The 52584-nt window shown below is 68.8% G+C and carries 46 protein-coding genes; 3 read left to right on the top strand and 43 right to left on the bottom strand.

Annotation, left to right across the window (positions count from 1 at the left end; all coding sequences use genetic code 11):
- Together JNB62_RS18155 and JNB62_RS18160 are read left to right on the top strand one after the other, a co-directional pair.
- Nucleotides 1–958 (top strand): sensor histidine kinase (locus JNB62_RS18155; protein WP_220302309.1); only part of this gene is annotated, 958 nt, incomplete at its 5' end.
- Nucleotides 955–2127, top strand: coding sequence for a hypothetical protein (locus tag JNB62_RS18160; RefSeq protein ID WP_220302310.1), 1173 nt, complete (start codon nucleotides 955–957; stop codon nucleotides 2125–2127). The genes JNB62_RS18155 and JNB62_RS18160, both read left to right, overlap by 4 nt.
- Here JNB62_RS18160 and JNB62_RS18165 read toward each other — a convergent pair.
- Together JNB62_RS18165 and truA are read right to left on the bottom strand one after the other, a co-directional pair.
- Nucleotides 2105–2698 carry a hypothetical protein gene (locus JNB62_RS18165; RefSeq protein WP_220302311.1) on the bottom strand — a complete coding sequence of 198 codons (594 nt, stop codon included), beginning with the start codon at nucleotides 2696–2698 and terminating at the stop codon, nucleotides 2105–2107. The genes JNB62_RS18160 and JNB62_RS18165 overlap by 23 nt on opposite strands.
- A 68-nt stretch (nucleotides 2699–2766) precedes the next feature.
- Nucleotides 2767–3627: a tRNA pseudouridine(38-40) synthase TruA gene (gene truA / locus JNB62_RS18170; RefSeq protein ID WP_220302312.1), complete on the bottom strand. Its 861-nt coding sequence runs from the start codon at nucleotides 3625–3627 to the stop codon at nucleotides 2767–2769.
- A gap of 124 nt (nucleotides 3628–3751) precedes the next feature.
- Here truA and JNB62_RS18175 point away from each other — a divergent pair, with 124 nt between their 5' ends.
- Entirely contained in the window at nucleotides 3752–5671 is a 1920-nt protein-coding gene (locus tag JNB62_RS18175; protein ID WP_220302313.1) for an acyltransferase family protein, read from the top strand.
- A 291-nt stretch (nucleotides 5672–5962) separates the two neighbouring features.
- Here JNB62_RS18175 and rplQ read toward each other — a convergent pair whose 3' ends face one another.
- The 41 genes from rplQ to JNB62_RS18380 all read right to left on the bottom strand — a co-directional run.
- Nucleotides 5963–6532 carry a 50S ribosomal protein L17 gene (gene rplQ, locus JNB62_RS18180; RefSeq protein ID WP_220302314.1) on the bottom strand — a complete coding sequence of 190 codons (570 nt, stop codon included), beginning with the start codon at nucleotides 6530–6532 and terminating at the stop codon, nucleotides 5963–5965.
- Nucleotides 6533–6569: 37 nt separating this feature from the next.
- The gene (locus tag JNB62_RS18185; protein ID WP_018171471.1) at nucleotides 6570–7559 is read right to left on the bottom strand and encodes a DNA-directed RNA polymerase subunit alpha; all 990 of its coding nucleotides are present in this window, start codon (nucleotides 7557–7559) and stop codon (nucleotides 6570–6572) included.
- Nucleotides 7560–7701: 142 nt separating this feature from the next.
- Nucleotides 7702–8100 carry a 30S ribosomal protein S11 gene (gene rpsK, locus JNB62_RS18190; protein ID WP_018171470.1) on the bottom strand — a complete coding sequence of 133 codons (399 nt, stop codon included), beginning with the start codon at nucleotides 8098–8100 and terminating at the stop codon, nucleotides 7702–7704.
- 33 nt (nucleotides 8101–8133) lie between these two features.
- The gene (rpsM, locus tag JNB62_RS18195) at nucleotides 8134–8508 is read right to left on the bottom strand and encodes a 30S ribosomal protein S13 (RefSeq protein WP_018171469.1); all 375 of its coding nucleotides are present in this window, start codon (nucleotides 8506–8508) and stop codon (nucleotides 8134–8136) included.
- A 153-nt stretch (nucleotides 8509–8661) separates the two neighbouring features.
- A complete protein-coding gene (gene rpmJ, locus JNB62_RS18200) occupies nucleotides 8662–8778 on the bottom strand; it encodes a 50S ribosomal protein L36 (protein ID WP_005050492.1) in 117 nt (38 codons plus the stop codon).
- A gap of 63 nt (nucleotides 8779–8841) precedes the next feature.
- Complete coding sequence (infA, locus tag JNB62_RS18205) at nucleotides 8842–9063, bottom strand: translation initiation factor IF-1 (RefSeq protein WP_018171468.1); 222 nt, start codon at nucleotides 9061–9063, stop codon at nucleotides 8842–8844.
- Nucleotides 9064–9298: 235 nt separating this feature from the next.
- Nucleotides 9299–10003, bottom strand: coding sequence for a DsbA family protein (locus tag JNB62_RS18210; RefSeq protein ID WP_220302315.1), 705 nt, complete (start codon nucleotides 10001–10003; stop codon nucleotides 9299–9301).
- A gap of 14 nt (nucleotides 10004–10017) precedes the next feature.
- Nucleotides 10018–10860, bottom strand: a complete 843-nt coding sequence (gene map, locus JNB62_RS18215) for a type I methionyl aminopeptidase (protein ID WP_220302316.1) — start codon at nucleotides 10858–10860, stop codon at nucleotides 10018–10020.
- A 3-nt stretch (nucleotides 10861–10863) separates the two neighbouring features.
- The gene (locus JNB62_RS18220; RefSeq protein WP_220302317.1) at nucleotides 10864–11457 is read right to left on the bottom strand and encodes an adenylate kinase; all 594 of its coding nucleotides are present in this window, start codon (nucleotides 11455–11457) and stop codon (nucleotides 10864–10866) included.
- Complete coding sequence (gene secY / locus JNB62_RS18225; protein WP_220302318.1) at nucleotides 11454–12776, bottom strand: preprotein translocase subunit SecY; 1323 nt, start codon at nucleotides 12774–12776, stop codon at nucleotides 11454–11456. The genes JNB62_RS18220 and secY overlap by 4 nt, the downstream gene beginning before the upstream one ends.
- A gap of 99 nt (nucleotides 12777–12875) precedes the next feature.
- Nucleotides 12876–13451 carry a 50S ribosomal protein L15 gene (rplO, locus tag JNB62_RS18230; RefSeq protein WP_220302319.1) on the bottom strand — a complete coding sequence of 192 codons (576 nt, stop codon included), beginning with the start codon at nucleotides 13449–13451 and terminating at the stop codon, nucleotides 12876–12878.
- The gene (rpmD, locus tag JNB62_RS18235; RefSeq protein WP_018171461.1) at nucleotides 13451–13636 is read right to left on the bottom strand and encodes a 50S ribosomal protein L30; all 186 of its coding nucleotides are present in this window, start codon (nucleotides 13634–13636) and stop codon (nucleotides 13451–13453) included. Before rpmD ends, rplO begins: the two co-directional genes overlap by 1 nt.
- Nucleotides 13636–14301 carry a 30S ribosomal protein S5 gene (gene rpsE / locus JNB62_RS18240; RefSeq protein WP_374451229.1) on the bottom strand — a complete coding sequence of 222 codons (666 nt, stop codon included), beginning with the start codon at nucleotides 14299–14301 and terminating at the stop codon, nucleotides 13636–13638. Before rpsE ends, rpmD begins: the two co-directional genes overlap by 1 nt.
- Before the next feature lie 20 nt (nucleotides 14302–14321).
- On the bottom strand, nucleotides 14322–14681 hold the full coding sequence (gene rplR / locus JNB62_RS18245) for a 50S ribosomal protein L18 (protein WP_220302321.1): 360 nt from the start codon (nucleotides 14679–14681) through the stop codon (nucleotides 14322–14324).
- A 2-nt stretch (nucleotides 14682–14683) separates the two neighbouring features.
- Nucleotides 14684–15220, bottom strand: a complete 537-nt coding sequence (rplF, locus tag JNB62_RS18250) for a 50S ribosomal protein L6 (protein WP_220302322.1) — start codon at nucleotides 15218–15220, stop codon at nucleotides 14684–14686.
- 6 nt (nucleotides 15221–15226) lie between these two features.
- Nucleotides 15227–15625 (bottom strand): 30S ribosomal protein S8, encoded by a 399-nt coding sequence (gene rpsH, locus JNB62_RS18255; protein ID WP_018171457.1) that lies wholly within the window; start codon nucleotides 15623–15625, stop codon nucleotides 15227–15229.
- 129 nt (nucleotides 15626–15754) lie between these two features.
- Entirely contained in the window at nucleotides 15755–16345 is a 591-nt protein-coding gene (gene rplE / locus JNB62_RS18260) for a 50S ribosomal protein L5 (protein ID WP_220302323.1), read from the bottom strand.
- Between the two features lie 2 nt (nucleotides 16346–16347).
- A complete protein-coding gene (gene rplX, locus JNB62_RS18265; RefSeq protein ID WP_141892564.1) occupies nucleotides 16348–16707 on the bottom strand; it encodes a 50S ribosomal protein L24 in 360 nt (119 codons plus the stop codon).
- 4 nt (nucleotides 16708–16711) lie between these two features.
- Nucleotides 16712–17080, bottom strand: a complete 369-nt coding sequence (gene rplN, locus JNB62_RS18270) for a 50S ribosomal protein L14 (protein ID WP_018171454.1) — start codon at nucleotides 17078–17080, stop codon at nucleotides 16712–16714.
- The gene (rpsQ, locus tag JNB62_RS18275; protein WP_191172193.1) at nucleotides 17077–17391 is read right to left on the bottom strand and encodes a 30S ribosomal protein S17; all 315 of its coding nucleotides are present in this window, start codon (nucleotides 17389–17391) and stop codon (nucleotides 17077–17079) included. The genes rplN and rpsQ overlap by 4 nt, the downstream gene beginning before the upstream one ends.
- Nucleotides 17391–17705 (bottom strand): 50S ribosomal protein L29, encoded by a 315-nt coding sequence (rpmC, locus tag JNB62_RS18280; RefSeq protein WP_045301493.1) that lies wholly within the window; start codon nucleotides 17703–17705, stop codon nucleotides 17391–17393. The genes rpsQ and rpmC overlap by 1 nt, the downstream gene beginning before the upstream one ends.
- Nucleotides 17705–18124, bottom strand: a complete 420-nt coding sequence (gene rplP / locus JNB62_RS18285; protein ID WP_029145865.1) for a 50S ribosomal protein L16 — start codon at nucleotides 18122–18124, stop codon at nucleotides 17705–17707. Before rplP ends, rpmC begins: the two co-directional genes overlap by 1 nt.
- The gene (gene rpsC, locus JNB62_RS18290; protein ID WP_018171450.1) at nucleotides 18124–18903 is read right to left on the bottom strand and encodes a 30S ribosomal protein S3; all 780 of its coding nucleotides are present in this window, start codon (nucleotides 18901–18903) and stop codon (nucleotides 18124–18126) included. Before rpsC ends, rplP begins: the two co-directional genes overlap by 1 nt.
- Nucleotides 18903–19301 (bottom strand): 50S ribosomal protein L22, encoded by a 399-nt coding sequence (rplV, locus tag JNB62_RS18295; RefSeq protein ID WP_220302324.1) that lies wholly within the window; start codon nucleotides 19299–19301, stop codon nucleotides 18903–18905. Before rplV ends, rpsC begins: the two co-directional genes overlap by 1 nt.
- 22 nt (nucleotides 19302–19323) lie before the next feature.
- On the bottom strand, nucleotides 19324–19605 hold the full coding sequence (rpsS, locus tag JNB62_RS18300; RefSeq protein WP_018171448.1) for a 30S ribosomal protein S19: 282 nt from the start codon (nucleotides 19603–19605) through the stop codon (nucleotides 19324–19326).
- 12 nt (nucleotides 19606–19617) lie between these two features.
- The gene (rplB, locus tag JNB62_RS18305; protein WP_220302325.1) at nucleotides 19618–20457 is read right to left on the bottom strand and encodes a 50S ribosomal protein L2; all 840 of its coding nucleotides are present in this window, start codon (nucleotides 20455–20457) and stop codon (nucleotides 19618–19620) included.
- A gap of 26 nt (nucleotides 20458–20483) precedes the next feature.
- Entirely contained in the window at nucleotides 20484–20783 is a 300-nt protein-coding gene (rplW, locus tag JNB62_RS18310; protein WP_192635689.1) for a 50S ribosomal protein L23, read from the bottom strand.
- Nucleotides 20780–21442: a 50S ribosomal protein L4 gene (gene rplD / locus JNB62_RS18315; RefSeq protein WP_220302326.1), complete on the bottom strand. Its 663-nt coding sequence runs from the start codon at nucleotides 21440–21442 to the stop codon at nucleotides 20780–20782. Before rplD ends, rplW begins: the two co-directional genes overlap by 4 nt.
- Nucleotides 21443–21446: 4 nt before the next feature.
- On the bottom strand, nucleotides 21447–22106 hold the full coding sequence (gene rplC / locus JNB62_RS18320) for a 50S ribosomal protein L3 (RefSeq protein WP_109210488.1): 660 nt from the start codon (nucleotides 22104–22106) through the stop codon (nucleotides 21447–21449).
- A gap of 8 nt (nucleotides 22107–22114) precedes the next feature.
- The gene (gene rpsJ, locus JNB62_RS18325) at nucleotides 22115–22423 is read right to left on the bottom strand and encodes a 30S ribosomal protein S10 (RefSeq protein WP_106816553.1); all 309 of its coding nucleotides are present in this window, start codon (nucleotides 22421–22423) and stop codon (nucleotides 22115–22117) included.
- 480 nt (nucleotides 22424–22903) lie between these two features.
- Nucleotides 22904–23191 carry a WXG100 family type VII secretion target gene (locus tag JNB62_RS18330; protein WP_220301130.1) on the bottom strand — a complete coding sequence of 96 codons (288 nt, stop codon included), beginning with the start codon at nucleotides 23189–23191 and terminating at the stop codon, nucleotides 22904–22906.
- A 158-nt stretch (nucleotides 23192–23349) separates the two neighbouring features.
- On the bottom strand, nucleotides 23350–24759 hold the full coding sequence (locus JNB62_RS18335; protein WP_220302327.1) for a hypothetical protein: 1410 nt from the start codon (nucleotides 24757–24759) through the stop codon (nucleotides 23350–23352).
- A 431-nt stretch (nucleotides 24760–25190) separates the two neighbouring features.
- Nucleotides 25191–31157, bottom strand: a complete 5967-nt coding sequence (locus JNB62_RS18340; protein ID WP_220302328.1) for a SpaA isopeptide-forming pilin-related protein — start codon at nucleotides 31155–31157, stop codon at nucleotides 25191–25193.
- A gap of 339 nt (nucleotides 31158–31496) precedes the next feature.
- Nucleotides 31497–41333 (bottom strand): VWA domain-containing protein, encoded by a 9837-nt coding sequence (locus JNB62_RS18345; protein WP_220302329.1) that lies wholly within the window; start codon nucleotides 41331–41333, stop codon nucleotides 31497–31499.
- Nucleotides 41334–41665: 332 nt separating this feature from the next.
- Complete coding sequence (locus JNB62_RS18350; RefSeq protein ID WP_220302330.1) at nucleotides 41666–41881, bottom strand: Rv0909 family putative TA system antitoxin; 216 nt, start codon at nucleotides 41879–41881, stop codon at nucleotides 41666–41668.
- Between the two features lie 137 nt (nucleotides 41882–42018).
- The gene (gene tuf / locus JNB62_RS18355) at nucleotides 42019–43212 is read right to left on the bottom strand and encodes an elongation factor Tu (protein ID WP_141892556.1); all 1194 of its coding nucleotides are present in this window, start codon (nucleotides 43210–43212) and stop codon (nucleotides 42019–42021) included.
- Nucleotides 43213–43370: 158 nt separating this feature from the next.
- A complete protein-coding gene (fusA, locus tag JNB62_RS18360; RefSeq protein WP_220302331.1) occupies nucleotides 43371–45485 on the bottom strand; it encodes an elongation factor G in 2115 nt (704 codons plus the stop codon).
- 113 nt (nucleotides 45486–45598) lie between these two features.
- Entirely contained in the window at nucleotides 45599–46069 is a 471-nt protein-coding gene (gene rpsG, locus JNB62_RS18365; RefSeq protein WP_220302332.1) for a 30S ribosomal protein S7, read from the bottom strand.
- A gap of 5 nt (nucleotides 46070–46074) precedes the next feature.
- Nucleotides 46075–46443 carry a 30S ribosomal protein S12 gene (gene rpsL, locus JNB62_RS18370; protein ID WP_018171438.1) on the bottom strand — a complete coding sequence of 123 codons (369 nt, stop codon included), beginning with the start codon at nucleotides 46441–46443 and terminating at the stop codon, nucleotides 46075–46077.
- Between the two features lie 309 nt (nucleotides 46444–46752).
- Entirely contained in the window at nucleotides 46753–51228 is a 4476-nt protein-coding gene (locus JNB62_RS18375) for an FtsK/SpoIIIE domain-containing protein (protein ID WP_220302333.1), read from the bottom strand.
- Nucleotides 51225–52584: RDD family protein (locus JNB62_RS18380; protein ID WP_220302334.1), on the bottom strand; the 1360-nt coding region annotated here is incomplete at its 5' end. The genes JNB62_RS18375 and JNB62_RS18380, both read right to left, overlap by 4 nt.

Consider the following 52584-nt stretch of genomic DNA (forward strand, 5'->3'; position numbering starts at 1 on the left):
CACCCTCCCCGCCCGCTCTGTGGAGTACACCGGCTTGCGCGGAATGCCCATCCCGTCCTCCGAGCGTCCGTTCGCGCGTGCCACCCGTGGCGAGACCTTCACCGACGCCTCGGTATGGCTGTTCACGGCGGAGGCCGAATGGCGCGCGCTGTCGGTGACCGCGAAACGCCTGACCGCGAGCGGCGACGAGGATGCCGGCATCCTTCTTCTCGTGCACGACGTGACCGCCCTCACCTACGCGCAACGCGAGCGGGAGCGTTTCACCGCCATGGCCTCGCACGAGCTCAAGCACCCGCTCACCGTCATGATCGGCAACGCCGAACTCGCCCTCGAACTCGACGATCTCGCTCCGCGTACCCGCGAGCGGTTCGAGTCGATCATCGCCGCGAGCGACCGCATGCTGACCATGACCGAGAGCCTCGTCACCACGTCGCGCCGCGGGTTCGGCGGCCGCGACGAGCTGGACGACATCGATCTGCGGCAGATCGTGCTCGATTCCGTCGCGTCGTTCCGCGCGACGGCGGCCTCGGCAGGCATCGCGATCAATGTCCGCGCCGACGAGCCGCTGCCCGTCGCCGCAGACGGTTTCCGGATGCGCCAGGTCGTCGACAACGTCGTGAGCAACGCGATCAAGTACACCGAGAGCGACGGCGAAGTGCGGATCCGCGCGGCAGTGGACGGCGGTGAGGCCGTGCTCACCGTCGCAGACACAGGCATCGGCATCGACGCCGACGACCTGCCGCGCGTGCTGACGCCCTACTTCCGCGCCGCCGGAGCGAAGGACAAGGCCGGCGGCACGGGTCTGGGGCTGGGCATCAGCAACGACATCGTGAGGGCGCACGGCGGCGAGCTCTCGATCGAGAGCGAAGCGGGAGTGGGGACGACGGTGACCGTGACGCTCCCCCTCGCCGAGCCGCCCGAGACCGTCGCTCCGCTCGCCGAGGGGGATCCGTCATGACCGCTGCCCTGTCCGGGGTCGACCTCGGCATCGCCCAGGCGGTGATCACGACGCTCGCGACGATGCTCACGATCGGCATCGCGTTCCTCGTGAAGCCGGGTCGGCCGACCCTGTACTGGAGCTTCGCCTTCGCGCTCGCGATGGTGGCGACGTACGGCGTCGTCGCCGGCGACGTCACCGGTATGGAGACGCTCCGCCGCGCGTCACTCGGTGCCCTCATGGGATCGCCGGCACTGCTGTGGTCGGGATTCCGCGCGGAGTGGAGCATGCGCTCGCACGTCTGGGCAGGCCCGGTCCTCGCCGTCGGGGCGGCCCTCGCGCTGGGGCTGGCGGGCGACCTGGTGTGGTTCACGCCGGCGTACCGCACCGTGTTCTTCGTGGCATCCGTCTTCGCCGCCCTCTTCGTCATCGACTGGGCCCGCCGCGGCTCGGCGGCACGCGCGGACCGCCTGCTGCTGCCGCTCGCGATCGTGTCCATCGCGTTCTTCGTCACCGGGACCGCGACCTTCATCGCCGGCTTCGTGTTCCGACCCTCGGGCGGAGACGATTTCGCGCTCGTGCGTCTGATCTCGTCGGCAGGGATGCTGGTGTACGTGGCGTGCGCGCTGATCGCCGTGGTCGGCACCACGGCCCGCGACAGCGGGCTGGGACGCGCCACGACCGTCTCGACGGCGTGGCAGCAGTTCGAGCGGACTGCGTCCGAGCGCCTGCTGCGGGCGGAGAGGTCCTCGGAGCCCTGGTCGGTCGTCTTCCTGGAGTTCGATGACGCCGCCGACATCCGGCAGAGCGCCGGTGCACCGGCCTTCGTGCGGCTGTCGGAGAGGCTGGAGGCCACCGTCCGCGACGTGTTCCCCGCCGAGTCCGACGTGGGCTCGCCGTCGGCCGGCGCCGTCGTCGCACTGGTGCCGCGCGCCGAGGCAGCCGTCCGCGACCTGCTTCGCACGACCCTCGAGCGCATCACGGAGCTGGACGTCGATGGGGCGCTTCCCATCCGCCCGACCGCGAGCGCGGGATGGGCGCCGACGTCGGTGCTCGGCTTCGACCTCGACACCCTTGTCTACACCGGCCGTGAGGCAGCGCGCCTGGCCAGCAGCAAGGGCGGAGACCGGTGGGAGCGGGTGAGCGCGACGATCGTCGAACGGCTGATCAGCCGGTCAGAGCTACCGTGATCGTGTCGGTCGCCGTCTGCTTGGCGTATTCGCTCGAGGTCGGCGTGGTCTGCACGAGGAAGTCGTAGCTGAACTGGAGCGCCACCGAGGTCGCGTCGGCGGGCACGGGTCCGACGTTGAAGGTCTGTGAGTAGCTGTACGGGTCCAGCACGAGGTACCCGGGACTCACTGTCGAGGCATCGACCTGAGGCTTGAGCGGGTCCAGCGGTCCTGTCGCCGACGACGGCACCGCGGTCATCGATGCACGTTGCAGGTACACCTTCTGGCCGTCCGCAGGCTGCACCGTCGTCTTCAGCGCGATGCTGACCGGCTTGATCGCCTCCGGCGTCCACTGGTCCATCGACAGTGTGGACCAGTAGTCGACCGTCGCCGTGACGGGCCCGGCGGTCAGCGCCCGCTGGGTCGACCCACCCGACAGATCGTTCGACACCGGGGTCGGGACCGCTGTCGCCGTCGCGGACGGAGTGCTGCCACCGCCCATGTCCCACGGCGCCGGGCCGCACCCGGCGAGCATCGTGGCGCTGAGCGCGCCGACCGTCACGACTGCAGCCCAGCGGCTGAACCTGCCCATGCGACCCCCGTATCGGCCCCGGCGCGAAACGTCCGGTCAGTCTAACGGCCGCGCGCGGGGCCGGTAGATCAGTCGAGCGCGCGCCGCGCGCGCGTCTGCTCGGCGCGCTGAGCCAGCAGCTCGTCTGCGGGGTACCCGACCTCGGTCAGCGTGAGGCCGCGCGCGGCGAGCACCTTCACCTCGGGCACGCGCTCCTGCGCGTCGCGGATGTCGACGACGTCGTCGACGTCGAGCCGGCCTTCGCCGACCGCGACGCAGGCGCCCACCAGGGCGCGCACCATGCTGTGGCAGAACGCGTCGGCCTTGACGTTCGCGACGAGTACGCCGGCGTCATCGCGGTGCCAGTCGAACTCGAGCAGCGTGCGGATCGTCGTGGCCTCTTCGCGCGGCTTGCAGTACGCGGCGAAGTCGTGCAGCCCGATGAGGGCTCGGGCCGCGGCATCCATCGCGGTCTCGTCCAGGGCGGCGCGCACCGTGGTCGTGCGGTGACGCTCGAGGGGGTCGTAGCCCGACACAGTGTCGGCGATGCGGTACTCGTAGCGGCGCCACACCGCCGAGAAGCGCGCGTCGAAGCCCTCGGGGGCAAGGCGTGACCCCGTGACCGCGACATCGGAGTACGCGCCCAGCACGCCCGTCATGCGCGCGGCGAGCGCGTGTGCTCGATCCTCGGGAGTCTGGGCGGCAGCCGACGGACGGGCGTGGCGTGACAGCATCCGCTCGGTCTGGGACTCGTCGAGGTCGACATGGGCTACCTGGTCGCTCGCGTGGACGCCGGCATCGGTGCGACCGGCGACCACCAGTCGCGGGCTGCCGCCGACGACGCGAGCGAGGGCGGTCTCGAGGGTCTCCTGCACCGTGCGCAGACCCGGCTGGCGCGCCCAGCCGCGAAAATGCGTGCCGTCGTAGGCGATGTCGAGCCGGATGCGCACGACCCCACTCTATTCGGCGCGGCGTGCTGCCCCCGCGCCGCGGCTGCGGCGGTGCCGGGCCGCCGTGCGCCGCCGCGGGCCGACGTAGACTTGAGGTTTCCGTCCTCCCGTTGCTGCAGAACTGATGTCGTCGATCGCGCCCTCCGCCCGCCCCTCCGCCCGCTTCCCCGGACTCGACGGACTCCGGGCGGTCGCCGTGATCCTCGTCGTCGCGTACCACCTGTTCCCGCCGGCCGTGCTCCCCGGCGGCTTCGTCGGCGTCGACGTCTTCTTCGTGATCAGCGGCTTCCTCATCACGAGCCTGCTGCTGCGCGAGCAGGCCGCAACCGGCCGCGTCGCGCTCGGACGCTTCTGGCAGCGCAGGGCGCGGCGCCTGCTGCCCGCGCTCGCCGTGGTCGTGGCGGTGTGTTCGACGCTCGCGTGGCTGATCGGCGGAGACGTGCTCGTGCGGCTCGACGCACAGGTGCTCGGCGCATCCACGTTCAGCTACAACTGGGTGTCGGTCGCTGGCGGCGGCGGGTATTTCTCGGCGGCGACGCCCGAACTCTTCCGCAACTTCTGGTCGCTCGCGGTCGAGGAGCAGTTCTACCTGCTGTGGCCCGTGATCTTCCCGCTGTTCCTGCTGCTTCCGCGTACGTGGGCACGTGCCGCTGCCGCGTTCGCGCTCGCTCTCGCCTCGGCCGGGTGGATGGGCGCCGTCATCGCCCGCGGCGGCGACCTCACGCGCGCGTATTTCGGCACCGACACGCACGCGTTCGGCCTGCTGCTGGGCGTGGGCCTCGCGTTCCTGCTCGTGCCGCTGCTCGCCGATCCTGCATCGGTGGATGCCGCCACCCGCCCGCACTGGACGCAGACCGTGATCGCACGCAGGGCCGCCGAGATCGCGGGCGTCGTCGCGCTCGCGGGCATCGTCGCCGTCGCGGCGCTGCCGGCCGCCGGCTCGGGTGCGGCGTTCCCCGGAGCGCTGCTGCTCGCGAGCGTGCTCAGCGCCGTCGCCATCACCGCCGGGGTATGGCCCGGCTCTCGGTTCGGACGCTCGCTCGACATCGCCCCGCTGCGGTGGATCGGCGACCGTTCCTACGGCATCTACCTGTGGCACTGGCCGCTGCTCGTGCTGGCGCTCGCCGTGCTGCGCGGATCGACGACGGCTGCCGTCGTGCCCGTGCCCGTCGGCCTGGGGGTGCTCGCGCTGACGCTGGCGGCATCCGCTCTGTCGTACCGCTTCGTCGAGACCCCGGTGCGCCGGCTCGGGTTCCGGGCGTCGCTGCGGGCGCTGTGGCGCCGCCTGCAGGGCGGGCCGCGGGCCCGCCTGCGCGTGCTGGGCGTCGGGCTGGCGGCGGTGCTCATGCTCGCCGGGACGGGCGCGGCCCTGGCCGCCGCCCCGGACGAGTCGAGCGCAGAGGCCGCCGTCGAGGCCGGGCGCCGTGCTCTCGCGAAGGCCCGGGTGTCGCCCGAGGTCACCCCGACCCCGGCAGCCACGCCGGCGCCGAGCAACGGCGGCGTGACCGGCGACCAGATCAGCGCCATCGGCGACTCCGTCATGCTCGCTTCGGCGGCCGGGCTCATGGAGCGGCTTCCGGGCATCGAGGTCGACGCCGAGGTGTCGCGCCCGATGCGCGCGGGTCCGGGGATCGTGGAACGGCTGGCCGCCGAAGGCCGCCTGCGCCGCTACGTCGTCGTCGCGCTCGGCACGAACGGCCCGGTCGACCACGATGCGCTCGACCGCATCGCCGCCGACCTCGGCCGCGACCGCGGCCTGGTGCTCGTCAACGCCTACGCACCCCGCGACTGGATCCCCGGCGTCAACGCCGACCTCCAGGCCTTCGCCGACGCGCACCCCGACGTCGTCGTGGCGGACTGGGCCGGCGCCATCGCACCGCACGAGGACCTGCTCGCGGGCGACCGCATCCACCCGGGCGACGCCGGCGGACGCATCTTCGCCGACACCGTCGCCGCGGCCATCGAGCAGCTCGCCGACGAGCGGCGCGAGCGCGCCGAGGTCTTCACGCGCCTGCAGCAGGCGCGCCTCGACCTCGACCGCTGAGGCCGTCGGCTCGCGGGCACGGGCGACCTCGTGCCGGAGCGCGTTTCATCTGCGGGCGCCAGAGCGCCCTCCGCTCAACGACCGGGAGTCGGACGTTGAGCGAGCGACGACGCTTCGTCTCGTCGCTGGCGCTCCTCGCTCAGCGACCGACTCGCGAGACGAAACGCCCCGACCGCACGATCGGGCTGGGCCCCCGGCATCCACTCACCAGACGCAGCGAGACCCGCCACCCTGACGGGTGACGGGTCTCGCGGTGCAAGGGTGCCGGGCGGCGACGCCCGGCGGGTCCGATTACTCGGACTTCTCCTCGGCGGGAGCCTCGACGGCGTCCTCGGCTGCAGCCTCAGCGGCCGCGCCCTCTTCCTGCGACTCGGCGCCGGCCTCGACCTCAGCGGTCTCGTCGGCGGCGGTCTCTTCGGCGGGAGCCTCCTCGGCCGGGGCCTCCTCGGCGACCGGCGCAGCCTTGGCGGCAGCAGCCTTCTTCGCCGACGGCTTCTTGGTCACGGGCTCGAGGACGAGCTCGATGACCGCCATGGGCGCGTTGTCGCCCTTGCGGTTGCCGACCTTGGTGATGCGGGTGTAGCCGCCGTCACGGTCCGCGACCAGGGGCGCGATCTCGGTGAACAGGACGTGCACGACTTCCTTGTCACCGATGACCGACAGCACGCGACGACGCGCGTGCAGGTCGCCGCGCTTGGCGAACGTGATCAGGCGCTCGGCGAGCGGACGCAGGCGCTTGGCCTTGGTCTCGGTCGTCTTGATCGACTTGTGCGTGAACAGCGCAGCGGCGAGGTTCGCAAGCAGCAGGCGCTCGTGTGCGGGGCCGCCTCCGAGGCGGGGACCCTTCGTGGGCTTGGGCATTCTCAGTTACTCCAGTGTGAAAAGTCGATCGGGGGGATCAGACGGTCTCGTCGTCGTATCCGCCGTAGAAGTGCGCGCCGTCGAACCCGGGGACCGAGTCCTTCAGCGACAGGCCGAGCGAGATGAGCTTGTCGCGCACCTCGTCGACCGACTTCTGACCGAAGTTGCGGATGTTCATGAGCTGCGTCTCCGACAGGGCGACGAGCTCCGACACGGTGTTGATGCCCTCGCGCTTGAGGCAGTTGTACGAGCGGACAGACAGGTCGAGGTCCTCGATCGGCATCGACAGCTCGTTCGAGAGGACGGTCTCGACCGGCGCCGGGCCGATCTCGATGCCCTCGGCCTCGACGTTGAGCTCGCGGGCCAGGCCGAACAGCTCGGTCAGCGTGCGACCGGCCGAAGCGACGGCGTCGCGCGGGGTGATCGACGGCTTGGTCTCGACGTCCAGCACCAGCTTGTCGAAGTCGGTGCGCTCGCCCGCACGCGTCGCGTCGACGCGGTACGAGACCTTCAGGACCGGCGAGTAGATCGAGTCGACCGGGATCTGACCGGCCTCGGCGTACTCGTTGCGGTTCTGCGTGGCCGACACGTAGCCGCGGCCGCGCTCGATGGTGAGCTCGAGCTCGAACTTGGCGGTGTCGTTGAGCGTCGCGATGACGAGCTCGGGGTTGTGCACCTCGACACCGGCCGGCGCCGAGATGTCGGCGGCGGTGACCTCACCGGCGCCGGTCTTGCGCAGGTACGCGGTGATGGGCTCGTCGCGCTCGCTGGAGACGACCAGCTGCTTGATGTTGAGGATGATCTCGGTGACATCCTCCTTGACACCCGGAATGGTGCTGAACTCGTGGAGGACGCCGTCGATGCGGATCGACGTCACGGCTGCGCCGGGGATCGACGACAGGAGGCTGCGACGCAGCGCGTTTCCGATCGTGTAGCCGAAGCCGGGCTCGAGCGGCTCGACGACGAAACGGCTGCGGAACTCCCCGATCTTCTCCTCGGTCAGAGTGGGACGCTGTGCGATGAGCACTATGTGTTCCTTTCGATCACGTGCCCGCTATATGACACGTGCGGTGAGTGAGGTGTTGAGTTTTGATCGGGATGCCTCGGGCCGAGGCATCCGTAAGCATGTGGTAGCCGGGGCACCATGACGGTGCCCCGGCTCCGGGATGTCAGACGCGGCGGCGCTTGGGCGGACGGCAGCCGTTGTGGGCCTGCGGCGTCACGTCCTGGATAGAGCCGACCTCGAGGCCGGCAGCCGTCAGCGAGCGGATCGCGGTCTCGCGGCCCGAGCCCGGGCCCTTGACGAAGACGTCGACCTTCTTGACGCCGTGCTCCTGCGCCTGGCGGGCAGCGGACTCCGCGGCCATGCCGGCGGCGTACGGCGTCGACTTGCGCGAGCCCTTGAAGCCCACGCCACCCGACGACGCCCAGCTGATGACGGCGCCCGACGGGTCGGTGATCGAGACGATCGTGTTGTTGAACGTCGACTTGATGTGGGCCTGGCCCAGCGCGATGTTCTTCTTCTCCTTGCGGCGCGGCTTGCGCGCGGCGGACTTGGCCTGTGCCATGTTGCGTTCTCCCTAAATCCTGGGGGCCGCGCCTTAGCGCGCCTTCTTCTTGCCGGCGACGGTGCGCTTCGGGCCCTTGCGGGTGCGCGCGTTCGTCTTCGTGCGCTGACCGCGCACCGGGAGGCCGCGGCGGTGGCGCAGGCCCTCGTAGGAACCGATCTCGACCTTGCGGCGGATGTCGGCGGCGACCTCGCGGCGCAGGTCACCCTCCACCTTGTAGTTGCCTTCGATGTAGTCGCGGAGCGCGACGAGCTGGTCGTCGGTGAGGTCCTTGACGCGGATGTTCTCGTCGATCTCCGTCGCCTTGAGGATCTCGTTCGAGCGGGTACGGCCCACGCCGTAGATGTACGTGAGGGCGATCACCACGCGCTTGTCGCGCGGGATGTCAACGCCGGCAAGACGTGCCATGCGGTTCTCCTGGGAGTGAGTGGAGGTGTGGAGCAGGATCGGTGCCCGGGCCTCCGCCCGAGGTGTCCCCCTCGCGGGTTCTGATCCTGCCTGTGTTCGTATTCAGTTGTGGAGAGTGGATGCCGCGGCCCGCGGCATCCACCAAACCTGAGCTCAGCCCTGGCGCTGCTTGTGGCGCGGGTTGCTCTTGCAGATCACCATGACGCGGCCGTGGCGGCGGATGACCTTGCAGTGGTCGCAGATGGGCTTGACGGAGGGGTTGACCTTCATGTTTCTTCTCTTCGCTGTCTTCACCGGGCACGCCGGAGCGTGGGGTGTTACTTCTCGACCGGCCTAGCGGTAGCGGTAGACGATGCGACCGCGGGTGAGGTCGTAGGGCGACAGCTCCACGACGACACGGTCCTCGGGGATGATGCGGATGTAGTTCTGCCGCATCTTGCCTGAGATCGTGGCGAGAACCTTGTGTCCGTTGGAGAGCTCAACGCGGAACATCGCATTGGGCAGAGCCTCGGACACGACGCCCTCGATCTCGATGACACCGTCTTTCTTCGCCATACGCTCGCTAACAGTTGTGCAGACCGGTCGATCTGCGGTGGATGGGATTCGGTGCGACGACACGCCAATACAGGCGCAACGCACCAAAGATCAAGCATACGTGATAGAAGAGCCCTCGGCAACCTGGCGCCGGCCGGTGCCGCCGGCGCGGCGGCCGAGTGCCGGCGGCGGGCGGCGCGGCCGGGAATGACGGAAGGGGGATGCCGCAAGCGCGGCATCCCCCTTCCGGCAGGTGTCACTCGAACAGCGTGCTCAGCTGGCCCGCGGGCGGCAGCTGCGAGTTCGCGATGACCTCGCCGTTGACCGCGATCGTCGGCGTGCCGATGCCCGTCGAACCGGGCTGGATCGGCGTCTTGGCCGTCATCTCGGTGACGTAGCCGGCGTAGGTGCCGTCGTTGACGCACGAGTCGATGCCGCTCACGCCCACGTCGGACGCGATGCCGAGGATCTCGTTGTTCGTGAGGCCCTTCGAGCCCTCGGTGGGCTGGTTGGCGAACATCTGCTGCAGGAAGGGCAGCGACTTGTCGGCATCCGCCACCGCCACGCAGTACGCGGCGTTGGCGGCACGCGTCGAGAACTGCGTGTTCTGCGACTGGCTGTCGAGGATCGAGATCGGGTGGATGTCGAGCGTGATGCTGCCGTCGTCGACCAGGCCCTGGATCTCGGAGCCGTACGTCTCTTCGAACTGGCCGCAGATCGGGCACATGAAGTCGACGTACGTCGCGAGGCTGTCAGACCCCTCGCCCACGTGGATCGCGCCCGTCTCGGCGTCGATGTTCGAGGCCGAGGGCGTGTTCACCTCGGTGGGCAGTGGCTTGGGCGCCGCCGCGTTGTTGAGCGTCACGACGAGGACCGTGACCAGGACGAGGGCGATCACGACGCCCACCGTCACCCAGATCGCGAACCAGTTCGTCTTCTTCGCTGCCTGTGCTTTTGCCATGTGTGTCGAGCCTCCTAGGCGATCGCGCGCGGAGTCACGCCGAACGGTGCAAGTCCCGCGGCTCCCCCATCGGGTGCCGTGAGCACCCAGATACCGTCATCGTGCACGGCGACGCTATGTTCCCAATGTGAACCGGCTGTGCCGTCGACCGTCGAGACCGTCCAGCCGTCGTCCTCGACGAACGTGGCCTGGTCGCCGATGACGACCATGGGCTCGATCGCCAGCACGAGGCCCGGGCGCACCTCGGGACCCGGGTCGGGCACGCGGTAGTTGAACACCGACGGCGACTCGTGCATCTTGCGGCCGATGCCGTGACCCACGTACTCGCGGAGGATGCCGTAGGTGCCCGACGCGGGCGAGTTCGCCTCGATGTAGGACTGGATCGCCGTGCCGACCTCGCCGATGTGCTTCGCCGTCGCCAGGGCGGCGATGCCGGCCCACATCGACCCCTCGGTCACGTCCGAGAGCCGCTGCCGCTCGGCGACCACGTCGGGCCGCTCGTCGTCGGGCAGGACGATCGTGAAGGCGGAGTCGCCGTTCCAGCCCTTGAACTCGGCGCCGGCGTCGATCGACAGGATGTCGCCGGCGGCCAGGACACGGTCACCCGGGATGCCGTGCACGACCTCTTCGTTCACCGACGAGCAGATGGTGTGGCGATAGCCCCGGACCATCTGGAAGTTGGACTTCGCACCCCGGGCCGTGATGAGCGCGGAGGCGGCGGCATCCAGTTCCAGCGTGGTCACACCCGGAGCCACCAGCGCACGCGCAGCCTCGAGGGCTGCCGCCGTGATGAGGCCGGGCTCGACCATCGCCCGCAGCTGAGCGGGCGACTTGTAGATGGAGCGACGCAGCGCCACGGCTCAGACGGCCGCGCCGCGCGCGAGGCCGCGAGCCTCGAGTGCCGCGGTGATGCGGTCGGTGATCTCGTCGAGCGAGCCGACGCCGTCGATGCGGTCGACGATGCCGCGCGTGCGGTACACCTCGAGGATCGGCGCGGTCTCGCGCTCGTAGATCGCCAGGCGGTTCGCGATGACCTCTTCGGTGTCGTCGCTGCGGCCCTGCTCGGCGGCGCGCTGCGAGATGCGGGCGATGCTCTCTTCGCGCGGCACGTCGAGCTCGATCACGGCGTCGAGCTGCTCGTCGCGGCCCTCGAGGAACTCGTCGAGGTGCGCGACCTGCGCGATGTTGCGCGGGTAGCCGTCGAGGAGGAACCCGTCCGCGGCGTCCTGCTGCGACAGCCGGTCGCGCACGACGGCGCTGGTCAGCTCGTCGGGAACCAGGTCGCCGGCCTCGATGATGGCCTGGACCTGCTGGCCGAGCTCGGTGCCCGCCGCCACCGCGCCGCGGAAGACGTCGCCCGTCGAGACGGCGGGGATGCCGAACGCCTCGGCGATGCGGACGCCCTGGGTGCCCTTGCCCGAGCCCTGCGGGCCGACGATCAGGAGTCGCGTCATCGGAGAAGCCCTTCGTAGTGGCGCTGCTGGAGCTGTGCGTCGATCTGCTTCACCGTCTCAAGGCCGACGCCGACGATGATGAGGATCGAGGCGCCGCCGAACGGGAAGTTCTGGTTGGCGCCGACCGTCGCCAGCGCGATGAGCGGCAGGAGGGCGATGAGACCGAGGTAGATCGAGCCCGGCAGGGTGATGCGCGTCAGCACGTAGTCGAGGTACTCGGCCGTGGGACGACCCGCACGGATGCCGGGGATGAAGCCGCCGTACTTCTTCATGTTGTCGGCGACCTCGACGGGGTTGAACGTGATCGCGACGTAGAAGTACGTGAACCCGACGATGAGCAGGAAGTACAGGATCATGTACAGCGGGTGATCGCCCTTGACCAGGTACTGGTTGATCCACGTGACCCAGCCAGGGATCTCCTGACCCGCCTGCGGCTGGTTGAACTGCGCGATGAGCGCCGGGATGTACAGCAGCGACGAGGCGAAGATGACGGGCACGACGCCGGCCATGTTCACCTTGATCGGGATGTAGGTGTTGGTGCCGCCGTAGGTGCGGCGGCCGACCATGCGCTTGGCGTACTGCACCGGGATGCGGCGCTGCGACTGCTCGACGAAGACGACGAGCGCGACGACGATGATGCCGACCGCCAGCACGAGGAGGAAGACCTCGAAGCCCTTGGACTGCCAGATGGCCCACATCGACACCGGGAACTGCGCGGCGATCGACGTGAAGATGAGCAGCGACATGCCGTTGCCGATGCCGCGCTCGGTGACGAGCTCGGCGAACCACATGATGAGGCCCGTGCCGGCGGTCATCGTGATGATCATGAGCAGCTGCGCCCACCACACGTCGTTCGTGAGGAGCTGGTCGCACTCGGGGATGCCGGTCGTGCCGAACAGCTGACCGCTGCGGGCGACCGTGACGAGCGTCGTGGACTGGAGGAGCGCCAGCGCGATCGTGAGGTAGCGCGTGTACTGCGTCAGCTTGGCCTGGCCCGCCTGGCCCTCCTTGTAGAGGGTCTCGAAGTGCGGGATGACCACGCGCAGCAGCTGCACGATGATCGTCGCCGTGATGTACGGCATGACGCCGAGCGCGAAGATCGACAGCTGCAGCAGCGCGCCGCCCGAGAACAGGTTGACGAGCGACAGCAGACCCTCGGTCCCCGACGACTGGCGCAGACACTCCTGCACGTTCGGGAAGTCGACGAACGGCGCCGGCACGTGCGCGCCGAAGCGGTACAGGGCGATGATCGCCAGAGTGAATGCGATCTTCCGCCGAAGGTCGGGAGTGCGGAAGACCCGCGCGATGGCGCTGAACAAGAGGATTCCTCCAGAGGGGATGCCGGCACTCACGGTGTGCCGACGTCCAGGGTAACCCAGTGGGGGCCGGAGCAAGCTCCGACCCCCACTGTGCCTGTATTACTTGACGGTGCCGCCCGCGGCGACGATCTTCTGCTCGGCGGAACCCGAGACCTTGTCGACCGACACGTTGAGCTTCACCGAGATGTCGCCGGTGCCGAGCACCTTGACCTTCTCGTTCTTGCGCACTGCACCCTTGGCGACCAGGTCGCCGACGGTGACGTCGCCACCGGCCGGGTACAGCTCCGCGAGCTTGTCCAGGTTCACGACCTGGTACTCGACGCGGAACGGGTTCTTGAAGCCGCGGAGCTTCGGGGTGCGCATGTGCAGCGGCATCTGCCCACCCTCGAAGCCGACCTTGACCTGGTAGCGAGCCTTCGTACCCTTGGTACCGCGGCCCGCGGTCTTGCCCTTCGAGCCCTCACCGCGACCCACACGGGTCTTGGCCTGGTTCGCACCGGGGACCGGACGCAGGTGGTGCACCTTCAGCACACCCGGGCGCGCGGCCGGGGCGTCCTTCTTGGGCGCAGCAGCCTTCGCCGGAGCCTTCTTGGCAGCGGGCTTCTTGGCGGCAGCCTTCTTCGGGGCCTCGACGGTCTCGACCGTCTCGGCCTTCTTCTCAGCCTTCTCGGCCATCAGTCGATCTCCTCAACCTTCACGAGGTGCGCGACGGTCCGGACGTAACCGCGCGTCTGCGCGTCGTCGGGACGGACGACCGAGTCGCCGATCCGCTTCAGACCGAGCGAACGCAGCGTGTCACGCTGGTTCTGCTTCTCGCTCACCTTGGACTTGACCTGCGTAACCTTCAGGCGCGCAGCCATCAGACACCTGCCTTCGCAGCGGCCGCGGCCTCAGCCTCGGCACGGACGAGACGGGCGGGGGCGACCTGGTCGAAGTCGAGACCGCGACGCGCGGCGACCGCACGGGGCTCCTCGAGCTGCTTCAGGGCCTCCACCGTCGCGTGGACGATGTTGATCGTGTTGGACGAGCCGAGCGACTTCGACAGCACGTCGTGGATACCGGCGCACTCGAGGACGGCACGCACCGGGCCACCGGCGATAACACCGGTACCGGCGGCGGCGGGGCGCAGCAGCACCACACCGGCAGCGGCCTCACCCTGCACCGGGTGCGGGATGGTCGAGCCGACGCGCGGCACGCGGAAGAAGTTGCGCTTGGCCTCTTCGACACCCTTCGAGATCGCCAGCGGCACCTCGCGGGCCTTGCCGTAGCCGACGCCGACCACACCGTTGCCGTCGCCGACGACGACGAGCGCGGTGAAGCTGAAGCGACGACCACCCTTGACGACCTTCGAGACGCGGTTGATGGTCACGACGCGCTCGAGGAACTGGCTCTCGTTGCGGTCACGGCCACCGCGGTCACCGCGGGTCTGGCTGCGCTCGCGACCACCGCGGCGCGGCTCGCGCTCGCGCTCGGCGGGCGCCGTGGCGGCCTCGGCCGTGGCCTCGGCAGCTGCCTGCTCGGTCACGATGTTCTCCTTGTTGTCACTCACAGGTTCAGACCTCCCTCGCGGGCGCCGTCGGCGATCGCCGCGACACGGCCGGCGTAGCGGTTGCCGCCACGGTCGAACACGACGTCCGAGACGCCGGCGGCCTTCGCGCGCTCGGCGAGCAGCTCGCCGACCTTGCGGGCCTTGGCGGTCTTGTCAGCGTCCGAGGTGCGCAGGTCGGTCTCGAGCGTCGACGCCGAGGCGAGGGTGTGGCCCTTGCTGTCGTCGACGATCTGCACGAACACGTGACGCGACGAACGCGTGACGACCAGGCGCGGACGCTCGGGGGTGCCGACGACCTTCTTGCGAAGGCGGGCGTGACGACGCGCGCGCGCGTCGGACTTCGACTTCACAGCCATGGTTACTTACCAGCCTTTCCGGCCTTGCGCCGAACGACCTCGCCGGCGTAGCGCACACCCTTGCCCTTGTACGGCTCGGGCTTGCGGATCTTGCGGATGTTGGCCGCGGCCTCGCCGACAGCCTGCTTGTCGATGCCCGAGACCGTGAGCTTGTTGTTGCCCTCGACGGTCAGCGTGATGCCCTCGGGAGCCTCGACGAGCACCGGGTGCGAGAAGCCGAGCGCGAACTCGACAGCCGTGCCCTTCTGCGCGACGCGGTAACCCGTGCCGACGACCTCAAGGCCCTTGGAGTAGCCCTGGGTGACACCGATGATGTTGTTGTTGATGAGCGTGCGGGTCAGGCCGTGCAGCGAGCGCGACTCGCGCTCGTCGTCGGGACGGGTCACCAGGACCTGCGCCTCTTCGACCTTGACCTCGATGGGACGGGCCACGGTGAGCTGGAGCTCGCCCTTGGGGCCCTTGACGGCGACATCCTGGCCATCGACCGTGACGGTCACACCGGCGGGGATGTCGATCGGAAGACGACCGATACGCGACATGTCAGATCACCACACGTAGGCGAGGACTTCCCCACCCACGCCCTTCTGCTCGGCCTGGCGGTCCGTCAGGAGGCCAGAGGAGGTGGACAGGATGGCGACGCCGAGCCCGCCGAGGACGCGGGGGATCTCGGTCGACTTCGCGTAGACGCGGAGGCCGGGCTTCGAGACGCGCTTGATGCCGGCGATCGACCGCTCGCGGTTCGGGCCGTACTTCAGCGTCAGCGTGAGGGTCTGGCCGACGCGTGCGTCGCTGACCTCCCACGACGAGATGTAGCCCTCCTGCTTGAGGATGTCCGCGATGTGGGTCTTGAGCTTGGAGCTCGGCAGCGACACGGTGTCGTGGTGCGCCGAGTTCGCGTTGCGCAGACGGGTCAGCATGTCTGCGACCGGGTCTGTCATTGTCATTTGGGGGTTCCTTCGTTCACGAGGTATCGGCTGGCGTTACACGCCAGACGACCTTCCATGATGGCCGTATTCAGTTATGTGAGCGGATGCCTCGGCCAGAGCTGACGCGCCGGCCGAGGCATCCACGAGTCACGCCTGGGCGTCCTCGGACTTGAACGGGAAGCCGAGGTGGCGCAGGAGCGCGCGGCCCTCGTCGTCCGTCGAAGCCGACGTCACCACAGTGATGTCGAAGCCGCGCACGCGGTCGATCTTGTCCTGGTTGATCTCGTGGAACACCGACTGCTCCTGGAGACCGAAGGTGTAGTTGCCGTGACCGTCGAACTGCTTGGCCGACAGACCGCGGAAGTCGCGGATGCGGGGCAGGGCGAGGTTGACCAGGCGGTCCAGGAACTCCCACGCGCGGTCACCGCGGAGGGTGACGTGCGCGCCGATGGCCTGGCCCTCGCGCAGCTTGAACTGCGCGATCGACTTGCGAGCCTTGGTGACGACCGGCTTCTGACCGGTGATCTTGGTGAGGTCGTCGACCGCACCATCGATCACCTTGCTGTCGCGAGCGGCCTCGCCGACACCGGTGTTCACGACGACCTTGACCAGGCCGGGGATCTGCATGACGTTCGCGTAGCCGAACTCGTCCTGCAGCGCCTTCTTGATCTCGGCGTTGTACTTCTGCTTCAGGCGGGGCTGGATCTTGCCAGCCTCCACGGCAGTGGTGGTGCTCATGTTCAGAGGTCCTTGCCTGACTTCTTCGCGTAGCGCACGCGGACGGTGCGCTTCACGCCGTCCTTCGTCTGCTCCTCGACACGGTGGCCGACACGGGTCGGCTTCTTGGTCGAGGGGTCGACGAGCGCGACGTTGGAGATGTGGATCGGGGCTTCCATCGTCTCGATGCCGCCCGTCTTGGTGCCGCGCTGCGACTGGCCGACGCGGTTGTGCTTGGTGACGTAGTTCACGCCCTCGACGATGACGCGGTTCTGCTCGGACAGGACCTCGAGGACCTTGCCCTGCTTGCCGCGGTCGCCGCCGCGCTCGGGCTTGGCGCCCGAGATGACCTGAACCAGGTCGCCCTTCTTGATCTTGGCCATGGGGTCAGATCACCTCCGGTGCGAGCGAGACGATCTTCATGAACTTCTTGTCGCGAAGCTCACGGCCGACCGGGCCGAAGATGCGGGTGCCGCGGGGCTCCCCGTCGTTCTTCAGGATGACGGCGGCGTTCTCGTCGAACTTGATGTAGGAACCGTCGGCACGACGGGTCTGCTTGACGGTGCGGACGACGACGGCCTTGACCACGTCGCCCTTCTTGACGTTTCCGCCCGGGATCGCGTCCTTGACCGTGGCGACGATGATGTCGCCCAGGCCGGCGTAACGACGGTTGGAGCCGCCGAGCACGCGGATCGTGAGCAGCTCCTTGGCGCCGGTGTTGTCGGCGACCTTGAGGCGGGACTCAGTCTGAATCACTTGGCCTTCTCCAGAATCTCCACCAGACGCCAGCGCTTGGTGGCGCTCAGCGGGCGGGTCTCGTTGATGAGGACGAGGTCGCCGATGCCGGCGGTGTTGCCCTCGTCGTGCGCCTTGACCTTGGAGGTGCGGCGGATGACCTTGCCGTACAGCGGGTGCTTCACGCGGTCCTCGACCTCGACGACGATGGTCTTGTCCATCTTGTCGCTGACGACGTAGCCGCGGCGCGCCTTGCGGTAGCCACGGGCGTCGGCGTCGCGGACGTCGTGTGCGCCGTGCTCGACCTCAGCGGCCTGCTTCTTCTCAGCCATCACTCGGCCTCTTCCTTCGCAGCCTCGTCGGCGGCGTCCGCCTTCTTGGCCTTGGTCTTCTTCGCCTTCGTCGCGGTCTCCAGCGGCGCGGGCGTGGCACGGATGCCGAGCTCGCGCTCACGGATCACGGTGTAGAGCCGCGCGATGTCGCGCTTGACCGCACGGATGCGGCCGTGGCTCTCGAGCTGGCCGGTGGCCGACTGGAAGCGCAGGTTGAACAGCTCTTCCTTGGCCTTGCGCAGCTCCTCGACGAGGCGCTGGTCTTCGAACGTGTCGAGCTCGCTCGGAGCGAGCGTCTTGGTGCCGATCGCCATTACGCGTCGCCCTCCTCGCGCTTGATGATTCGTGCCTTGAGCGGCAGCTTGTGGATGGCACGGGTCAGGGCCTCACGAGCGAGCTGCTCGTTGACGCCGGCGACCTCGAAGAGGACGCGACCCGGCTTGACGTTTGCGACCCACCACTCGGGCGAACCCTTACCGGAACCCATGCGGGTCTCGGCCGGCTTCTTCGTGAGCGGACGGTCGGGGTAGATGTTGATCCACACCTTGCCGCCACGCTTGATGTGACGGGTCATCGCGATACGAGCGGACTCGATCTGACGGTTCGTCACGTAAGCGGGGGTCAGCGCCTGGATGCCGAACTCGCCGAAGGAGACCTTCGTGCCGCCGGTGGCCTGGCCGCTACGGCCGGGGTGGTGCTGCTTGCGGTACTTGACCTTGCGGGGGATGAGCATTACGCCGACGCTCCTTCTGCCACGGGGGCCTCGTTGCGGCGGTCGCCGCCACGCTCGCCGCGGTCGCCACGCGGGCCACGACGGTCGTCACGACGACGGTCCGACTTCGGCGCGTTGGCCTGCTCGCGTGCGAGCTCCTTGTTGGTCAGGTCGCCCTTGTAGATCCAGACCTTCACGCCGATGCGGCCGAAGGTGGTCTTCGCCTCGTAGAAGCCGTAGTCGATGTTCGCGCGCAGCGTGTGCAGCGGCACACGACCCTCGCGGTAGAACTCCGAGCGGCTCATCTCGGCGCCGCCGAGGCGGCCGGAGACCTGGATGCGGACGCCCTTGGCGCCGGCGCGCTGCGCGCCCTGCAGACCCTTGCGCATCGCGCGGCGGAACGCCACGCGAGCGGTGAGCTGCTCGGCGATGCCCTGCGCGACGAGCTGAGCGTCGGCCTCGGGGTTCTTGACCTCGAGGATGTTCAGCTGGATCTGCTTGCCGGTGAGCTTCTCGAGGTCGGCGCGGATGCGCTCGGCCTCGGCGCCGCGGCGACCGATCACGATACCCGGGCGGGCCGTGTGGATGTCGACGCGGACGCGGTCACGGGTGCGCTCGATCTCGATGTTCGAGACGCCGGCGCGGTCGAGCTGCGTCTGCAGCAGCTTGCGGATCCGGATGTCCTCGGCCACGTAGTCGGCGTAACGCTGTCCCGGCTTCGTCGAGTCCGAGAACCAACGCGACACGTGGTCCGTGGTGACGCCGAGGCGGAAGCCGTACGGGTGAACCTTCTGTCCCATTACTTGCTCGCCTTCTTGCTCTTGCCAGCCTCCGCCGTCTCGGCGACCTCGGGGGTCGACAGCACGACGGTGATGTGGCTGGTGCGCTTCTTGATCTGGAACGCACGACCCTGCGCGCGGGGCTGGAAACGCTTGAGCGTCGTGCCCTCGTCGACGTACGCGTTCTTCACGTACAGGTCCTGCTCGTCCAGGTACTCGCCGTCCTTGTCGGCCTTCACGCGAGCGTTCGCGATCGCCGAGGCGACGAGCTTGTAGATCGGCTCGCTCGCACCCTGCGGCGCGAACTTGAGGATGGCCAGGGCCTCCTCAGCCTGCCTGCCCTTGATGAGCGCGACGACACGACGAGCCTTCTGAGGGGTCACGCGGATGTGTCGCACGCGTGCGATGGACTCCACCATTTCTCTCTCCTCTGCCCCCGCGTCAGCGGCGGCGGCCCTTCTTGTCGTCCTTCACGTGGCCGCGGAAGGTGCGGGTGGGCGCGAATTCGCCCAGCTTGTGGCCGACCATGGTCTCGGTCACGAACACGGGGATGTGCTTGCGACCGTCGTGCACGGCGATGGTGTGACCCAGCATGGCCGGGATGATCATCGAGCGGCGCGACCAGGTCTTGATGACGTTCTTGGTGCCGGCTTCGTTCTGGACGACGACCTTGCGAAGCAGGTGCTCGTCGACGAAGGGGCCCTTCTTAAGGCTGCGAGGCATCTTCCTCTACTCCTACTTGCGCTTCTTGCCGGCGTTGCGACGACGGACGATGTACTTGTCGCTTTCCTTGTTCGCGTGGCGGGTGCGGCCTTCGGCCTGGCCCCACGGCGAAACGGGGTGACGACCACCGGACGTCTTGCCCTCACCACCACCGTGCGGGTGGTCGACCGGGTTCATCGCGACACCGCGGACGGTCGGGCGGATGCCCTTCCAGCGGTTGCGGCCTGCCTTGCCCCAGTTGATGTTCGACTGCTCGGCGTTGCCGACCTCGCCGACGGTCGCGCGGCAGCGCGCGTCGACGTTGCGGATCTCGCCCGAGGGCAGACGCAGCTGGGCGTAGGGGCCGTCCTTGGCGACGAGACGCACCGACGCACCGGCCGAGCGAGCCAGCTTCGCGCCGCCGCCGGGGCGGAGCTCGATCGCGTGGATCACGGTACCGGTGGGGATGTTCTTCAGCGGCAGGTTGTTGCCCGGCTTGATGTCGGCCGAGGGACCCGACTCGACGATGTCGCCCTGCGACAGCTTGTTCGGGGCGAGGATGTAGCGCTTCTCGCCGTCGAAGTAGTGCAGCAGCGCGATGCGCGCGGTGCGGTTGGGGTCGTACTCGATGTGCGCGACCTTGGCGTTGACGCCGTCCTTGTCGTTGCGACGGAAGTCGATGACACGGTACTGACGCTTGTGGCCACCACCGATGTGACGCGTGGTGATGCGGCCCTGGTTGTTGCGGCCACCGGTCTTGCTGAGCGGGCGGAGGAGCGACTTCTCGGGCGTCGATCGCGTGATCTCGGCGAAGTCGGCCACCGACGAGCCGCGGCGACCCGGGGTCGTGGGCTTGTACTTGCGAATAGCCATAGTTCTCTAGTCCTCGTTCCCGACCGTCAGCCGACTGCCGTGAAGATGTCGATGGTGCCCGACTTCAGGGTCACGATGGCGCGCTTGGTGTCCTTGCGCTTGCCGGTGCCGAAGCGGGTGCGACGGGCCTTGCCCGCGCGGTTGAGCGTGTTGACCGCTGCGACCTTGACGCCGAAGATCTTCTCGATCGCGAGCTTGATCTCGGTCTTCGAGGCGCGGGGGTCGACGAGGAACGTGTACTTGCCCTCGTCGATGAGCCCGTAGCTCTTCTCCGAAACGACCGGCTTCAGGATGATGTCGCGCGGGTCCTTGTTGACGGCGGTCATGCCGAGGCCTCCTCGGTGGCGACCGTCTTCGACGCGACGAAGGCGTCGTAGGCGGCCTTGGTGAAGACGATGTCGTCCGAGACGAGAACGTCGTAGGCGTTGAGCTGGTCGAACGGCAGCACGTGCGCGAACGGGATGTTGCGGACGCTCAGGACGCTGATGTCGTCCGTGCGGTCGACGACCACGAGCACGTTCTTGACGGCGCCGAGACCGGTCAGGACCGCGGCAGCGGCCTTGGTCGACGGAGCGCCCTCGATGCCGAAGGACTCGACGACGTGCAGACGCTCGCCCCGGGCACGGTCGCTGAGCGCGCCCAGGAGGGCGGCGGCGATCATCTTCTTGGGGGTGCGCTGCGAGTAGTCGCGCGGCTTCGGGCCGTGCACGATGCCACCGCCGGTCATGTGCGGCGCGCGGATCGAGCCCTGGCGGGCGTTACCCGTGCCCTTCTGCTTGAAGGGCTTGCGGCCGGCGCCCGAGACCTCACCGCGACGCTTGGTCGAGTGGGTGCCCTGGCGAGCCGCCGCGAGCTGCGCGACGACGACCTGGTGGATGAGCGGGATGTTCGTCTTGACGTCGAACAGAGCGGCGGGCAGCTCAACCGAGCCGGCCTTCTTGCCGTCTGCCTTCACGACGTCGAGCGCGAGAGTCGAGTCAGCCATGAGATCAGGCACCCTTCACTGCGTTGCGGACGTAGACGATGCGGCCACGCGCGCCGGGGACGGCGCCCTTGACGAGCAGCAGACCCTTCTCGGCGTCGATGCCGTGCACCGTCAGGTTGAGGACGGTCACGCGCTCGCCACCCATACGGCCGGCCATGCGCATGCCCTTGAAGACGCGGCTCGGGGTCGACGATGCGCCGATCGAACCGGGCTTGCGGTGGTTGCGGTGCGCACCGTGCGAAGCGGAGACGCCCTTGAAGTTGTGGCGCTTCATGACACCCGCAGTGCCCTTGCCCTTGCTGGTGCCGACGACGTCGACCAGCTGGCCGGCCTCGAACGTGCCGTCCACCGTGAGCTCCTGACCGAGTGAGTAGTCAGCGGCGTCCGCGGTGCGGATCTCGGTGAGGTGACGGCGCGGGGTGACACCGGCGGCCTCGAAGTGGGCCGTCTGGGGCTTGTTCACCTTGCGGGGGTCGATCTGGCCGTAGGCGATCTGGACAGCCTTGTAGCCGTCCTTCTCCGGCGTGCGGACCTGGGTCACGACGTTCGGAGCGATCTCGATGACGGTGACGGGAACGAGCTTGCCGTTCTCGTCCCAGACCTGGGTCATGCCGAGCTTGGTGCCCAGCAGTCCCTTGGAAACCTTGTTGTTGATGTCAGCCATGTCGAACCTCAGAGCTTGATCTCGATGTTGACATCGGCCGGGAGGTCGAGGCGCATGAGCGAGTCGACCGCCTTGGGCGTCGGGTCGACGATGTCGATCAGACGCTTGTGGGTGCGCATCTCGAAGTGCTCGCGGCTGTCCTTGTACTTGTGAGGCGAACGGATCACGGCGATCACGTTCTTCTCGGTCGGAAGGGGCACCGGGCCCACGACCGTCGCGCCCGCACGGGTCACGGTGTCGACGATCTTGCGCGCCGACGAGTCGATGACCTCGTGGTCGTACGACTTCAGGCGAATGCGGATCTTCTGTCCCGCCATTGTCTGCTCACTCTCTTTCTCGCGTCATACCCCTGTGGCATTGGACGCACATGGGCGCTGAGCGCCCTGGCACTGTTCCTCGCGGCCGCTCGGTTCCCGAGCTTGTCGAGGGATGCTGCACCGCTGTTCTGCTGTCAATCCGGATGCCGCGCCGAAGCGCCGCTCCCGGCATCCGTTCTCCGCCCGCGCGGAACATGGCTCCGCTGGAGGTGGATTCTGGATGTGGTGGTTCTGCTGCCCGCGGCCTAGGACCCTGCGCGTTGCGCCGCCTATGCACTGCCCTGGCAGTGATCCTGCGCGCGCCAAAAGGGGCGCAGGAATGTGGAACCTCACTAGTCTACGTGCAGCCCGGGCGTGTCGCAAACTCGGGCGTGTCGCGACGCGGGTATGCTCGGGCGTTTCTCAGCCGGCCCTGGCCCCGGACGTGAAGAAGTGGATGCCGGCGGCCTGGGCCGCCGGCATCCACTCGAAGAAACGGCGTCAGTTGCCGGCGAGGGCCTGGTCGGTGTCCTTGATCGCCTGCATCATCTTGCGCAGCGACTCACCCATGTCGGAGATGCCCTCGATCGCCTTCTCCAGACCCGTCGTCAGCTCGGTGTACCCCTCACCGAACTTGCCCGACGCGTGCTGCGTCTTGAAGTCGTCACCCAGCAGACGGTCCACGTCGCTCTTCAGGCGACGCAGCACGTCACCGATCTCTTCACGACCCGAGTCGAGCTTGCCCGCCATCGACTCCATCTCGCCATAAGAAGCCTTGAAATCAGCCATGATCCGTCCCTTTACTCAAACCAGCGGACCCGATCAGGCCCACGGGCACCCTAATACGACCCGCCAACATCGCCATATGGGGACCAATCCCCATGTGGACAAGAGAGAGGGCGGCCGCGCAATGCGCGACCGCCCTCTCGGGGACTGCTGCTACCGGATCACTCCGTGCCGGCGCGACGGCGACGGTAGGCGGCGATCGTGACGACCGCGATACCGGCCGCAAGGGCGGCGCCGCCGGCGGCGACCACGATCGGGCTCACGCCGCCACCCGTGACCGCCAGGTCACCGGAGGCTGCGGGTGCCGCCGCGGGCGTGGCCTCGGGGCCGCCGATCGGCGGGTTGGCGCACTCGGCGCTCGCCTCGGGGTACTGGACTTCGGTCGAGTACGTCGGGTTCACCTCGAAACGAACCGTGACGCCCTCGCGCGTCCACGCGTAGTTGCCGTCTGTCTGCGCGTACTCGCCGTCGACGAGCTCCCAGCCGGGCCACATCTTCGGCTCGCCGGCCGAGGCGCCGGGCCAGAGCAGCTCACCGCTCAGCGGCTGGTTCTCGACGACGTAGTCTTCGCCATCGGGGTTGAGGAACGTGATCGTGACCGGCGTGCTGCTGCTGGGCACGAAGCCGGCGGGCAGCGTCAGTCCGTAGCCGAGGTAGGGCACGTCGCCCACGCAGACGGCGTCGATGTCGCCCGGGACGAGCGGGCAGGTGCCGATCTCCTCCTGGGTCAGGTCGCGGGTCTGCGTCTCGGTGGTGACGACAGGCTGAGCCTCGCCCACCGTCGTGGTGACCGTGCGGGTCTGCTCGACGGTGGTGTCACCGCATACCCAGGTCCCGTCTTCCCACTCGCCGTAGGTGACGATCGTGTTCGTCGGGCAGGTCTTGAGCTCTTCGGCAGTCAGCGGACGCTCGGTGACGACCGGCTGGCTGACGACCGGGGTGCCGAGGACCCACTTCTTGACGATCTTGTCCCACAGGTAGTCGGTGGTCGTGGTCGTGGTCGTGATCTGGGCGACCTTGCTGGCGCAGACGAAGACCGTCTCGGACCTCTGCGTAGAGATCGGGTCAGGCTTTGCCTCGGGGGGCGTCGTCCCCTTGCAGACGAACCAGTGCGACACCTGCGCCTGGTTGCCACTCGCGTTCGGCGGCGATGCGTACGCGACACCGGCTTCAGGATGCACGATGACGTCGTTCCAGTCGCTCCCGGCCTTGATGACCAGCAGCTCCCAGTGGTCGCCGGTCGTCCACTCCGGGTCGAACTCTTCCAGGGTCACCGTGAGACCGTTGCCGGTGACGGAACCGTGCGAGCGGCTCTCGCCGTCGTAGCAGACCATCTCGTGACCGGTGTAGGTCTCCCAGAAGTCGGCGTGGTTGTTCTCCTGCGTCCATTCGACGAGGTCTCCCTTGACACCGACGGTGTCTGCGGGCCACTCGGCGACGGCGTCGACCGTCGGCTTGTCTTTCGGAGCCGCGGATGCGCCGGCGGTGACCATCGGGGCCACGACGAGCGCAGCGGCGATCAGGGCGCCCCAGAGCGCCTTCAATGTTCTCTTGTTGCGTGCTTCAGGCACGACTGTCCTCCCCATAGCGGCGCTGAAGCGCCGATCCCAGCGGCGCGCGGGGGCGCACCGTACTCTTCGGCGCGTGAGGCGCCGCTTTCCCAGCGACGTGCGGGGGCACGTCGTATGAGTCGCACTCGATCCCACTCTGAGCGACCCTGATCCGCCGTCCCTTCGGGTGGTACGGCGGCAGACGGCAAGCCGTCCTTGTGAGCAGGCTATCGTGCGCGACCCCCGAGCGCGAATCATGCGATGGGTGATTCTCCCCATGGCCGGAAGAGTGGATGCCGGGGCCGCCGGCATCCACTCTTCATATGGTCCGCGCACGCGACCGAGCCCCTCGCCTTCGGGGCGGCAGAGGGGCTCGGGCCCCCGTCACAACAGCGCTGACGGGGGTGGGGTGGGAGAGGACGGACCTTGGGGCAGCCCGCCCTCTCTCACACTCACAGAGTGGGCTTGGCCTCGCCGCGACGGCGACGCGTCACGATGAGGGTCGTGGTGCCCGCCAGCAGGGCGAGCAGGCCCAGCAGCACCAGCACGGGCGAGAGCTGGCCACCCGTTGCCGGCAGCGCCGACAGGAGCACGACCGCGTCATCCGCGTCGCGACCGCTGTCGTCCGGGTTGCCGAACGTGTAGTAGTCCACGACACCGATGTTGGTGATCGAGCTGCTCGTCGACGTCGGGCTCACCGTCGCCGACAGCGTGATCGTCGGAGCGACCGACACACCCTCCGCGCCCTGCGGCTGCAGCGGTCCGTTGAGCGTGCAGGTGAGCGTCCCACCGTAGCCCGAGCCGCTCTGACCCGTCACCGCGCAGGAGGACCAGCTCGGGAACGCGGTCGCGTCGCCCTCACCCGGCCAGCTCACGTCGGTGATCTTCAGGTCGGCCGGGATCGTGTCGGTGACGACGACCCCGTCGGCCGCCGAGTCATCGCTCACGTTCGCGACGTCCAGCGTGTAGGTGAACGACGCCCCCGGGTCGGTCTTGCCGACGCTCGCGGTCTTCTCGATCTGCACGTCGGAGTGACGCGCGACCGCGCAGTCCGGCGTCGCCGCCGGGTACTCGGTCGAGAACACCAGCTCCGGGTTGACGGTGAACGTGATGGTGGAGCCGAGGCGCCACGCGTAGTCCAGCTCGCTGTCGTCCAGGATCAGGCCGTTGAAGATGTAGTCCGGCTGATCCGCGGCCGAGATGATGTCGGTCGTCCCCGGGTAGTAGTACTGCCTCGGGCTCGAACCGGGCACGATGTCGCCCAGCTCGATCGGACGCCAGCCCGGGTAGTCGATGGACACGCCCGACGGGGTGAACTCCGCACCCGGCCATGCGATCTCGTTCGTCCACGTCGCCGTTCCGCCCGGCTGCGTCAGCGCCACCTCGGCCGGATCGGTGGTCGCCGTTCCGGTGTCGGGCGTCCAGAGGAAGTCGATCTCCTCATCGACGAGCGCTGCGGACTTCGCGATCGTCCACCCCAGGTACGGGGCATCCGCCACGCACTTGGTCCACACGACCGCGGTGATCTCGCGCACCGGGATCTCGACCGTCGAGCAGTTGTTCTCCTCGACCTGGTCGCGCTCGGCGGCCACGCACGCGGTGTTGCTCAGCGACTCGAGCGGGTCGGCCGGCTGCGTCGACTCGTCGCCCGGCTCGACCGGCGGCACCGGCGTGGCGGTGAAGATCACCGAGACGATGATGTCGACCGAGTCGCCGACCGCCAGGGTGTCGGTGTGCAGGCGGATGGTGTTGTCGCCGTCCACCCACTCCTCTTCCGGCGTCAGCGGGTCGTCGTTGTCGTTGACCCAGCCGGCGGGGAGTGTGATGCCGGTCACCTCGAGCCGGTCGTGGACCGGGTCGGTGACGACGACGTCCTCGGCGTCACGCGTGCCGTTGTTGGACACGGTCAGCGTGTAGTCGAAGGCGTCACCCGGCTCGACCGAGCCCTGCTCGGGCAGGTTCGACGCCGTCTTCTCGATGTCGACGTCGTCGAAGTGGACGGTGCCGCATGCGTCGTCGGTGTCGGTGAACTCGCCGGCGGTGACGGTCGCGGTGTTGACCACGCCGATGCCGTCGCCCTCCTCGTCACATGCCGTGCCGGCCTCGGCGTCGGACGTCACCTCGAGGTCCACGACCACGGTGTAGACGTCCTCAGCGTCGCCGACCCGCGGTGCGAGCACCTGGTCGACGGCGAGGTCGGCGGTCAGAGACGCGTCGAGGTCGAACGAGCCGGACTGCGGTCCCGTCCACGTGGCCTCGAGGTACTCGACGCCGTCGACCTCGTCGAGCGTGTCGCTGAGGTCATAGGTGACAGGCACCAGGACGCTGTTGTTGCGCACGGTGAGCTCGTAGGTGAGCGTCCACGTGCCGTCCTCGTTCTGCTCCGAGCTCACCAGATCCTTGGCGAACTCGATGCCCTGGTCGACGTGCGTGTTCACGATGGTGCACACGACGTGCTCGCCCTTGTCGAGTCCGCGGAGCATCGCGGCTCCGGGCTCGCTGTCGGTGAGCTCGATGTCGCCTTCGTCATCCGAGACACAGGACCACAGGCCGGCCTCGAACTCGTCGAGCCCGGGGATGTCGCCCACGATCGCTTCCGACAGGTCGAACGGCTCGCCCGGCAGCACCGCCACCGGCTCGACGTCGCCGCCCGGATCGGTAACGGTGTCGTCCTCGGACTCGCCCGTCAGCTGCCAGTTCGTGTCGGCCACGTCGGCGCCGGCGACGACCTTGACCAGACCCAGGGTCGGACGCTCGGCCGTGTTGGTGAACGTGCACCAGACCGCCTGGTCGGGCATCTGGAACTCCCCGGACCGGCCGCTGCCTTCGAGCACGACCTCCTGGTCGCCCGCGACACAGCGGAGCGAGGAGGCGTAGTCCGAGGCGTCACCCGCGACGACGTCGATCAGCTCGCTGACGGACACCATCTCGCCGATCAGGGCCTCGGCCTCGATCGCGTTCTCGGTGTCGACGAACGATCCCACCGCGCCGTTCGAGGTCGAGGTGCCGTTCACCGTGGTGACGCCCTCGATCGTCAGGTCGGCGGTGTCGCCCTCCTGGCCGTTCACCCATTCCTTCTGCAGGTGGACGGTGGCGGACTGCGCCTCGTTGATGAACTGGCACAGGATGCCCGGACCCGTCACCTTGAGGGTGAAGGCCCGCCCGTCGGTGCCGACCGGGGTGGTCTCACCGGCGCTGCACAGGAAGCTCGACTCGTAGACGCCCACGGCGTTCAGCGTCTCCTTCATTGGGATCAGCGCGCCGATGCGGGCGGTCACCGTGACGAAGTTGACGTTGTCGAAGAAGTTGGTCGGCGAGCCGAGCAGCATCGTCGAGAGCTTCGTCGCCGGCAGGCCGTTCTCAGGCGTCGCCTCAAGCGTCGTCTTGTCGCCCACCAGGGCGCCGATCCAGCGCTTGTGCAGCACCACGGTCGCGGTCTTCGCCGTGTTCGTGAAGACACACGTGACGTCGGCGTCCTCAGGGGCGGTGAAGGTGGCGGTGAGGCCGTCGACCTCTTCCTCCACGTTCGAGCAGACGATGCCGGTCTCGTACTGGCCGCGGTTCTGGCCGAACACCTCGCCGACGGTGACGTCGTCACCGACGCGGACCGTCGTGGTGACGACGCCGGCATCCGTCTGGAGGGCGGCTCCCGTGGCGGTCGACGTCGCCGACTCGCCATCGATCGAGAGGTCCGCGCTGTCACCCTGGAACGCGTTCACCCAGACCTTGTCGACGCTCACGTCGATGGTCTTGGCCGTGTTCGTGATGGTGCAGGTGACCGATCCGCTGACGGTGAGCTCCGGGATGCTGCGCCCGGCGCCGCTCGTGCCGTTGTCGCACGACCACGTCGAGGTGTAGCGCCCCGTGTTGTCGGCGTCGGTGATCGACTCCGACAGCGTCACCTTCTGACCGATGCGGACATCGACCTGCGCGAACGTGTCGTCGATGCCGTCGGTGCCCGAGGCCACCGAGGTGGCGGCATCCGTCTCGGCACCGGTGATGCTCAGGTGAGCCTCGTCACCGGCGAACGCACCGATCCACTCCTTCTGCAGCTTCACGGTTGCGCGCTGCGCCGTGTTCGTGAAGACGCAGGTGACGGCCTGGTCGGGCACCGTGTACTCGAACGAGAGGGACGTGCCGCTGGTCTGCGCCTCGTCGTTGCAGACGTACGACGAGCCGTACGTGCCCACACCGCTCAGCGCCTCGGACAGCGTCACCGTGTCGCCGACGCGGACCGACACCGTGGCGATGTTGGTGTTGTCGACGAGGTTCGGCTGCGTGGCCGTCGAGGTGGCCTGGTTCGGCCCGGCGTGCAGCACGGCCTGGTCGCCCACGACCGCGTCGACCCACGTCTTCTTGACCGTGATGCTGCGCTCGATCGCCGTGTTGGTGAACGTGCACTGGACGCCGGCCTTCGACGCCGGGTACTGCGGCACCACGATCGACCCGGAATCGCCGTCATTGGCGGTGGGCGTCGCGCCCACACACGAGAGCGACGAGTCGTACAGGCCGGTGTTGCCGTCGCCGAGCACCTCGGCCAGGTCGAGGCTCGCACCCGGGGCCACGCTCACCGAGACCACGGGGCCGTCGGTGGGCGCGGTGGACGTGCCGCTGTTCGACGCCGCGCCGCTGATGGAGAGCTCGGCCGTGTCACCGGTGAACGAGTTCACCCAGTGCTTGGTGAGGGTCACCGTCGCGAACGGGATGTTGACGAACGGTTTCGTCAGGCTCGGGTTCGGCGCCTGCTGCGTGACAGCGAAGTTCTGCGGCGTGGCGTCGAGGACGTACCCGGCGGGCGCCGCCGTCTCGGTCACCGTGTAGGTGCCGATCGGAACGTTCACGACGAGGAATTCACCGGCATCCGGGTCCGCGTCGTTGAGGCCGTTGTCGACCACCGTCCGCGGGAATGCCGCCGCACCAGCCGCGACACCGCCGGTGTTCGCGACGATCTGGAACGTCGCGCCGCCCAGGAGCGCACCCGCGTCGTCGTGCTTGACCCAGCTGACGCTGCCGAGCGGATCCTCGAACGTCAGGGTCTTGGACTCCGCGTCACCCAGCGTCACCTGCTGCGGGTTGTTGGACGTGGGCAGCAAGTAGCCGGTGGGCGCCTTGGTCTCGGTCACCGTGTAGACCCCGGGCTGGACGTTGCCGCTGAAGAGGATCTGGCCGTTCGCGTCCGTTGTCGCCGTCGTCGATCCCGTGCCCGTGGTCGGGTTCGGCGAGATCGTGAACTCCGCCCCCGCAAGGAGAGCGCCGTTCACGCCGGTCTTGACGATCTTCAAGGTCGCGCAGGTCGACGGGACGTTCAGCGAGATCGGGAAGATCCAGTCCTCGAGCGACGACTGGTCGGACGGCGAAGCGCTCGACCGGACGTTCACGACGCCGTAATTGCCGCTGCAGCCCTGGTCTCCGAAGAGCGCGGTCAGGTCGATCGCGACCTCTGAGAAGATTCCGCGTTCGAGTTCGTCACCCGCGAGGTTGTTGATCGGGCCCTGGTTGACCTGGCCCACGAAGCCGGCCAGCGAGCCGAGCGACTGCCACGCGCTCCCGGTCCAGATGTCTGCCCCCACCAGCGCGATCGTGTCGTTTCCGGTCTGGTTGATCGTCAGGCGCAGGTCGTTGACGGTGCGGTTCGGCACCGGACCGGTCGTGTTCTGCTTCTGGTTGAGCTCCACGTGGTAAGCGACGGAGCCGTTGTTCTCCTGGCGCTCGAAGCCGAGGTAGGCATACACGTGGCCCGAGACGGTCTGGGTGTACGCGTAGACGTTGCCCATGTCGGTCTTGCCCGACGAGGCGGTGCCGGCGATCTGACCGGCATCCCACGGCCAGTTCGTCTCCTTGGCACCGTTGGTGAAGGCTGTCGAGTCATCGAAACCGTCGACGCGGACGGGCTGGCCGCCCACGGTCGCCCAGTCCTTCGTGCCCGTGCCGTCGAGGCACAGGTTGCCGTCGATTTCGAAGCCGCCCGGCGTACCCACGAGCCAGCCCGAACACGCGAGGAGCGCCTGGATGCCGACGTCCGCGCTGGGTGCGGCCAGGGCCTGCAGCGGCGCATCCGTCGTCGTGTCGGGCGCGACCGGTGCCTCTTCCGGCACAACCGCCTGTTCGGTCGGAGTGCTGTCCGTCGCCTCGGGCTCGGTCGCGGTCTCTTCGGTCGCCGGGGTGTCGGCGGTGGTGGCATCCGTCGATTCGTCCGTCGTGGTGTCGGTCGCCTGCGTCGTCGCGGCGGGGTCGGTCACCTCCTCGGCCACGGCCGGGGAGAGCCCCGAGAACACGAGGGCCGCCGACACGACGGTCGCGATCCCTCCGACGTACCACCGCTTCTGGAGAGCGAGCCTGCGCTCCTCCGTCCGCTGTTGACGCATGCGGCGGCGCAGTCCCCCGTTGTCGGAAGCGCGCACGAAAGTACGACTGAACATCACTTCACCCTTGGTCGTTATGACACAGGGCGCCCCAGATGGAGCCCCTCCCAATCACGCCAACGGCAAGTGAGAATGATGCGTTTGCTTCCCCAAGCGGTTCGGCATTCTCCCCAAACACGAGCCGAGACGTGTTCCCGATCGCAAAGCTAGGCCCGGAATCGGCCCACGTCAAGTAACGGCTTGAAAACGGATGCCGCGGCCCCGAGCCGCATTGTCCGGTTCGGCGACGCCCGGCCCGCGGCCGTGAACGCTGAGAGGCGGGGCGCCTGTGGGGGCGCCCCGCCTCTCAGCGGGCCAGGAGAGGGCGGGTCTTGGGGGGACCGCCCCCTCCCGGGATCACAGCGTCGGCTTGGCCTCGCCTCGGCGGCGACGCGCGACGATCAGCACCGAGGCGCCGGTCAGCATCACCACGAGTCCGAGCACGATCAGCGGCAGCGTCGCCCCGCCACCGGTCGCCGGGAGCGCCGACAGCAGCACGGTGGCGTCGTCCGCATCGCGGCCCGGATCGTCCGGATCGCCGAACGTGTGGTACTCCACCACGGCGACGTTGGTGATCGTGTTGACCGCCGACTTCGGGTTCACCATCGCGTCGAGGGTGATCCTCGGCGCCACGCTCGCCCCGCCGTTGTCGGAGTTGATCGGCTGCAGCGGTCCGAACAGCGCACACGTGAGCGTTCCCCCGTAGCCCGCCGGGCTCTGTCCGGTCACCTCGCAGGACTGCCAGTTCGGGAACGCGTCCGCGTCGCCCTTGCCCGGCCAGTTCACCGCGGTGATCTTGATGTCGGCGGGGATCTCGTCCGTCACCACGACGCCCTCGGCGGCTGCATCGTCACTCACGTTCGCGACATCGAGCGTGTAGCTGAACGCCTTGCCCGGCTCGGTGCGCTCGACGCTCGCGGTCTTCTCGACCTGCACCTCGGTGTGGCGCGCGACGAAGCACTCCGGCGTCGCGGCCGGGTACGAGGTCGAGAACGTGAGCGACGGGTTCACCGTGAAGGTGATCTCGGTGTTGAGGCGCCACGAGTAGTCGAGCTCGCTCGGGTCGAGGATCAGGCCGTTGAACACGTACTGAGCCTGCTCTTCCGGCGTCATCACCGTCGCGGTCCCGGGCAGGTAGTACTGCGTCGGGCTCGAACCGGGCACGATGTCGCCGGCCTCGATCGGACGCCACCCCGGGTAGTCGATCGACACGCCCGACGGCGTGAAGGCCGACCCGACCCACGGGATCTCGTCGCTCCAGGTCGTGCCGCTGTCGTCCGAGAGCTCCACCTGCGCCGGAGTGGTCTCCGGCGTGACGGCTCCGTTGACGGGCCGCCACAGGAAGCTCACGGGCTCATCGGCCAGCGATGCGGACTTCGTCACGACCCAGCCGAGGAACGGCGCGTCGGCGACGCAGCGCGTGTAGACGAGCGCCGCGATGTCTCGCGTGGGGGTCGTCACGTCGTCGCAGTCGTTCGTCGGGTCGCCGTCGAGATCCGCGGCCACGCAGGCCTCGTTCACGATCTCGTCGAGCGGCGTCGGCGGTGCCGGCGGCTCCTCGTCGCCCACGACCGCCGGCAGCTCGCCCGAGGTCGCCGGAGGCAGGAACGTCACCTGCACGACGATGGTCGCGCTGGCTCCGACCGCGAGGGTCGGGATGCTCACCGACAGCGTGTTGTCCTCATCGACGAACGCGGGTGCGTTGTCGTTCGTCCAGCCTGCCGGCAGCGTCAGCCCCGTCACCTCGAGCCGCTCGTGGAGCGGGTCGGTGACGACGACGTGCGTGGCATCCCGTGTTCCGTTGTTGGTCGCGGTCAGCTCGTACTCGAACTCCGAGCCCGGCTCGATCGATCCCTCCTCGGGGATGTTCGTCGCGGTCTTCTCGATGCCGACGTCGTCGAAGTGCACCGTCTGGCACGCGTCGTCGCGATCGACCCACTCGCCCGAGCGGACGACGGCTTCGTTCCAGACGAAGTAGCCGTCCTCCTGGGCCTCAAGGCACGCTCGCGGCTGCTCCGTGCTCGGCGGTGCCGTGACCTGCACCGTCGCGGAGACGGTGTAGGTGTGCACGGGGCCCTCGGGCGTCAGCGTTCCCGCCGGCACGATCGTCCACTCGCCTTCGCCGTTCCAGGACGCCCCGGATGCCGGGACCGCGGGTGTCGCGTCGTTCGCGGCCGCGGCGGTCCAGTCCCCGACGAGCTCCACGCCGTCCGGCAGCGTCGGTGCGTCGGTGAGCGTGTAGCCCACCTCGGCCGGCTTCGGCTCCTGGTCGGTCTCGGGGTACGCCACCGTCACCGTGTACGAGATGGTCTGCGTGCCGTCCTCGTTCTGGGTGTAGGCGCCGGCCGTCTTCGTGACCGTCGGGAACACCGGCTCGGCACAGGCGTGCACGTCGGTGCTCTGACCGCCGCTGCGGAGCTGCGCCGTGTTGAGGAAGCCGCCGTACGGCCCTTCGCCCTCTTCACACGTCGTGGTGCCCTCGTCGATGGCCTCCGCCGTCACGTCCGCCGTCACCGTGACGGTGTACGTGTGGGTCGCGCCCGCTGCGATCGTCTTGCCCGATGCGATGTCCGCAGACCAGTCGGAGTCGTCGAACGGGACGTCCGTCTGACGTTCACCGCTCCACGTCGCCGTGTCGATGTCGATGTCACCGCCGAAGTCCAGCTGGTCGCTCAGCGAGTACTTCGCCGACAGCCCGTCCGGGTTCTCCGCGGAGCCCGCCGCGGCGAGCGACGCCGAGAGGTTGTAGACGATCGTCCACTCCCCCGTCTCGGGATCCTGTGTCGACGACGCCACCGACTTGGCGACGGTCGGGTAGACCGCCTGCTTCACCGGGATGCACGCGTCGTCCTGGTCGGCCACGTCGTCGCCGACGTACAGCAGGGCGTTGTTGTAGTAGCCCTTGCCGGGACCCTGCTGCTCGCCGCAGGCGAGGTCGCCCGGAGCGACGGTGCCTGTGACGGTCGCGGTGAACGTGACGGTCCACACCTGGGTCTCGTCCGCACCGAGCGCGACCGGGTCGTCGGGGAACGACGCGCCCGACTCGATCTCGATGGGCTCGTCACCTGCCGGCGTGGTGCGCTGTGCGGTGCCGCCGCCGAGGGTGATGCCCGACGGGAAGCCCGGCACGTCCTGCAGCGTGTAGAAGGTGTCGTACCCGCTCGGGTTCACCGTCAGCTGGTACGTGACCTTCCAGCTGTCGGGGTCTCCCGGGTCCTGCGTGGCGCTCGTGGCCGACTTCTCGATCGTCGGCAGGGCCGGCTCCGAGCAGTCGTCCACCGGGTACTCCACGCCGGCGACGGTGATGACGGCCGTGTTGAGGAAGCCGCCCGAGGGGTCTTCGTCGTCCGGGTAGCAGGCGAGGGTGTCGCCGTTCCACGCGTCGGTGGGCACCGTCGCGTGCACCGTGACGGTGTACGTCGCGGTACCCGCGGTGTCCGTCCGCGGCGGCAGCACCTGGTCGGTCGCGATGGCTGCCGTCCAGTCACCACCCGCCTGGGTGAAGGGCACGTCCGTGCCGCCAGGACCGGTCCACGAGGCATCCTGCACCTCGATGTCGCCACCGAACTCGAGCCGGTCGGTCACGCTGTACACCGCCGGCGCCTCGGTCGAGGTGTTCGTCACGTCGATGTCGTACGTGATCGTCCAGGTGCCGTCGGCGTTCTGCGACGTGCTCGTCACGGTCTTCGACTGCTCGGTGACCGCGCGGACGACCGGGATGCAGTCCTCCGAGTGGTCGGAGCCGACGCCGTTGCTGATCGTCGTGCCGTTCCAGAGCCCGCCATCCTCGGCCTCGCAGTCGAGCGCGCTGTCGGGGACGGATGCCGCGATCTTGACCTTGAGAACCACGAGGTAGACGTTCTCGGAGTTCGCCAGCAGCAGGCCGGTGCCGAGCGGCTTGGTGTGGTCGACCGCCCAGCCGGCGTCGAGCTGGCCGACGTTCCCGGTGCCGATCGAGTCGATCGACGCGGCCCACGCGCCGACGGGCGTGATGCCCGCGGGAAGCGCCACCGGGGTGTCGTGCACCGCGTACTGCAGGGCGATGCCCGTCGGGTTGTACACCCTCACCTTGTAGGCCAGAAGCCAGTCGCCCGCCGCATCCTGAATCGCGGTCGCACCGGTCTTCTCCACCTTCGGGCTCACGGGGACGCCGCAGCCGTCGTCCGTCGCGGTGCCTCCCGGGAAGGTGACCGTCGCGACGTTGTAGAAGCCGCCGCCGGGGTTCTCGCCGTCGGTCGTGCACTTCAGCGCCGTGGCAGGGTCGAACTCCTCGGTGTCGACGGTCGCCTTCACCGTGTACACCCAGACCGCCGAGGCGCCGCCCGCCAGCACGCCTTCCGGCGTGCCGGGGTTGCCGCCCTGCGTCCACGTCCCGGAGCCGGCGACGATGTCGAAGCTCTCGTCGAACTGCGGCGTGTCGGTGATGGCGTACTCGGCCGACAGCGACGGATCGAGGTTCGTCACCGTGATCTGGTACGCGAGCACCCACTCGCCATCGACGTTCTGCGCGACGACGGCGTTCGACTTCTCGATGCCGACCTTCGGCAGGGCGATGCCGTCGCACGCGTCGTCGTCGTCCGAGCCGACACCGTTGGTCACCGTCGCGGTGTTCCACACGCCCGTGCCCGGCCGCTGCCCGCACACGAGGTCGCTCGCCTTCACATCGTTCCCCAGCGTCACGTTCGCGGTGATCGTGAACACGTGCGACGCACCCGCGGGGAGCGTGCCGGTGCCGACCAGGGTGTTGGCCGCCCCGTCGAACGCTGTGGCCGGCACAGTGAACGTGCCACCGTTGAGCGCGGCCGGTCCGGCCGCGGTCCACGACGTGGCCGTCACGCCGGAGGGCAGTGCCGCCGGCGTGTCGGACAGCGAATACCAGAGCGGAATGCTGCTCGGGTTGTTCACCGTGACCGTGTAGTTCAGCACCCAGTCGGTGCCCACCTGCGTGACCGCGGCCGAGTCCTTCTTCACGGTCGGGGTCGCAGGCTGGGCACAGCCGTCGTCGGTCTTCGAGCCGCCGGGGTACTGCACCGTCGCCACGTTGTGGAACGCGCCGCCCTCGCCGGGCTCGCACGTCAGCTCCGGCTCCTCCGCCTCGGGGTCGAACGACGCGACGACGCGGTAGGTGTACTGGTCGGAGCCGCCCGCCTCGATCGGCGTGTTCGCCGCGGGTGCGGAGCCCTCCCAGCCCGCGCTGACGACGTCGAAGCCGACGCCGAGGTCCGGAAGGTCGGTCAGCGTGTAGACCGTGCCCGCGCTGCCGTTGTTGGCGACCGTGATCGTGTAGTCGATCTGCCAGTCGCCGCCGTCGAGCTGCACGACCGTGCCGTCGGTCTTCGAGACCGTCACCGGCGGCGTGTCGATGCCGACGCACGCGTCGTCGTCGACCACGACCTCACCGGAGGTCACGACCGCCGTGTTGAGAAGGCCGCCGTTGCCCGGGCACGCGGTGCCGATCGGGGTCGCGTCGGCCGACGGCTGCAGCACGCCGGTCACGGTGTACGCATAGCTCGTCGCCTTCGGCAGGGTGCCCGACCAGATGGTCCACGGGGATGCCGCGGACGAGGCATCCGTCGGCGCCGGGGCCGCGCCGACCGCGGCCGCCTGCCACTCACCCACGAGGGCCCATCCGGACGGCAGGGTCGGCAGGGTGTCGGCCAGGCTCGCCTGGACGTCGGCACCGGTCTGCGCGTCGGACGGGTTCGTCACGGTGATCGTGTACGAGACGGTCCAGCGGCCGGTCGCGGCATCCCAGCTCGGGATCCCGCCGTCCTTCTTCACCGTCGGGAACACCGGCTGCGCGCAGTCCTGCGCCGTCGAGGTCTTGCCGTCGACCGTCAGGGTGGCCGTGTTGAGGAAGCCTCGGTTCGGCGACTGCGTCGTCGTGCACTTCCAGGCGTCGGTCGTCTCGGTGCCGTCCGCGATCGTCGAGACGACGGTCACGGTGTAGGTGTCGACGCCCGAGGGCGCGAGCGACTGGTTCGTCGCCAGGGTCGCGGTGCCGCCCGGCAGCGTGAACGACGCCTCGGGGCCGCCGTTGCGGCTCCAGGTGGCGGTCGTCGGCGTGATGCCGCCGCCGTACTGGAGCGCGTCACTGAGGTCGTAGAACAGCGTCGACGTGCCCGACTGGTTCGTCACGGTGACGTCGTAGACCACCGTCCACGTGCCGTCGCCGTTCTGCGCCGGGTAGCCCGGGTGGACCTTCTTGGCGACCGTCCCCGTGGCCGGGACCGCTGTATTCGTGATCTGGCATATGACGTTCTTGGCGATCGGCAGGGTGATCTTGCCGTTCGTCACCGTGATGCCCGAGTCACAGCTCCAGCTGCCGGCGGTGTAGCCGGTCGGGCCGCTCTCGCCGAGAGTGTACTCCGTTCCGGCGTCGACCGGCTTCGGACCGGTGGATGCCGTCACGCCGCCGTCGCTCGTCGACGTGGGCGAGGTGAACCCGCCGGTGCCGGCGGCAGAGAGCGTCCACTCCTGAGCCTGGTGCGAGCCGACGCCGTTCTTGTTGTCGACCTTCTTCACCAGCGTGAGCGTGGGCTTCTTCGCGATGTTCGTGAACGTGCAGGTGACGGACTGGCCGTTGGCCACGGTGACCGTCTTGTTCTGCATCGAGGTGCCGCCCGTCGAGCAGACCAGGTCGCTCCAGTCGTAGCCGGCGACGTTCTGCAGCTCGTTCAGCGTGTACGTGCCGGCCTTGACGTCCTTCGTGACGTTGTGGTCGAACGACGTCGTGGTGCCGCCGAGCGTGGCCTGCAGCATCCCGTTCCAGTCCGTCGGCTGGGCGCTGCCGCCGTTGGACGCATCCACGACCTTGACCAGGGTGAGATGCGCCGGCTGGTCGTCGTTCGTGAACGTGCAGGTCACGTCGTCGCCGGGCTTCAGCGTCAGCGTCGCGTTCGCCTTGGTCGTGTCGGGGTAGCCCGTGCACGACAGCGTCGTCCAGTCGTAGCCCGCGGGACCGCCGGCCTCGGCCAGCGTGTACGCGTCGCCCGCGCGGACCGCGCCGGACACACCGGTCTGGCCGTTCAGGTTCGGGCCGTCCTCGGACGTCGCCGTGAGGGTCCATGCGGTGTCGGTTGCCGTGCCGCCGTCGTTGTTCGTGACCTTCTTGACGAGGGTCAGCTTCGGCGCGATGTCGTCGTTGACGATGCGGTAGGTGCCGGTCGCGCCGGGCGCGACCGAGACGTCCCATCCGGTGACGTCGACCCAGTTCCCGCCCACGAGCTGCTGGAGCGTGACCTGCGTGTAGCCCGCGAGCCCCGTCTCAGAGATCGTGTACGTGTGGTCCGGACGCACCTGGATGGTGTTGACCGGGCCGGCCGATTCGGCGCCGTCCACGGTGGTCGCAGTCAGGCCGCTCAGCGCAGCCGGCGTGGCCTTCAGGTCCCAGTCGGAGGCCTCGGCGTCGCCGCCGTCGTCGTTGACGACGTTCTTCAGCAGGACGAGGCTCGCCGTGCGGTTGATCGCCTCGCACTCGACGTGCTGGCCGAGCTGCACCGTCACGCCGCCGTTGAGGCCGTCGTACTCGGTGCCGCGGGTGCCGTTCGCGTTGAGCAGGTAGCAGTGCCACGAGCCGGTGGAACCGGGACGCGGGTTCGCGCCGGGCACGACCTCCTGCGTGTAGCGCGGGTCACCGCCGGACTCGGCGAGCGTGTAGATCACGCCGGGCGTGACGTTCACGAGCGACGTCGGCGACTTCGCGTTCGGACCCGGGAGCGAACCCTGGGGGCCCGTGCCCGTCAGCGTCCACGTCGTCGGGTCCGCCGATCCGCCGACGACCTTCTTCGTCAGCTTGAGCTGCGTGGTGCACGTCACGGTGTTCGTGATCGTGACGACGTTCGGGTTCGGCGTCGAGGTCATCGTGTGCGTGCCCGTGCCCGACGACTCGTTGGTGCAGAACGGCGGCAGGCCGGTGACGGTCTCTGCGATCGCGACCTGCTGTCCGACGTCGTACGTGTACTCCGTGCCGAAGCTGCGGTTCGCGCCGCCGAGGGTCAGTTGGGCCGCGCCGAACGGCTGAGCGCCGTTGGCGTACGTGGTGCCGTTGATGACCCACTTCTTGTCGACCCTCAGGTTCACCTTCGGGTTCGGCGCCTCGTTGTAGACGATGCAGGTCACGATGCGCCCACCGGTCGCGTTGGCGGTGAAGCCCAGTGCGCCGGCGTTGGTCACGTTCACGGTGGCGCCGGTGTCGTCCTTGCAGACCGCGTTCTTCGACGCCTGCTGCAGCAGCTCGTAGCCCTGGGCTGTGCGGTCCTCTTCGGTGATCGTCACCGCCGAGGTCTGGCCCGCCGACAGACCGGTCACCTTGAAGCTGATCGCGCCGGACTGGTTGGTGGAGCCGTTGGTCGGCGTCACCGTGTTCGACGCGTTCGCGGCGGTGAAGCCCCAGCCCGCGGTCGGGGTCGCGTTGGCGATCGTGCCGCCGTTCGGGACGACCATCTTGGTCACGTTGATGGTGCTGTCGCACTGGCCCTTGGCGAGGTTCTGCAGGAACGTCGAGAGCGCCGCGTAGTTGTCGACCAGGTAGTAGTCGCTGTTCGCCGTCGGTCCCGAGATCGCCTGGATGTTGGCCTCGGCGCCGTCGACGCCGATGCCGACCGGCACCACGCGCGTGCCGAGGTTCTTCACCGAGTTCGCCGAGAAGACGGCGTTCTCGACCTCGCGGAAGCGCGAGAAGCTGCCCGGTCCCTCGGCGTTCGGGCCGTAGACGGTGGGCGTGCCGTCCGTGAGCATGAGCAGGACGTCGACCTTGTTCGCCGCATCCCCCGCGACCTGCCACAGACCGCGGTCCCAGTTGGTCGCTCCCGCGTCGCCGCCGGGGCGGACCAGGCCGTCGATCTTGTTCTTCACGGTGGTGGCGCCGCCCGCGGTCGCCACGGAAGTGAGCCCGAGCGAGCTGTTCGACCCGCCGGCCGCAGGGGCGCTGGTCGCGAACGTCCACAGCGCCAGCTGCGAAGGCGTGCCCTGCAGCTTGTCGACGAAGTCCTTCGCCGCGGTCTTGAGCTGCGTGAACTCGGTGCCGTCGATGGAGTTGGAGAGGTCGATGAGCAGACCGACGCGGACGCCGCACGTCTGCAGGGCGGTCGGATTGACCTTGCTGTTCGCCCAGAACCCGCCGGACGTGTTGGCGTCGTTGCCGGTGCCCACCTTCGGATAGGTCGTGTTCGAACCGGCGCCGATCGAGTCGGTGCGGAAGCGGTACGCCTGGTTGGAGGCCGAGCTGCCGACGTTCAGCTGCGGGACGATGCTCCACCCGCTGGGCGCCGACTTCTCGATGATCCAGTACTGCGCGCCGCTGGGCACGGGAACCGAGCACTTACCGTCGGCCGCCGTGGTGCACGTCCCGACGAGGTTCGCCCCGTTCGTGTCGGGCGCGGTGCTGGTGCCGCCCTTGTAGACCTCGAACACCGCGTCCTGCAGGCCGGCGACCGTCTGGCCGCCCGTGCGCAGGCCGCCCTTCTGGATCGTGATCGTCCCCGGCTGGATGTACGTCTGCGTGAAAGTGCAGTCGGCCGCTCGGAGCACGCCGCCGCCGGACGTGTTGTTCGGGAAGTCGACAGTGCGCGCGTTCTGGTCGACATCGACTTGCCCGCTGTTGGTCGTGCACGAGAACGTCGTCGTGTAGTTCGCCTGAATCGCGGCAGTCGCGTTCGCCGAGAGGGTGTAGGTCGAGTTGCGCGGAACTGCGCGCTGCTGCCCGTTCGTGAAGGTGAACTCGTCGCCCGACGCGTTGTCACGCACGGCCTTCAGCGCCCAGTCACCAGCCATCGCGGTGCCGCCGCCGGTGTTGACGACGTTTACGCGCATGGTCAGGTTGGCACAGTTGCTCGTACAGTCGGCGGCGATCAGCGCGAGCGGCGCGATCTCGGCCTGCGGCGCCACGCGCGCCTGCGGGCTGGTCTGCTCGGGCGCAGGCTCGGTCACGGGCGGCGCCGGGTCGGTGACCTCGGGTGCCGGCGCGGACTCCTCCGGTGCGGGGTCGGCGGGCGGCGTCGCAGCCTCGTCCGACGGCGGGGTCGGGGTCGCGGCATCCGTCCCCGCATCGTCCGCGTCGGTCGACTCGGTGCTCGCGGACGGCGACGGCGCGGGCGCCGGAGTCTCCTCCGCCAGCGCCGGCGACATGCCGGTGAAGATCAGCGCGCCCGAGAGCAGCGTCGCGATGCCGCCGGCATACCACCGGTGCCGCATCGTCAGTCTGCGGTCGCGCTCCCGAGCCGCTCGCAGGCCGCGCCGGATTCCCGTGCGCGCTGAACGTCCATTTCCCCAGTACCCAGACATCAAGGTTTCCCCTTCTCGCTGATGTCAGCTCAAGGGGACCCCGAGTTTCCCGGTCGGACTCCCCAAGTGTGCGTTCCCACCGGTGTTAACTCCCCAGTTGCACCGGACGCACATAGCCCACGGTCAAGCTAGCGGCGTTCGGAGTATGCCGTCAAGCGGCCTCGGTCACGCCCCGATCACGATCCGCTCAGGAAATGCGAAAGCGGCCCGGGTCGCCCCGGGCCGCTTTCGACTGTCTCAGGTCACTCGTTGCCGATGGCCTTGTCGACGCTGTCACGCACGCCGTCGACGTGCTGGTCGATGCTGTCGGGCGCCACCTTCTTGACGAAGTCGGCGGCCGCGTCCAGCACGTTGTCGCTGATCCCTTCGGCCTGCTCAGACTTGAGGACGTCGTCGATCTTGTCCTTGTTCTGATCCAGGAATTCCTTGCCCTGGTTGACGATGTCGTCGATTCCCATGCTCACTCCTTCTCGCCCCCGAGTGCGGCGTCACGTCACATTCTGGTGGGAGGGATGCCGCGAACGGAAGTCCGCCGAGCACGACAAGAGGGCCGCACCCCTGCGGGTGCGGCCCTCTCTGCAGCAGTTCGAAGAACTTACTTGATGATCTTCGTCACCGTGCCGGCGCCGACGGTACGGCCACCCTCACGGATGGCGTAGCCGAGGCCCTCCTCCATGGCGATCGGCTGGATCAGCTCGACCGTCATGTCGGTGGTGTCGCCGGGCATGACCATCTCGGTGCCCTCGGGCAGCGTGATGACGCCGGTGACGTCGGTGGTGCGGAAGTAGAACTGCGGACGGTAGTTCGTGAAGAACGGGTTGTGACGGCCGCCCTCCTCCTTGGACAGGATGTACGCCGTGCCCTCGAAGTTGGTGTGCGGGGTGACCGAACCGGGCTTCACGACGACCTGGCCGCGCTCGACGTCGTCACGCTTGGTGCCGCGCAGGAGCAGACCACAGTTCTCGCCGGCCCAGGCCTCGTCGAGCTGCTTGTGGAACATCTCGATACCGGTGACGATCGTCTTCTGCGTCGGGCGCAGACCCACGATCTCGACCTCGGAGTTGATGGCCAGCGTGCCACGCTCGGCGCGGCCCGTGACGACCGTGCCACGGCCCGTGATGGTGAAGACGTCCTCGATGGGCATGAGGAACGGCTTGTCCTTGTCACGCACCGGGTCGGGGATCGACGAGTCCACGGCCTCCATGAGGTCGAGGATCGACTGCGTCCACTGCTCGTCGCCCTCGAGAGCCTTGAGGCCCGAGACGCGCACGACGGGGGCGTTGTCGCCGTCGAAGTCCTGCGACGACAGCAGCTCGCGGACCTCGAGCTCGACGAGCTCCAGGATCTCCTCGTCGTCGACCATGTCCGACTTGTTCAGCGCGACCAGCAGGTAGGGGACGCCGACCTGCTTGGCGAGCAGCACGTGCTCACGCGTCTGAGCCATCGGGCCGTCGGTGGCGGCGACCACGAGGATCGCGCCGTCCATCTGAGCGGCACCGGTGATCATGTTCTTGATGTAGTCGGCGTGACCCGGGGCGTCGACGTGAGCGTAGTGACGCTTCGGGGTCTCGTACTCGACGTGCGAGATGTTGATCGTGATACCGCGCTGGCGCTCCTCGGGAGCCGAGTCGATCGACGCGAAGTCGCGCTGCACGTTGGTGGCCGACGGGTACTTGTCGGCGAGCACCTTCGAGATAGCTGCGGTGAGCGTGGTCTTGCCGTGGTCGACGTGACCGATCGTTCCGATGTTCACGTGCGGCTTGGTGCGCTCGAACTTGGCCTTAGCCACTGGGTCCTCCTCAGGACGTTCGTGTAGAGGTTCCGGACGCTGGTGTGCGTCGGTCGTCTACGGGGATGTCTCCAGCTTAGTAGAGACGGTTCTGTTGGTTCTGTGTGAAGTTGTGCCGTCGGGATGCCTCGTCGCCGAGGCATCCCGACAGAAAAGGGTTACTCGCCCTTGACCTTCTGGATGATCTCGTCAGCCACGTTGCGAGGAACCTCGGCGTAGCTGTCGAACTCCATCGAGTACACGGCGCGGCCCGAGGTCTTCGAGCGCAGGTCGCCGATGTAGCCGAACATCTCGGACAGCGGCACCAGCGCACGGACGACCTTGACGCCCTGGGCGTCCTCCATCGACTGGATCTGGCCACGACGCGAGTTCAGGTCGCCGATGACGTCGCCCATGTACTCCTCGGGAGTACGGACCTCGACGGCCATGAGGGGCTCGAGGATGACGGGGTTCGCCTTGCGGACCGCCTCCTTGAAGCCCATCGAGCCGGCGATCTTGAACGCCATCTCGGACGAGTCGACGTCGTGCGAGGCACCGTCGATGAGGATCGCCTTGACGCCCACCATGGGGTAGCCGGCGAGCACGCCGACGTTCATGGCGTCCTGGAAGCCCTGGTTGGTCGGCTCGATGTACTCGCGCGGGATGCGGCCACCGGTGACCTTGTTCTCGAACTCGTACGTCTTGTCGGCCGTGACCTCGAGGGGCTCCAGCGCGAACTGGATCTTCGCGAACTGGCCCGAGCCACCGGTCTGCTTCTTGTGCGTGTAGTCGTGACGCTCGACGGTCTTGCGGATCGTCTCGCGGTACGCGACCTGCGGCTTGCCGACGTTGGCCTCGACCTTGAACTCGCGCTTCATGCGGTCCACGAGGATGTCGAGGTGCAGCTCGCCCATGCCCTTGATGACCGTCTGGCCGGTCTCGGCGTTCTGCTCGACGCGGAACGTCGGGTCCTCTTCGGCCAGCTTCTGGATCGCGAGACCCAGCTTCTCCTGGTCGGCCTTGGTCTTCGGCTCGATGGCGACCTCGATGACCGGCTCGGGGAACGTCATCGACTCGAGGACGACCTGGTTGGCGGCATCCGACAGGGTGTCACCGGTGGTGGTGTCCTTGAGGCCGATGACGGCGTAGATGTGGCCGGCGGTGACCGAGTCGACCGGGTTCTCCTTGTTGGCGTGCATCTGGAAGATCTTTCCGATGCGCTCCTTCTTGCCCTTGGTCGCGTTGACGACCTGGGCGCCGGAGTCGAGGTGACCCGAGTACACGCGGATGTACGTCAGGCGGCCGAAGAACGGGTGCGACACGATCTTGAACGCGAGAGCCGTGAACGGCTCGTCGCGGTCAGGGTGACGCTCGATGATCTTCTCTTCGTCCTTCGGGTCGTGCGCCTCGATGGCGGGCACGTCGAGGGGCGACGGCAGGTAGTCGACGACCGCGTCGAGCATCGGCTGGACGCCGCGGTTCTTGAACGCCGAGCCGCAGAGCACGGGGTACAGCTCGCCCGAGATGGTGAGCTTGCGGATGGCGCCCTTGATCTCGGCGACCGACAGCTCCTCGCCACCGAAGTATTTCTCGAGCAGGTGCTCGTCGCTCTCGGCGACGGTCTCGAGGAGCTTCTCGCGGTACTCGGCGGCCTTGTCGGCGAGATCCGCGGGGATCTCCTGCACCTCGTACTTCGCGCCCATCGTCACGTCGCCCTTGGCGTCGCCGGGCCACACCAGCGCGCGCATCTCGACCAGGTCGATGACGCCCACGAAGTCGTTCTCGGCGCCGATCGGCAGCTGCAGCACGAGCGGCTTGGCCTTCAGGCGGTTGATGATGGTGTCGACGGTGAAGTAGAAGTCGGCGCCCAGCTTGTCCATCTTGTTGACGAAGCAGATGCGGGGCACGTCGTACTTGTCGGCCTGACGCCACACGGTCTCGGACTGGGGCTCGACGCCCTCCTTGCCGTCGAAGACGGCGACCGCGCCGTCGAGGACGCGGAGCGACCGCTCGACCTCGACCGTGAAGTCGACGTGGCCGGGCGTGTCGATGATGTTGATCTGGTTCTTGTCCCAGAAGCAGGTGACGGCGGCCGACGTGATCGTGATGCCGCGCTCCTGCTCCTGCTCCATCCAGTCGGTGGTGGCAGCGCCGTCGTGCGTCTCGCCGATCTTGTGGTTGACGCCCGTGTAGAACAGGATGCGCTCGGTCGTCGTCGTCTTGCCGGCATCGATGTGCGCCATGATGCCGATGTTGCGGACCTTGGTGAGGTCGGTGAGCACTTCTTGTGCCACGGGGTGTCCTTAATGTTGTGGAGGGCGAGGGGGCGTTTCGTCTCGCTCGTTCCTCGCTCGCTCAACGACCGGGTTCGGTCGTTGAGCGAGCGAAGCGAGACGAAACGCGCCGATTACCAGCGGTAGTGCGCGAAGGCGCGGTTCGACTCGGCCATCTTGTGGGTGTCCTCGCGGCGCTTGACCGCGGCACCGAGGCCGTTCGAGGCGTCCAGGATCTCGTTCTGCAGACGCTCGGTCATCGTCTTCTCACGACGGCCCTTCGCGTAGCTCACGAGCCAGCGGAGCGCCAGCGTGTTGGCGCGGTGAGGCTTGACCTCGACCGGCACCTGGTAGGTCGAGCCGCCGACGCGGCGGCTCTTGACCTCGAGCGTGGGGCGCACGTTGTCGAGCGCCTTCTTGAGCGTGGCGACGGCGTCCTGGCCGTTCTTCGCCTCGACGCCCTGGAGGGCGCCGTAGACGATCGACTCGGCGATCGACTTCTTGCCGTCGACGAGGATCTTGTTCACCAGCTGGCTGACGATCGGAGCGCCGTAGACCGGGTCGTTGGCGACGGGACGCTTGGGGGCGGGACCCTTACGAGGCATCTGACTCAGCCCTTCTTCGCGCCGTAGCGGCTGCGAGCCTGCTTACGGTTCTTGACAGCCTGGGTGTCGAGCGCACCCCGGACGATCTTGTAGCGGACACCCGGAAGGTCCTTCACACGGCCGCCACGGACCAGCACGAGCGAGTGCTCCTGCAGGTTGTGACCCTCACCGGGGATGTACGCGGTGACCTCGGTGCCGTTGCGGAGCTTGACACGGGCGACCTTGCGCATCGCCGAGTTCGGCTTCTTGGGCGTGGTCGTGTACACGCGGGTGCAGACGCCCGCCTGCTGGGGGTTCGCCTTCAGTGCCGGCGCCTTGGTCTTCGAGACCTTGGGCGAGCGACCCTTGCGAACCAACTGCTGAATAGTTGGCACGTTCTCTCCTCATAGTGCTGCACGGTGACAGCGTCGTGGTTTCACCACAGACCCACCGGCGCGACAGGAATCCGCCGTGCGTTTCGTGATGGGTATGCCGTGGGGGTGGCCTGTTCGCAGACCGTTCCCTGAATGCGGCGCCCGCCCGGCCGCCGACACGCCGAGGCACGTCGGACGGCGCGCGTGAGCGCACACCCGATCTATGATACGTGGCTTTCGGGGGTCGGGCAAACACGCACGGCCCCGGACATGGAGAAGTGGATGCCGGCGGCCCGGGCCGCCGGCATCCACTCGAAGAATCGGCGCGAGTCAGCCGACCAGAGGCAGCTGCACCGTCACGAAGCGGCCGTTCTCGACGAACAGGCCGCGCCCCGGCGGGAACTCGTGGCGCTGCACCTTCGGGAACGGCACCTTGAAGAGCGACTCGCCGTCGTAGCTGTCGGGGCGCAGCGCGATCCCGTGCCTGCCGGCCTTGAGCTCGCCGATGAGTCCGTAGCCGCCCGACAGCTGCGTCACGTCGCCGTCGGCGACGAGGAAGTGGTCGCTGCGGTTGATGGCCTGGAAGAGCTCCTTGAGCGGACGCTCGGCATCGCTGTCGCCGAACTCGGTGATGTTCTCGACGACGATCGCGATGCGGCTGGTCACCGTCTCGTCGGCCACGATCTCTTTGAGCTCCTTGGCCAGCGTGCGGACGTCCTCGATGCCGATGGCCGACCGGCGCCACGGCCGGTCGTCGCGCAGCACGGCGCGGCGCCCGCCGAAGTGGAACAGCTCCACGTTCGGGTCGAAGCGCTGCAGCGCGCGCACGATGCCGCGCACGGCGGTCGTCTTGCCGGACTGCGGCGGACCGGCCACGACGAAGGTGCCGACGGGCTCGAAGCCCCGGGCGCCGAGCGTGTCGTCGCCGATGCCGAGCACGGGAAGGGCGTCGATGCTGGCGGGCAGGGTGGCGGCATCCAATTCGGTCGGAAGCGAGCCGATGTTGCGGGCCTCCACCGCACCGGCGGCGCGCAGCGCAGCGGCGAACTGCTCGGCCGCGGCGTTCTGCTCGGCGACGTTGGTGGTGCCGCCGATGACCGCGATCTGCGTCTCGAGGCCGTCGACGATGGCACGGCCGGGGACGCTGCGCTCGTTCAGGACGTCCTTCGGGACGCCGAGGATCGAGTACGCGCCCTCGTCCGACATGCGCAGCACGACGCGCTTGGTGACGTTGGCGCTCACTGCGGTGGGGACGGCGCCGTAGCGGTCGGCGGTGGCCACCACATGGATGCCCAGCGGGCGGCCCTCGCCGAGGATGCGCATGAAGATGGCGTAGTACGCCGCGCGGGCCGACGTGGTCTCCCAGTCCTGCTTGAAGACGCCGAAGCCGTCGAGCAGCAGGATGACGCGCGGCTCGCTCATGTCGCCGGTGATGGTGCGGTACTCGCTCAGCGATGCCGCATTGACCTCCGAGAACCGCTTGCCGCGGTCGTCGAGCATCTGTCGGATGGTGCGCAGCAGGCGCTGGACGCGCTCGACGTCGTCGCCCGAGACGACCGACCCGACGTGCGGCATCGTCTCGAGCGAGCGCAGCGCGCCGGTGCCGAAGTCGATGCCGTACACGGCGACGCGCCCGGACTGCGGGCGGGCGCCGGCGGCGATGCCGATCGAGCGCAGGGCCGCGGACTTTCCGGCACCGCTCGTGCCGTACACGAGCATGTGGCCGTCGGTGTCGGGGCTGAAGAACACCGCCTCCTGCAGCTGGCGCTGCGGGATGTCGGCGAGGCCCAGCGGGATGCGGTCGTCCCCCGCCATCGGCAGGTCGCGCAGGTCGATCGTGGTGGCGAGGTCGTCGAGCCACGGCCGGCGGGGAGCCGGGATGCCGGCATCCTTCGCCGCCGCCACCAGGTTGGCCACGAGGCGCTTCTGGTCGTTGGGACCGAGGTCCTCGTCGTGGGTGTCGGACTCGCCCTCGCTGTCGCTCTCCCACAGCGTCACCGAGCCGAAGCGCAGCTCTGCCACGCGCACCTGGACGCGGTCGGGCTCGTCGGTCGTCCAGCCGCCCGCATAGCCCGACTGGAACGGCACGAGGCGGCCGGGTCCGGTCTTGGCGATGCCGCGGCCGGGCAGCGACGGGTCGAACGTCGACGCCACCGCGTCGCCCACGACGTCGTTGGAGTCGGCCGCGTCGGCCATCCGCAGCGCGACGCGCAGGTTCGTGTTGGCGCGCAGATTGTCTTTGATGACGCCCGCCGGCCGCTGCGTGGCCATGATGAGGTGGATGCCGAGAGACCGGCCTCGCTGGGCGATGTCGACGACGCCGTCCACGAACTCGGGCACCTCGGTGGCCAGCGCCGCGAACTCGTCGATCACGAGGATGAGCGCCGGAGGCGTATCGGGGTCCTGGCGCTTCTCGAGCTCCAGGAGGTCCTTCGCCTTCTTGCGGTTGAAGAGGTGCTCGCGGTGGTGCAGCTCCGCGCGCAGCGACGTCAGCGCGCGCCGCACGAGGTGCGGCGACAGGTCGGTGACGAGGCCGACGGTGTGCGGCAGGTCGACGCAGTCCGCGAACGCCGAGCCGCCCTTGTAGTCCACGAACAGGAACGTGACGCGGTCGGGGCTGTACTCCGCCGCCATACCCAGCACCCATGCCTGCAGGAACTCGGACTTGCCCGAACCGGTCGTGCCGCCCACCAGCGCGTGCGGACCCTGCGTGCGCAGGTCGAGCGACATCGCGTCGGGGCTCCCCTGGCCGATGTAGGCCTTGAGCGTGCCTGCGCGCTTCAGGCGCGGCCGCGGACCGCGGCGGCGGTCGATGATGGAGTTGTTCTGCCGCCACCGTTCGATCGCGGCCTGCGGGTCGGCGGCCATGTCGGTGCCGATGAGGCGCAGCATCGAGACGCTGGCGGGCAGGTCGGACGAGTCGGCCGCGACCGAGCTCGAATCGACCACGGGCGCGAGGCGCTTGGCGAAGATCTCGGCGTACCCGCGCGAGACGCCCTCGACCTGCACCGAGCGCGCCCGGTCGCCGGCGCGCACCCAGCCCACCATCGCGTCGTCGAGGCCGTTCGAGACGTCGATGAACGTGCGGCACGCCGCCGGCAGCGACTCGACGGTCGGGGCGACGAAGATCGTGTAGACGCCGGCATCCGGTCCGCGCTCGATGACCTGCGTGAGACGGGGCCTGTCGACCGGTGCGTCGTGCGTGACGAACAGGACCAGCGACACGTCGCCCACGGCGCCGGTGTCACGCCCCTCGCCGACGCTCTTGCCGAGCGCCATCGAGCTCTCGTTCTCGGACACCGGCCCGCGCCGCGTCGCGGAGCCCGACAGCCGCTCGAGGATCGCCTCTTCGAGCCCGTTGAGCAGGGCCGTCCCCGCGGACTGGCTGTCGGCGAGCGCCATCTCGGCGAACGGGGAGCGCGGGCTGGTCGTGTGCGGCAGCCACTTCATCCACTCCATGTCGCCGGTCCAGGCCGGGTCGATGATGGCGGCCGTGACCACCTCGTTGGGCGCGTGCAGGCCGAACAGCTGGACGCCGAGGCCCCGCACGACGTCGGCGGCGAGCTCGCGGGGTCCGGCGATGCCGATGGCGCCCGCCGAGGGCAGCAGCTCGATCGCCGGGACGTCGTCGATCTGCGCGAACCGATCGCGCAGCGCGCGCACCTGCTGCGCGTACTGGGCGATGCCGCGCTGGTCGTTGGGCTCCTGGACGGTGTTGCGGCTGGCAGCCGTGCCGACGCCCAGCCGCAGCCCGAGGAAGTTCCAGTGCTCGGGCCGCCGTGTCCACAGCAGCGGCCCCAGCGACATCGCGTTCTCGTAGATGGTGGCGGTCGCCGGCGCCTCGGCCCGGCGCCGCTCGCGTTCGAGCCGCTCCTCCTCTTCGAGGGACTGCTCGAGCTCGTCGATCTGCGTCTCGAACGTCTCGATCTCGAGCTCGAGCTTCTTGCCCTGCTGCGTGCGCTGGCCGATGAAGTTGCCGAGCATCATGAGCGGCGCCATCACGACGATGAGCAGCGACGTGGCGCGGCCGGTGAACGCGAACATGCCGAGGCCCAGCAGCACCGGCGCCATGATCATCGGCCACGGGAAGATGCGCGGGTCTGCTTCGTTGGGGATGATCGGATGCCGGAACTCGCGGCCCGTGTAGCGGTCCTCGACCCGCGGCGATCGGTTGAACATCAGCGCGCCGCCGCGCTCGAGCACGAGCGAGTCGTCGGTCTGCACGCGCGGCGCGAGCGCGAACGACACCTCGGTGGAGCCGATCGTGATGCGCTGCCCCGGCAGGACGCGCACGCGCTGCACGAGGCCGCCGTCGACGATGAGGCCGTTCGCCGAGTTGAGGTCGATGAGGTCGATGCCCTGGTCGACGTCGACGCGGGCGTGGCGCTTCGAGACCTGCGGGTCGTCCAGCAGCACCTGCGCGGGGGCGACGCGACCGATGATGCTCGATCCGGCGGGGAGGGGGATGGTGCGGCCGGCGTCGGGGCCGTTGTGGATGCGCATGACGGCAGCGGTGGCCGCGGCATCCATCCCCGTCGCCAGCGCGGGGACGACCGAGGCGTCGAACCCGGACCCGATGGGCGCGTCGGCGATCGGCATGGCCGGGTTCAGGTGCACCGGCTGGCCGGCCGGCGACGCCACCAGCAGCGTCGGCACCTCGCTCGCGTTGACGCCGCCGGGCGCCGCGAGAGCGTCGCCGTCGGCGAGGGCCCGCGCGACGTCCTGCACGGTCGCCGTCGCATCGGCGGTCACGAGCACGTCGACGGACGACCCCACGCCTCGACGCAGACTCAGCTTCAGCTTCACGAATCGGCACCTCTCGCCACGAGTTCGAACGACCTTCCGCCCACTTGCACGGACCAGCCCAGGGGCACACGCGCCGCCTGGTCGGACGGCACGTCGACCACGTCGCCGCCGGGCGACACCAGCTGCGTGCCGTTGCGGGAGCCGCGGTCGGCGACCCACAGACCCTCGGCGTCCTGGCCGAACGCCGCGTGCGTCTTGGACATCAGCCGCTGCGGGTCGTCCAGTCGCACGAGTGCCTCGACCTGCTCGCCTGCGGCCGGCTCGGGGTCGCGGCCGATGAGGCCGCGCGTCGGGACGCGCACGATGGAGCCGTCGTCGAACCGGATCATCGCCTGCGCGCGGCGGGAGCCGACAGGTCCCGTGCCCGGATTCGCCGGAGTCGCGGCTGGGGCCGAGGCAGGGGCCGGGGCGGGCGTTCTCGGCGACTCGCCGGAAACGGCGGCAGGAGCTGCTGATCCCGGCGACTCGGTGGGACGAGGCGTCGGGGCCGGGGCGGCCGGGGCTCCGGGCGTTCGCGGCGACTCGCCAGAACGGCCGGCGGGAGCCGCAGGGCTCGCGGGCGTGACGCCGGGGGCCCCGGTCACGAGGCCCGTCGCGGCGTGGGCGGTCGCCGCGCCGCCGGGCACCGCGGCGATGACGCTCGCGTCGATCCCGTCCGACACCGCTTCCCACTGGGCACCCGTGCTGCCGGGCCCGACGACGCCGGCCCGCGAACGGACGCCCGGGATCCTCAGCGCGACGGCGGCATCGGCGTCGCTGGCCATCGAGGGCAGGTTCTCGCTCTGCTCGGGGCGACCCGCCGCCGCACGCCGCGCATGGCGCAGGGCCTTGGCGTCGAACGGGTCGAGGCCGGCGCGGGCGTCGATGACCCAGCATCCGCCGACGCGGTCCAGGATGCTGCGGCCCCGGCGCTGCGGATCCCACAGGCCCGACGCGAACATCAGGGCCGGTCCGACGATCGGCACGATCCCGCTCGCCCACAGCACGAGCGCGCGCAGCGTGACATGCCAGAAGCCGGGACGCCCCCAGTCGTCCACCGCGATGGAACGCAGGCGCATCGAGGCCTTGCCCGCCGTGACGCCGCGGCGCCCGTGCAGCACGAGCTGCAGCAGACCGAACAGCAGCGGCAGCACGGCGCCGACGATCAGGAGCAGCGGCACGACGAACGACGTGTCGCCCATGGCCAGCATGACGGCGCCGACCACCGCGGGCGAGGCCAGCACCAGCCAGATGCCCGCGTCGATCGTGAAGGCGAGCGACCGGATGCCGGGCCCGGCCGGCACCATGCCGAGGGCTTCGGCGTCTTCGGGAGCGGAGCCGGAAGCGGGCGGGGATGCGGGGCGGGCGGATGCGGGG

Source organism: Microbacterium jejuense, assembly GCF_019511665.1.
GTDB lineage: Bacteria > Actinomycetota > Actinomycetes > Actinomycetales > Microbacteriaceae > Microbacterium > Microbacterium jejuense_A.

Excerpts from the sequence above, each read along its gene's own strand:
- JNB62_RS18160 (WP_220302310.1), top strand. The coding sequence starts at position 955 with ATGACCGCTGCCCTGTCCGGGGTCGACCTCGGCATCGCCCAGGCGGTG.
- JNB62_RS18165 (WP_220302311.1), bottom strand. The coding sequence starts at position 2,698 with ATGGGCAGGTTCAGCCGCTGGGCTGCAGTCGTGACGGTCGGCGCGCTC.
- JNB62_RS18175 (WP_220302313.1), top strand. The coding sequence starts at position 3,752 with ATGTCGTCGATCGCGCCCTCCGCCCGCCCCTCCGCCCGCTTCCCCGGA.
- rplQ (WP_220302314.1), bottom strand. The coding sequence starts at position 6,532 with ATGCCCAAGCCCACGAAGGGTCCCCGCCTCGGAGGCGGCCCCGCACAC.
- rpsK (WP_018171470.1), bottom strand. The coding sequence starts at position 8,100 with ATGGCACAGGCCAAGTCCGCCGCGCGCAAGCCGCGCCGCAAGGAGAAG.
- rpsM (WP_018171469.1), bottom strand. The coding sequence starts at position 8,508 with ATGGCACGTCTTGCCGGCGTTGACATCCCGCGCGACAAGCGCGTGGTG.
- rpmJ (WP_005050492.1), bottom strand. The coding sequence starts at position 8,778 with ATGAAGGTCAACCCCTCCGTCAAGCCCATCTGCGACCACTGCAAGGTC.
- infA (WP_018171468.1), bottom strand. The coding sequence starts at position 9,063 with ATGGCGAAGAAAGACGGTGTCATCGAGATCGAGGGCGTCGTGTCCGAG.
- JNB62_RS18210 (WP_220302315.1), bottom strand. The coding sequence starts at position 10,003 with ATGGCAAAAGCACAGGCAGCGAAGAAGACGAACTGGTTCGCGATCTGG.
- JNB62_RS18220 (WP_220302317.1), bottom strand. The coding sequence starts at position 11,457 with ATGACGCGACTCCTGATCGTCGGCCCGCAGGGCTCGGGCAAGGGCACC.
- rplO (WP_220302319.1), bottom strand. The coding sequence starts at position 13,451 with ATGGCCGAGAAGGCTGAGAAGAAGGCCGAGACGGTCGAGACCGTCGAG.
- rpmD (WP_018171461.1), bottom strand. The coding sequence starts at position 13,636 with ATGGCTGCGCGCCTGAAGGTTACGCAGGTCAAGTCCAAGGTGAGCGAG.
- rplR (WP_220302321.1), bottom strand. The coding sequence starts at position 14,681 with ATGGCTGTGAAGTCGAAGTCCGACGCGCGCGCGCGTCGTCACGCCCGC.
- rplF (WP_220302322.1), bottom strand. The coding sequence starts at position 15,220 with ATGTCGCGTATCGGTCGTCTTCCGATCGACATCCCCGCCGGTGTGACC.
- rpsH (WP_018171457.1), bottom strand. The coding sequence starts at position 15,625 with ATGACAATGACAGACCCGGTCGCAGACATGCTGACCCGTCTGCGCAAC.
- rplE (WP_220302323.1), bottom strand. The coding sequence starts at position 16,345 with ATGAGCACCACCACTGCCGTGGAGGCTGGCAAGATCCAGCCCCGCCTG.
- rplX (WP_141892564.1), bottom strand. The coding sequence starts at position 16,707 with ATGGCCAAGATCAAGAAGGGCGACCTGGTTCAGGTCATCTCGGGCGCC.
- rpsQ (WP_191172193.1), bottom strand. The coding sequence starts at position 17,391 with ATGGCTGAGAAGAAGCAGGCCGCTGAGGTCGAGCACGGCGCACACGAC.
- rpmC (WP_045301493.1), bottom strand. The coding sequence starts at position 17,705 with ATGGCGATCGGCACCAAGACGCTCGCTCCGAGCGAGCTCGACACGTTC.
- rplP (WP_029145865.1), bottom strand. The coding sequence starts at position 18,124 with ATGCTCATCCCCCGCAAGGTCAAGTACCGCAAGCAGCACCACCCCGGC.
- rpsC (WP_018171450.1), bottom strand. The coding sequence starts at position 18,903 with ATGGGACAGAAGGTTCACCCGTACGGCTTCCGCCTCGGCGTCACCACG.
- rplV (WP_220302324.1), bottom strand. The coding sequence starts at position 19,301 with ATGGTGGAGTCCATCGCACGCGTGCGACACATCCGCGTGACCCCTCAG.
- rpsS (WP_018171448.1), bottom strand. The coding sequence starts at position 19,605 with ATGCCTCGCAGCCTTAAGAAGGGCCCCTTCGTCGACGAGCACCTGCTT.
- rplB (WP_220302325.1), bottom strand. The coding sequence starts at position 20,457 with ATGGCTATTCGCAAGTACAAGCCCACGACCCCGGGTCGCCGCGGCTCG.
- rplW (WP_192635689.1), bottom strand. The coding sequence starts at position 20,783 with ATGACCGCCGTCAACAAGGACCCGCGCGACATCATCCTGAAGCCGGTC.
- rplD (WP_220302326.1), bottom strand. The coding sequence starts at position 21,442 with ATGGCTGACTCGACTCTCGCGCTCGACGTCGTGAAGGCAGACGGCAAG.
- rplC (WP_109210488.1), bottom strand. The coding sequence starts at position 22,106 with ATGGCTGACATCAACAACAAGGTTTCCAAGGGACTGCTGGGCACCAAG.
- rpsJ (WP_106816553.1), bottom strand. The coding sequence starts at position 22,423 with ATGGCGGGACAGAAGATCCGCATTCGCCTGAAGTCGTACGACCACGAG.
- JNB62_RS18330 (WP_220301130.1), bottom strand. The coding sequence starts at position 23,191 with ATGGCTGATTTCAAGGCTTCTTATGGCGAGATGGAGTCGATGGCGGGC.
- JNB62_RS18340 (WP_220302328.1), bottom strand. The coding sequence starts at position 31,157 with ATGTTCAGTCGTACTTTCGTGCGCGCTTCCGACAACGGGGGACTGCGC.
- JNB62_RS18345 (WP_220302329.1), bottom strand. The coding sequence starts at position 41,333 with ATGCGGCACCGGTGGTATGCCGGCGGCATCGCGACGCTGCTCTCGGGC.
- JNB62_RS18350 (WP_220302330.1), bottom strand. The coding sequence starts at position 41,881 with ATGGGAATCGACGACATCGTCAACCAGGGCAAGGAATTCCTGGATCAG.
- rpsG (WP_220302332.1), bottom strand. The coding sequence starts at position 46,069 with ATGCCTCGTAAGGGTCCCGCCCCCAAGCGTCCCGTCGCCAACGACCCG.